Raw genomic sequence first — 57,671 nt, forward strand, 5'->3', positions numbered from 1 at the left:
TATTTCTGTTTTTATCTGTTGAATCTGTTGTAATAACTGCTCTGCCAACTCAAGATTTCCATTCTCTTCTGCTTCTTCATATTGTTTTTCTATGATATCTTTTTGTGCTTCTAGCTCATCTTTTTTCTCTTCTATTGCATCTTTCTCTGCTTCTAGCTTATTCTTTGCTTCTTCCCATAATTCGTCTTCATTTTCATCTTCGTCTTCATTCTCATCTTCATCTTCATTCTCATCTTCGCCTTCATTCTCGTCTTCATCTTCATTTCCAACATCTTGGCTATCTTGACTTTCTACAACTTCTTCTACTTTACTGTCTTTTTTAGAATCCTTAGCCATAACAGTAGTCGCTACGGTTGAGGTAAATAGAAATACAAAAATCATCAAAAATACAAACATCTTTTGAACTTTTTCCATCATAGACCACTCCTTTTACATGTGTTTTTTAAATACAATCTCCAAGGTTTCTCACGCTTCGATAAGTTTGCTAGTATCAGAGATTACAATATTTACTATAATGCTATTATATCCTACACCAATAACGTTGTCACTGCCTAAAAATTAAATAGTGCTGAAGACCTATGCGTCAAATCAACTTTCCATAATTTCCTCTTCCCCTTGATGCTATAATTACTACCACCCTTCTTTTATTAAAAAAGGCAAAGCCATGAGAACTTAGAACGAAGTTCTTTTTCTGATTTTACGATACCACTTATTTAGCAAATGTAAAATATAAAAATAAATGACTATGTCGTTAGTTCAGTATACTTAATTTTTTGCGAGGTGATGCAGCTATTAATAATACGATTAAATAACTCACTCTCAAAAAACCTACGGTTAAACCTATAGCAAAATTCGTCCAGGTATCGTTGCAAATGCTTCTGGTCAAGGCCATGGAAAGTTCCAGCCACAAAAGCCTTTGCATTGGAGACAATGGTGTGAAGCCATTTCAAATGTTCTTCATTTTCTTTAGGATTGAATACCTTGGCTTCAAGCTTATAACCTTCTGCTTGAAGGTTTTGGTAAGAGCTGTATGCGTCACTTGAAATGGTTGAGCCGGTTTGTACGTTTGAATGCGCAAATTCAGCTATAGTTTCTTTTTTCAGGTCGTTTACCACCTGCATTTTGAGAAACTGGGGATGACCTTCTTCATTAAGCGACAAACCTACCATTACTTTAGCTTTACTGGTCCCCCTGCCACGTTTACCTCCTTCGTCCGGTGAACCAAAATATGCATCATCCAGTTCTACCACACCGGCAAGCAGGTATTGTGAATCCCGATCCTTCATGGCCTTACGGATTCTGTGGAGCATGAACCAGGCTGCTTTGTAGGATATTTCAAGCTCCTTTGAAAGCATCATGGCCGAACACCCCCTTTTGTCCCTTCCTACAAAGTAAATGGCCCAAAACCACTTTTCAAGCTTAATGTGCGTCTTCTCCATAACGGTACCTACTGTGACGGATGCTTGATAGTGGCAAGCGGTGCACTCATAGCGGTTTCTTGTTGAAATAACGTAATAGGTCTCGTTACCGCATTTAGGGCACTTAAAGCCATCAGGCCAGCGCATCTTAAAAAGGTGCTCCCGGCAAGCGTCCTCACTATTAAACTTATTCTTAAACTCCATGAAGCTTATTGCTTCTTGTTTAGCCATAGTCAACAACCTCCCGAACAAACGTTTGTAGTTAAATTATACCAAACAAACGTTCGGTTGGCAATAGGTTACTGACTAAAAGTCATAGTCATATAAAAATAAAAAAAACTTGCAAACTTTAAGACTTTGCAAGTTGTGACTTTCTTGGTTGCGGGGGGCGGATTTGAACCACCGACCTTCGGGTTATGAGCCCGACGAGCTACCGGACTGCTCCACCCCGCGATATAGATGTTATTAAATTAAAGTGGTGCCGGAGACCGGAATCGAACCGGTACGATCTTTTGGGACCGCAGGATTTTAAGTCCTGTGCGTCTGCCAGTTCCGCCACTCCGGCATATTTTAATAACTTTATAATATTTTAATTATTATCACTTTTTATTGCTGTCGTCTAGCGACAAATATTATTCTACATCCTTTTTTCATTTTTGTCAACACTTTTTTTCAAGAAATTTTTGGTAATATTAAAATGCTCATAGTTAACAAGTCACGGTTCACAAATTTTGATATGTACTTTAATTATGGTGAATTGCTAACTGATGATAAGGGACTCTTTTTAGTACTATCATACAATAGTAAAGCCGGGGAATCCCCGGCACTCTGCCTTCATGTCCTTTATTAGCATCTATATCAAAATCTTCTGCTTAATCTAATAGAGCACTACAGTTTACATGATGAATGTGCAATAACCCATCAAAATAACTATTAATTGTGAACTAATTTATTAAAATATATTCGCTGACCTCTTATATCCTCCGCCTCTCTTAGACTCAATGCTCCTTTTGAGATCCTGCATTCTTTCATCACTATCTTGTTTAAATTTTAATAATTTATCTTCAAAAGACAAATTCTCATTATTATTTCTACGTGACCAATCAATATCTACTGGCGGCCTTGAAGATGATCTAGTGGATCTATTAGATTCATTCTCAAGAGCTTTTTTAATTGACAGGCTAATCTTCCCATCATTATCCACCGATAATACTTTTACTTTTACTACTTGATTTTCTTTGAGATGTTTTTTAATGTCCTTGACATATTCCACAGCCACTTCAGAAATATGAACCAAGCCTGTCTTGCCGTCAGGTAGTTGAACAAAAGCTCCAAAACCTGTAATTCCAGTAACCTTTCCTTCAACTACTTTGCCTACTTCAACCAGCATACTAAAAAAATTCCTCCTTTAGTTTTTAGCAGCGCTTATGCGCTTCATTACCTAAGCTAATTATATATTGGTTTATCTCACCTGTCAAGAAATTTACCGATTTGTTGCATCAATAAATACTTTTTCACCATTTTTTACAAAGCCCAGCTTATCCCTGGCAATTTGTTCAATATATGCTTCAGTGCTGTATAGAACCTTAAGTTTTTCCAAATGTTCTGTTTTTGCTTTTTCTTCTTCAATTTTTTGTAAATAATACTTTTCTTGATCTCTATAATAATTTAACATCACTTGTTGTTGAATCAATATATAGACTACATATATGGCTGAAGCAGTCAATAATATTTTTTTTAACACCGATTTTATACCCTTTTTCTTCATTTGTTTTGCACCCACTCTATTCTTGTGTTCATATTAATATATTATTCTTCGCAAAATCAAAAATTCCTGCTAGGTTACCCATTTTTTTACTTAAAATGTTAATAAACATTCTGCTATCATATAACTAAACCTTTTTTAGCATCTTGTTTACACTTTTAATCGAGAATACTATTTTGTCTATCCCCTTCTTTATGAGCTTATAAAGGCCTCTGAATATCTTCTTTATTGTACCAAGCAAAAACATGCAGGGCTTTCTAAATATCTTATAAATGAATACAAAGGGAAATAAGATGATTTTTATTATAAATAACAGCACTTTTTTTATAAAATTGATAACGGTAACAGAGACTACTATAACATATGTACTAAACAGTAAATTATAGAATATCACTCCCAATATTACGCCCAGAAATTCATACCATCTTAATTCGCCATCATTTGTAATAAAAACCAATGAAAAAATTATAATTGTCACCAGGATCCAGAATAATATGTCCTGTAAATAGATAATAAAATTTGCAGTTTTTATAACCCGCCTTAGTATTCTAAAAATATCAAATACAAAGCCGACAATTAATCCACCTATAACCGAACTCAGAAATATGAACGCCTGATTGGTCACAGATACTTCCAAACGCCTCACCTCAATTATAAGACCCTATCTAAACATTTTACCCAGGAATCCTAGCCCTTTTGACTTCATATTATCTTCATCAGTATAGGTACAACTGCTTATGTCCCCTTCGATTGCTAATTCACCACTATCTATGTCCAATTTATTAATGTGCAGTTCTTCTCCTTTTATAATAAGAACACCGAGCTCAGTATGCAGAATGATACCCTCTTCATCAAAACTTTCTACATCTATTACTCCGGTAACACTCAGTTTTTCTCTATTCTCCATCACCAGGTTCTGAGTTACTGCTTTAGTTCCCGTCTTTACGTTTTTCTTATCCTCAGCCATTGTTAATACCCCCATTAACGCATTTTTGACAATATCACATCTACTACATATATATGCGTTGCAAGATGAGAATATGACAAGCAGCAGTGGTTAGATACAGATAAAGATAAAGATGAAGATGAAAAACTCTAATAGAGTATTATCTATCAGAGTTTTTCTTCATTATGTTTATCTTCATTATGTTTATCTTCATTATATTTATCTGTATCTTTATCTGTATCTCAATCTATAACTCGGTAAAGCCCTGCCGCATCACCTTTTTGTACATGCTCAGAAATATTGAGAACTTCTACCTTTACGATTTTTTCACCAAACTGAATCTCAATTACATCACCTACTTTAACCTCTGCGCCGGCTTTCGCTACTCTTTGGTTTATTTTTACCCGCCCTTGATCACATGCCTCATTGGCAATAGTCCTTCTCTTAATTAACCTGGAATTTTTTAAAAATTTATCTAATCGCATGTCCTACACTCCCCTAAAAAACATTACAGGGAGAACCCTGCCTTTACAAATAAAACTGATGAAATTGAAAAAAATCAGGCTTTAACCTGATTTTTCAATTGTGTACGTTATTTATTATTTGCTTACAGCATCTCTTAATGCTTTTCCTACCTTGAATACCGGTACCTTTGAAGCAGGAATAGTGATTTCTTCTTTAGTTTGAGGGTTTCTTCCCTTTCTTTCTGCTCTTTGTCTAACTTCAAAGGATCCGAATCCAACTAGTTGTACCTTGTCTCCTTTTACAAGAGCATCTTGTACACTGTCAATAAATGCGTTTAATGCTTTTTCTGCATCTTTTTTGGACATTTCACTTTTTTCAGCCATTGCGGCTACTAATTCTGCCTTATTCATGTTGTACTCCTCCTATTGTAATATTGTGTACATATAGCATATTCGCTATAGTTTTTAAAAATCCTTCTTTTTTAGTCATAGTTTTTATCTTTTTTTTGAAAAATATGTGTTTTTGCCTCATTCCACAAGAAATCCATCTCTTCTAATGTCATTTCTTCCAATTTTTTGTCGAACCTACTGCAATTTTGTTCTATGTATTCAAACCTGCTTATGAACTTTTCAATTGTCGCAGTAAGTGCCAACTCGGGATGAACTTTTAGGAACCGGGCAACATTTACAACTGCAAAAAGAAGATCTCCTATTTCTTCTTCAATTTTTCCCATATTTTCGGTCTTATATACCTGCTCCAGCTCATTTATCTCTTCTTTTACCTTTTCTACGGCCCCGGTTACATCATCCCAATCAAAGCCAACTTTTGCGGCTTTCTGCTGCACCTTATAACTTCTCATTAATGCAGGAAGGTATGACGATACATCCCTCAGCACCTGGGTATGGTTCTGAAGGCCTTTTTCTTTCTTTTTTATCTCTTCCCAATTGCCCAATACCTCATCAGCTGTGTCCGCCTTGGCTTGTCCAAAAACATGGGTATGCCTGTCAATCATCTTCTGGCATATTAGTGATATAACGTCATTTATGTCAAAAGTCCCTTCTTCTTTGCCAATTTGAGCATGAAATACAATCTGCAGCAGTAAATCTCCCAGCTCATCTGCAAATTTATGCCTATCCCCCGAATCAAGAGCTTCCAATGCCTCATAAGTTTCTTCTATCAGGTATTTCTTTAAACTCTCATGAGTCTGTTCCCTATCCCAGGGACATCCCTTCTCGCTGCGCAACAGTTCCATGATATCTAGCAGTTCTTCAAATGTGTATTGCTTTTTTGTCATATGTACACCTCCAATAATCAGTTCACGGTTCACAGGTCACGGTTACAAGAAGCTAAAAGGGTGCATTTTCTGAATTTTCTGTAAACCGTGAACCATGAACGCATGATAAATTAATAGTTAAAAATTTTATTTTAATAGTCCAAATTTATTAAATAACTTTAATATTTTTTCGCCCTTTGGCATCATTTCAATATCATCTTTCTTGATACCACCGATAGCAATAAGCATTAATCCGTAGATAAGCGCTCCTGCTGCGATTGCTCCAAGCGTAGATATAGTATTGCTTTGAGTGATTAGCATTGATTTATTATATGTAAAAATCACTGCTATACCCATTGATGCAACTGCTATAATTGGCTTTAGTATAAAATCAATGAATTTATACTCAGCGTTTGTGGCTTTTCTTACTGCTGCCAAGTTTAACACAATTATAACAAAATAACATATATTTGTCCCTATTGGTGCTCCATTTATATTAATTTCGGGAATACCTACTAAAATGTAGTTTGTAATAACCTTGACGCTTCCACCTATAAGCATGTTTCTTACCGGAATCATGACTCTTCCGGTAGCCTGCAATATTGCATTGGTAACTAAAACTAAAGAAACAAATACCACTGCTATCCCTAATATATTTAATAAAGTTGTTGCTCCGGTGTCTTTATAAACAAGCTGTAAAATAGGTTCTGCAAGTAAGGATAAGCCTATTGCAGAAGGCAATGCAAAAAGCAGTGTTATTCTTAATGCCGATTCGGTTGTCTTTTTAGCCAATTTAATATTATTTACTGCAAGGGCACTCGCTATAGCAGGTACAATGCTTATACTTAAGGCGACAATGATTGTAGGTGGAAGGTTAAACATCGGAACCGCATAACCGGAATGGGAACCATATAAACTACTCGCCTCAATCTCCGAAAAACCTATGGATTTCAACCGATTCATAATCATTGCCATATCTATAACGTTTGTCAAACTAAATACTGAAGCGCCAATTGTGATAGGCACGGCAATTCGGACAAGTTCAGAAAGAATTTGCCTTGTAGATCTAATTTTTATATTACTACTTTTTGCAGTATCTACTCGATTAAGTAATTTTTCATGTGATATTTGATAAATAATATAAAGACCTACAGCTCCTAAAAAAGCACCGGTTGAAACCCCCAAAACAGCTCCTGCAGAGGCATATTCTACCCCTCGGGATAACCATAAATAGGCCAGCAAATATCCTATAACCAATTTCCCCAGTGCTTCAATTACCTCAGAAACAGCTGTCGGTATCATATTCTGAAGCCCCTGAAAATATCCTCTGTAAGCGGACATTAACGCCACAAATAAAAGTGCTGGAGATACAGCCATTATCGCAAGATAAGCACGGGAATTCCCCAAAGCGTCGGCAAAAAACTTTGCTCCAAAGAATAACACTGCCGTTCCTGCAATTCCAATTACGCTCAAAAGATAAAATGCTACATGAAAGACCTTATGTGCTTCCTGCCGATTGCCGCGCGCGACACTTTCTGAAACCATTTTAGATACAGCAATAGGCAATCCTGCAGTTGCAATTACAAACATCCATGTATACATTGTATATGCAGTGTTAAATATGCCCATTCCATCCCGATGTATCAGATAGGTCAAAGGAACTTTAAATAAAGCGCCAATAATCTTTACTAATGCATTTGCAGCTACTAATATTAAAGCCCCCTGTAAAAATGTCTGCCTATGAGTTTTACCCAATGTTCTCCCGCCCTCTCGTATTATATAAATAGCATTAAAGATTTTATATAAAAGCACATAAAATAATGAAAATACAATTTTTATATTAATTTATTCACCCGACTTGATATATTATACCAATCATTTCTAACAAAAGAAAGATGCAAATGTGAAAAAAACAGACAGCAACGCTTATGCCATCTGTTTTTATATGATAAAGCTCATATTTTTAATCTTTAGTTACTGTTCTAATTGTTTTCCAAGGAATCCGGCTGCGGATTGGGCAAGTTTGCTTTCCACTTCACCCATATGCACATTGGGATCAGCAGTTAAAAATACAACTGAACCGATGGTGTCACCTTCAGATATGATGGGCGCTACTACTCCTACAGAATATTTATTATCCCCACCTTCAACCACTGAAATCTTTTTTTCTTCTCCAGGCTTCATCATGAAGGTGGTTTTCTCCTGCATTACCTTTTCTAAATCTCCGCTCACCCTTTTTTCAAAGAAATCCTTTTTAGGAGCTCCTGAAACAGCTATTACTGAGTCCTTATCTGTTATGCAGATAGCATGTCCGCTCGTTTTTGCAAGAGTTTCTGCATATTGGGAGGCAAAGTCACTTAATTCCCCTATTGGAGAATATTTTTTGAGTATTACTTCTCCTTCCTTATCAGTAAATATTTCTAAAGGGTCTCCTTCTCTTATTCTCATTGTCCTTCTTATTTCTTTAGGGATTACAACTCTTCCAAGGTCATCTATACGTCTTACTATTCCGGTCGCTTTCATGTATATTACCTCCTCTTTTCAATTTGTAATAATTGTAAATGTTAATTACATTTTTAGTATTATTAATTTATTGGTGTTTTATACATGTTTTTGCACTCTCTGCATTCATTGGCGTAATTATGCCAAAAAAAAATAGCCGAAATTCTATTTCGGCTATTTTTACTATTATTTATCTGTTTTTACTTTTATCTGCTTTAAAACTGCTTCATTTGTCACGATATTCGCTGCATCTTTCCATTTCTTAACTGCATCATTATATTTCTGTCCGATGATATACTGCTTAATTCCTTCTTTTACCTGATCGAAAGAATAATATTCATCAAACTTATCTTCAACTTTTATAATGTGATACCCAAAGTCCGTCTTAACAATATCGCTTATTCCTCCTTTTTCAAGAGAAAAAGCTGCATTTTTAAACTCCTCAGCATAAGGTTCATCTTTACTAAAGGTGTATCCTTCAGGATAATCCTTAAGCCCGGGGTCCTGGGAATATTCTTTCATCAGTTTGTCAAAATCCTCGCCTGCTTTTACCTTTGCATAAACTTCTTCTGCTTTTTTCTTAGCTTCATCCTGTTTTTCCTGAGGAAGCGGTTTTTTATTTTCATCAACGATACTTAAAAGAATATGTTTTGCTCTTACTTTTGATACTTTCAATTGTTCTTTATTTTTTTCATAGTAGTCTTTCATTTCTTGTTCAGAAATGTTATATTCTGTACCTTCACTTGTAACCTTCTTATAAAGCTTTTCAGATATCTTTAATTTTTCAAGAATCTCGGTAAAGCTTTTATCGGATAATCCCTTCTCTTTCAACAACTTTTGGTAATTTTCCTTTCCACCCCAGCTATTCACATAGGCTTTTTTCTGCTCCGTAATCTCTTTTAATTCACTTTCGGTTAAGCTTAACCCCAACTCTTTTGCCTTTTGTAATTCAATTTTGTTTTTTACGGCTGCCTCCAGTGCTTTTTCTTTTGCTACATCAACCGCCTTTTTACCTTCTATTTCTGTATCCCAGAAATTTTCTACATTTTCCTTATATGCTTCCAGCTCCATTCTTTCTTTCACAGTCCACAGAAAGAAGTTGTATTCCCTGACTGTAATCTTTTCACCGTTTACAGTTGCAACTTCTTTATTTATATCTACATCACTGCATCCCGAAAAAATAAAACCAAAAACAAGACTCATGCATAAAACCAGTGATAACGCCTTAATTTTCAAGTAGAACAACTCCTAACATTAAATTTATCTTAACATGTTTTTTCCTATTATAATTATACTTGAAATTTAGCTTGTCTGCAATTCTTTCAGCTGTTGTAATATAATCTTAATATTATCCAATAGTTTAGTATTTTCCATACTTGCTATTTTATAGGTTAAATAAGGTTTATCACTGGCTGTAAATAATATTTGCCCTTTAAACTGATTCACCACCTCAACAACTGCCTTCATATTAATACTTTTATCATTGTGAAATTGTATGAATATATTCGCACCTTTCTGACTGACTGTTGAGATCTTTAATTCATTGGCAAGACTTTTTATCAGGGCTATCTTTATAAGATTGGCTGCCGGGACAGGCAAATCACCATAGCGGTCCTCCATTTCTTCTTCAACATCATAGGAATCCTGTAAATCCTGTATGGATGCAATTTTTTTATAAATCTCCACCCGCTGGCTGTGATTTTTAATATAACTCTCCGGTATATATGCATCCACATTAATATCAACAGCAGTTTCAACCATTTCTTCCACAGGCTCTCCTTTTAATTCCTTTACTACCTCTTCCAACAGCTTGCAGTACATGTCATATCCTACTGCTTCCATATGTCCATGCTGCTCCGGTCCAAGAAGATTACCGGCACCCCTGATTTCCAGGTCACGCATTGCTATTTTAAATCCTGAGCCGAATTCTGTAAACTCCTTTATCGCCTGTAATCTCTTCTCAGCGGCTTCCTGCAGCACTTTATCCTTTCTATAGGTAAGATACGCATAGGCAAGCCTGTTAGACCGCCCTACTCTTCCTCTCAACTGATAGAGCTGTGATAATCCCATCCTATCAGCATCTTCAATAATAATGGTATTCATATTCGGAATATCCAGACCTGTTTCAATAATAGTGGTGCAGACCAAAACATCCGCCTCTCCATTTAAAACCTTGAGCATAGCCTCTTCCAGCTCATCTTCATTCATCTGTCCATGGGCTACCGTTACTCTTGCCTCCGGTACCATCTGCTGAATTTCCTGTGCTACCTTATATATTTCTTTAACCCTGTTATATAAGTAATATACCTGTCCTCCCCTATTGATTTCTCTAATAATGGCATCCTGAATTAACGCATAATTGTATTCTAACACATATGTCTGGACAGGGTATCTGTCTTCCGGTGGTTCTTCAATAACGCTCATATCCCTTATTCCTATCATGGACATGTGCAGTGTCCTGGGTATTGGGGTAGCGGTTAGTGTCAGCACATCCACATCTTTTTTAATATTTTTCAGCTTCTCCTTATGCGCAACACCAAACCTTTGCTCTTCGTCTATAATTACAAGTCCCAGGTCTTTAAACTGCAAATCCTTCTGGAGGATCCTGTGGGTACCAATAATAATATCGATTTCTCCTGTTTTTAGCTGCTTCACTATATTTTTCTGTTCTGCCGCACTCCTAAACCGGCTTAACATTTCAACTTTCACGGGAAAATCCTTCATTCGCTGTACAAAGTTGCTGTAATGCTGTTGCGCAAGTACGGTTGTAGGCACCAGGTAGGCAACCTGTTTCCCATCCATAGCCGCTTTAAAAGCCGCCCTGATAGCCACTTCAGTTTTACCGTATCCTACATCGCCGCACAACAGCCGGTCCATCGGCATGGGTTTCTCCATATCCTTCTTGACTTCCTCTATGCACCGCAGCTGGTCGGCTGTTTCTTCATAAGGAAAGGTATCTTCAAACTGGCGCTGCCACGCAGTATCGGGTGAAAATGCATACCCTTTTAGAGCCTGCCGGGCAGCATAAAGTTCCAGCAGACCCCTGGCAAGTTCCTGGACAGATTTTCTAACCTTGCTTTTTGTTTTTGCCCAATCAGTACCTCCCAGTTTATGCAGACGGGGTATCTTCCCGTCCGCCCCTATATATTTTTGAATGAGGTCCAGCTGGTTTGTGGGAACATATAAAAAGTCATCCCCCTGGTACTTTATTTTTAAATAGTCTTTCGATGCTCCTTCCACCACCAATTTCTCTATTCCAATATACTGGCCTATGCCGTGATTTTGGTGGACGACATAATCCCCTATGCTTAAATCTGTAAATGCCTTAATCCTATTAGCTGACTTTCTAAGTTTTGCCTTATTTATCTTTCTCTCTTGTCCGAATATCTCTTTATCGCTTACAAGGACGAAATTTATCAAAGGATATTCGAAGCCTTTATTTAAACTTCCATGGGTTACTACGATTTGTCCTCTGGGAATCACTTCGTTTAATTCGTGAACATATATGCTGTTCAGTTTCATATCATTTAGTGTTTCAACAAGTTTCTCTCCCCGGTTTTTGGTACCGGATAGCACTACAATCCTATATTTTTTCTCTTTCCATACCTTTAAATCGTCATATAGGAATTCAATCTTCCCATGAAAGGAATGTAGTGTTTTGGTTACCATATTCACGATACGCTTAGGTTTATAATCAGGGCTTGAATGGGAAAGCGCGCTGATCCCTATAAGTACCCTGGCAGTAAATTGCTTTATCAAGTCAGCATAATCAATAAGCAATTTACTCGTTTCTTCCAGTAATAACCCTTTTTCCATCATCGATTTAACTGTTTCATTAAATTCCAACTCAACTGTCTCTGCTCTTTGCCTTACCCTTGACGGTTCGTCAATAAAAATGAGTGCATTATTGCTTAAATATTGTAAGAGAGTTGGCTGTCCTGTGTATATAATAGGTAGATATTTGTCTATGGAAGCAAAATAGTGCTGCTGCCGGATTTTTTCCACATCCTCGCCCAGGTGCTGGATAGCCAGGTTGATAACTTCCTTGTTCTTACTAACAGCTAATTTATTTTCAAGTTTTTTTAACATTGTGCCCATTTTATCAGCAATGTTATCTATATCATCCTTATGAAACACTACTTCTCTTGCCATAGGTACGCTTACTTCATCTACCTTATCTATGGATAATTGTGTTAGTACGTCAAATTCCCGGATAGAATCTATCTCATCGTCAAAAAATTCTATCCTGTAGGCGCAGTTGGAAATAAGAGGATAAAAATCAACAATTCCTCCTCTTACGCTGAACTGTCCTCTGCCTTCCACCATATCGACACGTTCATAGCCCATAGCTGTAAAATTTTCAATTATTTCATGCTGGTCATAGATCATGCCGACTCTTAAAGTCATTCTATGTTTTATGTAAACCTCATGAGGAATAGTATATTGCTGCAGCGCCTCTATTGATGCTATTACAACTGTCTTTTCACCATCTCTGCATAACGCATCCAATACTTCAATCCGCTTCTGGAGTATCTCGGTACTATGAGCTTCAATATCGTAAAGTATCAATTCTTTACTTGGAAACAACTTTACTTTATCCCCTATAAAGAAACTCATATCTTCATAAAGTTTTTTAGCCTGCAGATCATTATAAGTAACAATCAGGCACGGCCTTTTAGTATGTTCACACACTGAATACATCAGGTGGGTTTTCTGAGAATCGGAAGCGCCGATAATATTGATAGGACTTATTCCTTCTTTTATCCCGGCAAGTAATGTATTATATTCTTCCAGTTCTAAAAGAAAATCAGTAAAACCTTTCATTTTATCCTCCATTAAACCTGTTCATTGCTTCATTTACTCCTGCCTGGATAATGACCGGCACAGCATCAGCAGCTTTTTTCAGGGAATTTATCATAATCTCCTGCTCTTTTTCACTAAATCGGCCTAATACAAAGTCTGCAAGATCATAGTCCGGGTGTGAAGGCTGTCCTACACCGATTTTGATTCTTGGAAAAACATCTGAGTTCAGCTGGTATATAATAGATTTAATTCCATTGTGTCCTCCTGCACTGCCCTTGGCTCTAATTCTTAATTTCCCCGGTTCGAGACTGATGTCATCATATATTACAATTATGTTATCATTATTAATTTTATACCATTCTTTCATTTCCCTGATGCTCTCGCCACTGAGATTCATATATGTCTGCGGCTTTGCAAGTACCACTTTTTTTCCTTGTATCATTCCTTCACCAATTAATGCTTTATGTTTTACCTTTGTAACTGCAATATTGTATAAAGCTGCTAAATAGTCTATTACTTCAAAGCCAACATTATGTCTGGTTCCTGCATATTTACTGCCCGGGTTGCCCAGGCCAACGATGAGATACATAGCTTTAATCAACCTTTCTATGTTATCATTGAATCATACGACCAAAAGGCCAGGCATGAATACCTGACCTGATAGGTTGCTGCATATTTCCATTTTTGTGGTTCGGTTTTACTCCCCACTGTCCACTCCCCACTATTTTCATATTACACAAACAGCGTGCTCACCGGTAAGTCTTCGTAAATCCTTTCAATTGCTTCTGCAAATATTGGTGCGACTGATAGCACTTTAATTTTGTCAATGGTTTTCTCCGGTGATAGTGGAATTGTATCCAGTGTTACCAGCTCTTTTATTGGTGACTGAGCAATTCTCTCTATCGCCGGACCGGAAAGTACACCGTGTGTGCAGCAAGCATATACTTCTTTGGCCCCTCGCTCCATTAATGCTTTCGCACCGTGCGTAATGGTACCGGCAGTATCAATCATGTCATCGACAAGAATTACCTTCTTGTCAATAATATCGCCTATAACATTCATTACCTCCGCTACATTTGCCTTCGGTCTTCTTTTATCAATAATTGCCAGTGGAGCATCAAGACGGGCAGCAAAATTTCTCGCCCTTGTTACGCTTCCCAGGTCAGGTGAAACGACTACTACATCATCTTTACTATCTTGGAATTTATTTGTATAGTATTGGCCTAATATCGGTACTCCCAGCAAATGATCTACCGGAATATTAAAGAAACCCTGTATCTGCGGAGCATGAAGGTCCATTGTCAGCACTCTGTCTGCTCCTGCTGTTGCTATAAGGTCTGCTACCAGTTTCGCAGAGATAGGGTCTCTTGCTTTTGCTTTACGGTCCTGCCTTGCATAACCGAAATAAGGAATAACCGCAGTAATTCTTCCTGCTGAAGCTCTTTTAAATGCATCAATCATTATAAGCAATTCCATTAAATGATCATTAACAGGGTAGCTTGTGGATTGAACCACAAAAACATCAGAACCTCTTACTGTTTCTCCAATGTTAACAAATATCTCTCCATCACTGAAAGTTCCAACTTCGGAATTTCCTACAGGAATTCCAATGATTTCTGCTATTGCTTTTGCCAGCTTAGGATTTGCATTGGCAGTAAATATTTTAATGTTTTTTCCATGTGTTATCATTTGTGTACTCTCCCCCTCTTTTCCACCCAGCCTTCTTTGACTACCTGGCGTTCTCTTGCAATGGCCAGTGATCCTTCGGGCACTTCATCTGTAATCGTAGAGCCGGCTGCTATGTATGCATTCTTATTAACAGTAACCGGAGCAACAAGATTTACATTGCAACCAACAAAGGTATTATCTCCTATCACGGTCTTATGCTTCCTCTGTCCATCATAGTTCACTGTTACCGTACCGCACCCCATATTCACATTTTTTCCCACTTCAGCATCCCCTATGTAAGTAAGATGAGAAACTTTTGTGTTATCACCAATTACCGACTTTTTAATCTCAACAAAGTCACCAATTTTTACATTTCGTCCAATTCTGCTTTCCGGTCTTATATAGGCAAAAGGGCCTACATGAGTGTCTTCACTTACATGACTTTCTATGACAACTGAATTTTGTACTTCTACATTTTTCTCAATAGTAGAGCTTATAATCCGGCTATTAGGCCCTATGGTACAACCTTCACCAATCCTGGTATTTCCCTCTATGATGCAGCCGGGATAAATAATGGTATCCATTTCTATTTCTACATCTGCCTGAATGTACGTATTAGAAGGGTCAATAATGGTTACACCATTCTCCATGTGTTTTGACAAAATTCTCTGTTGCATTACCTTTTCAGCCTGAGAAAGCTGTATACGGTTATTGATACCTGATAATTCGTTGGAATCATCAATTTTTAGTGCTCCAACTTTGAATTTTTCATTGATGAGAATTTCAATAGTGTCTGTAAGATAATATTCACCTTGTGAATTGTTATTATTTATTTTGCCTAGAGCGTCCAATAAATGCTTTATTGTAAAACAATATACCCCTGGATTAACTTCTTTGATTGCTCTTTCCTGTTCATTCGCATCTCTATGCTCTATTATCTTTACAACATTACCTTGAGCGTCCCTTATAATTCTCCCATAACCTGTAGCATCTTCAAGTTCAGTAGTAATAATAGTAGCAGCGTTACCGTTTTGGATATGATAATCAAGTGCTTTTTTTATTGTTTCTCCTTTTATTAGTGGAGTATCTCCATATAATACAATTACATACCCTTGTTTATTCTCCAGCATGGGTTGAGCCTGCATTACCGCGTGTCCGGTACCTAACTGTTCCTTCTGTAAAGCAAATCGTACTTTATCCCCCATATATTCCATTACTTCTTCGGCTTTATGTCCTACTACCACTATACAGTCCTGAATACCTGCATTTTGAACAGAACCATATACCCATTCCACAAGTGCTTTGCCACATATTTTATGGAGTACCTTGGACATTTTTGACTTCATTCGCTTGCCTTCACCAGCAGCTAAAATAATTGCGGACAAGTCTTCCAAACAAAAACACCATCCTCGTTAAATTTTTACCGTTACTATTCTCTCACTTTTTTAATTTTTTTTCAACCCTTTAAATAAAATATTGTATACAAAATTTATTTAAAGAGTATTCTTCCAATAACTGATATTCCTGAAGTTTTACTATAATATTCCATACAAAAAAAGACACCATACAGTGTCTTTTCTTCAGAATCAGTAAATCTTATAAAATTCCCTCATCCTGTGTAAGCTCATTTTCCTGGATTACAGTTGTTTCAAACTTCTCCAATATGGCATTTTGAAGCATTTCACGCATCTCAGCATTAATTGGATGTGCAATATCCTTGAATTCACCATCGGGTGTTTTTCGGCTGGGCATTGCAATAAACATCTTATCCTGACTTTCGATAACTTTAATATCATGTACTACAAAAGCATTATCAAAGGTTACAGATACAACTGCTTTCATTTTACCTTCTGCATTGATTTTTCTTATACGAATATCAGTTATTTCCATGATGTGCTCTCCACCTCCTGCGAAGTAACTAGGTTAGCTGCATGTCGTAAATCCTAATGCTCTTTTTAATATTCTCAATTCATAATTTATCATTCGCAATTTAATCTAATTTTATACCCGGTTTTAAGTCTATGATATTTTGTTGTTCATCAACGTCATTTAATATCATTAAAGAAAAATATTCATTGATAAATTTTTTTGAGGGTTCTTTTGTTGAAATTAAAACTGCGATGCCTTCTACTGTCGACTCAAACTCTTTCATAAGTTCAATAATCCCCCGTGCTGTCCCTCCGCCTTTCATAAAATCGTCAACGAATAAAACTTTTGAATTTTTTTTGATTGCCCTTCGTGACAGGGACATGGTCTGAATTCTCCGGCTGGAGGCAGATACGTAGTTAATATTCACCGATGATCCTTCAGTTACCTTACTATCCCTTCTTACAATAATTAAAGGCACATTTAAATATCTTGCAGTCATCATTGATATCGGAATTCCCTTTGTTTCTACTGTTACTACATAATCAATATCATCGTTTATAAACTGTCCTGCAAATATCTTACCTATATTATCTACAACGGTTGGATTGTAAATAATATCTGTCATATACAGAAACCCTCCCGAAAGAATCCGGTTGGAATCCGAAAGACTGTTGCACAAATTAGATACAATCGTTTTTACTTTTTCTTTTCCAAGTACAGGTATATATTTAACTCCTCCAGCTGCTCCCGAAACAGTCTCGATTGTACCCAGTTCAAATTTTTCCACAATTCCTTTTAATAGCTCAACATCTTCACTTAGTGTAGATTTTGCACAATTAAAGTTTTCAACAAAATAATTAAATGTAAACAGTTGATTCGGCTGATCACTTAGAATTTTAATCAAGGCTGCAATTCTCTCATTTCTTTGTAACTTCTCCATTAGCTATCCTCCCACGAACTACTAACTATTTATCCATCATTATACACAAATAGACGAATATTTAAAAGCTTTTTTAAAAAATTATTCACTATACCTGGTGCTGCTTTTTTCTACCCTGCTTACATCTATAAAACAAATTTTATTCAAAGCAGAGTATATATTTTAAAAAATTTTTCCATATAATAATTAAGGAAAAGTTCACAGTTCGCTAATTTTAGTATTTGCGTACGACAAACTATTTTTATTCTTGCATTAATGATGTATAATAAATAGGTAAAATAATGAATGCAATATGTTAGAATTGATAATAATTGACAATAACCCCAAAGCTGAGATGAATACTTATGTTTTGGGTTAAGTGAGGAGTGTTACATTTGCCTGAATTTAAACTCGAATTATTAAAACCCGGTACCCATATCCATTTTATCGGTATTGGCGGTATTAGCATGAGTGCCCTTGCTGAAATACTTGTAAACAATGGATGTTTAGTTTCCGGCTCCGATATAAAAGAATCGTCCCTTACCGATAAGCTGAAGGATATAGGGGTTAGATTCTTTCTTGGTCATGCAAAGGAAAATGTTACAGGAGCAGATCTTGTAATATATACAGCAGCAGTAAAAAATTCCAACCCGGAAATGCAAGCTGCCAGAGAATTAAATATCCCTATTATTGAAAGGCCTGCCTTATTAGGGGAAATTATGAAAAAATACCAGAATGCCGTTGCAGTATCAGGAACTCATGGAAAAACAACTACTACATCTATGGTTTCGTTGATCCTGATGCATGCGAATCTGGACCCTACCATATTGGTCGGTGGTGAACTAGATGCGATAGGTGGCAACGTCCGGGTGGGGAATAGTACATATTTTGTTACAGAAGCTTGCGAATACGTTGAGAGCTTTCTTAAGTTCTATCCGTATATTGGGATAATACTTAATATTGAAGCAGATCATCTTGACTATTTTAAAGATTTAGACCATATTATTCACTCGTTTAGAAAATTTGCCCAACTTATTCCCGTTAATGGATATGCAATAGTATGCGCTGACGATAGCAATGCACTTAGAGCCGTTGATGGTCTGAAATGTAACATATTAACCTATGGAATGAAAGAGCAATCTTATGACTGGAAGGCAGAAAATATTACCTTTAATTCATATGGTTTTGCGAATTTTGATATTATTTATAGAGGGATCAAGCTTACAAATATACAGCTTAGCATCCCGGGTATTCATAATGTATATAATGCGCTTGCAGCCGCTGCGTGCGCTTATGCTCTGAACGTAGATATAAAGCATATTGCCGCTGCCCTTTATGCTTTTAAAGGTACTCACCGGCGCTTTGAAATCAAAGGAAAACTAAACGGTTTTACAATTGTGGATGACTATGCCCATCATCCTACCGAGATAAAGGCGACCCTTGCAGCAGCATCGAAATTTCCTCACAAAAGACTATGGTGCATTTTTCAACCCCATACTTATACAAGAACGCTGGCACTGCTGGATGAATTTTCAGAAGCCTTTGTAGATGCTGATAGAGTTATTATAGCTGATATTTATGCTGCGAGAGAAGCAGATGAGGGAAAGGTACATTCAAGAGATTTGGTTGAACAAATAAACGATAAAGGTGGTCGTGCACAGCACATCTCCGATTTTGATGAAATTGTTTCATATATCCTTGAACAAGCCCAAGAGGGAGACCTCGTAATTACGATGGGAGCCGGAGATATTTATAAGGTCGGAGAAATGATGCTTAAGAATGCAGAATTTGATTCAAAAGCTCTGGTTCAGATATAGACTAACTTACATATATGCGACTGAGGAACCGTCCCCATGTCGCGAAGGAGACGCGCGACAGGGGACGGTTCTCGGTTGTCGCATATTTTTATTTATTCTCAACAATTGCAAACATTAGCTCGCCGGAAGCTGCTACTTCATCACCTATATAAGCTGTACCATTTGCTTTGCCAATACCTCTTTTGAATGCTGTCATTTCTACTTCCAGCCTGAGTGTATCACCCGGTCTTACCTGTTTCCTGAATCTGAAATTATCAATACCTGTAAATACTCCTAACTTTCCTTTATATTCTTCCATAGAGAGTATTGCAACTGCTCCTACCTGAGCTAATGCCTCAACAATGAGCACACCGGGCATAATAGGATTGCCAGGAAAATGCCCTTGAAAGAATGGTTCGTTTACCGTTACATTTTTAATTCCAACAGCTTTTTTACCAACTTCCATCTCTTCAATTCTGTCCACAAGCAAAAAAGGATACCTGTGAGGGATGATCTTTTGAATTTCTACGTTAGAAAGCATTTCATTTCCTCCTGTCTCTTAAATTAAAAACTATTAATTACCTAATACTATCACCTGCTAATAAAAATTATATGTAATTTTCCTTCATTTGTCAACCTTAATAATAATCGCCCCTCCTACATCCCGTTCTCTCCCCCTGTATGAAGGGCTGTTTACAACTTTTCCATTTACTACCATTGTGGTGGAAGCACCTCCATCAAGCATAAGCGCATTATTGATACCTTTTGATAGAAGATATCCGGCAAGTTCATCACCCGTAAGGCCTGTGCTGTACCCCGGTTGTCTTCCGTCTATAGTCATAAAGATGGCTGTATTTTCATTCTTCGTTCCTACTACTGTACGTGGTTCTCTGTTAGTCATCAACCCTACCCAGGGTTCCCTCTCTCTCACTACTTTTCTGCCATCCTTCACTACCCAGAATCCTCCTTCAAGGGCCTGGACTATTTTCCCGTAAGAAGGAAAAGTATTATATACGACCTTAATATTTTTCCTCTTATATGCGATAAATGATTCAAGTTGTCGAATTTTTTCACCTGCTGCCGCTACCAGTAAACCATTTCGTGGGATTTTGACCTCAGTCTCTGATAAAATAAAGTCAGATATTATATTATCGTCTGCAATAACATTAAAAGTAGCCCTTCCATTGATTCTTGTCGTTAACCCATATTCAGGAGTATATACTATTATTTCATCCTCTCGCGGGTTACGATTGATTCCGTCAATTTTCAGTCTGTAACCCTCAATATCCAATTCTAACTCAATATCTATATCCAATATTTTAAAATTACGATGTTCATCAATGATGAATACAGGCCTGTCATTTAACTTTGGTGCCGTACATAGTAATTTACTGTCTATTACCACAAACCCTGCAGGCTGTCCATAGGGATAAAAAAAGCCTCCATTGATTGCTGCATCAGCTTTTTTTCTATTGGCCATAGCACTCGTCTTTTCAAATCCGAAAATACTGTCATGGGAAAGAACAGGAGTAACATATACGCGCCGGTCTTTTATATTTACCTCCAATATATTAATTACCTGTACATTGCCGTTAATCTCTTCCTGTACCTGTTTATGTACAAGCGGCTCAATCTTACTGGAAGCTTCTCCCTCTTCCTCTGAAAGGTCTCGTCCTCCCCTGGTACCATGGTTATAAAATAAAAAAACAGCGGTAACCACAAGTACCACTGCTGCAGATATTATCAAATTTCTTTTTTTCATTCTTTTTCATCCTCTGTACCTTCATTAGTCTTCTCATTACTGCTTAGAGGCTTATACATACTTTCCATTTTCGCCGATAACTGCTTGAAGAGCATTTCACCTAATCCCATTCCACGGCCTTCACTTGCCTTGGAAACAAATTCTTCATCCAGCATTGATTCAAAAGTCTCCCGTGCAAAACTATTTGGAACGAGTTCTGATTTTAGCACCGTAGCTTTCATCTGTTTATACACCATATTCATAAACAACTGTTCAAAACCTCGACAGGCTTCTCTTAACTTTTTTTCGTCCTTTTGGTCAAATGCCTTTTGCAGTTCATCCTGAAAACTATTATCTTTCACGCTGCCAGTTTGAAATTGTACAGTATCTGTCCTTGCTGCTCCTAATGAAATACTATCTATTTTCATATTCCTCTCCAAGTACATAAAGATTATCTTTTTAGGTTATTGGCAATTCCCAACATATCATCTGCTGTTTGCACAGATTTTGAATTGATTTCATAAGCTCTTTGAGCTACTATTAACCTAATCATTTCTTCCACTACCTGAACATTGGATGATTCCAAAAATCCCTGCATAATCACACTCGGCTTTTCTACCTCAGCTTCCAGCACCGGTTCACCGGACGCGGAAGACGGACTGACAAAGTTGGAGCCAATCTTTAGAAGGCCGTCCCTGTTAGGGAACTGAACAATCTTTATTGTTTGCCCTAACGGCTGTACCACATTGTCGCCATCAATATAAGACAATTCCCCGTGGGCCCCCACCGAAAGCCGGTTGATATCAATGCCGGTAAGATTAATCTCGTTATCTCCGTCGTCTAATACAGGATATCCTTCCGAAGTTACCAATATTGCTTCTCCATCGTTAATGCTGATTTTAAAACTTCCATCCCGCGTATAGACCGTTTCCCCATTTGCATTCCTTACTGCAAAAAATCCTTCCCCGTCTATAGCAAAATCCAAAGGGTTATCAGTTTTCTCAAGGTTACCCATAGTATAGGTTGTTACCGTAGAAGTCGGTGTAACTCCATGACCTACCTGCAGGTTAACAGGCTTTCCCTGTCCTTCCAGCACGCTTGCCCTCGAGAGCGTTTCATATAACAGGTCTCTAAATTCTACTCTTTGTTTTTTATATCCGGTCGTATTCACATTTGAAAGATTGTTTGAAATTACATCAACATTAAGCTGCTGCGCTGACATGCCAGATGCCGCTGTCCATAATGCTCTCATCATAATAAAACCTCCGTTTATGTTCTTCCCACTTCATTAATCACTTTATCCAAAGTATCGTCATAAGCTTTGATCACTTTCTGGTTTGCTTCATAGGATCTCATAACATTGATCATTTCTACCATTTCTTCGATAGAATTAATATTTGATCCCTCCACGAATCCCTGGGCAACTTGCCCTTGAAATTGTTGGGTTTGCACACCTTCTTGTGCCTGTACCAGGTTATTCCCGTATTTTTGAAGCAAGGATGTATCAGCAAAGCCTGTAATTCTCAATGTATCTATGTATTCATCATTTAAATATATGCTTCCGTCTTCCTGTACAATAAAATTATCCGATTCAAGTTGGATATAGCCCTTTTGTCCTAAAACCCGATACCCTTCCCTTGTTACCAGATATCCCTGCCTATCAATTGTCCATGAGCCGTCCCGGGTGTACATTTCCCTATCTCCACCTTCTCCAGGAACGGCTACCGTAAAGAAGGCTGTATTACTGTTTTTAATGCTTAAATCGGTAGATTTGCCAGTTTTAAGCAGTGTCCCCTGGGTATAATCAGTATATATCTGCACTACATCACTCCCCAAACTCATATTCCCTATACGTGCCGAAGGAGGCTGTCCCTTTTTCATATCATTCATTCTCTTTGTAAGTAATTCCGGAAATGTCTGAGAAACTGCAATATCTTTCTTGTATCCTGTAGTAGATCCATTTGCCAGGTTATTGGCTATAATATCCATCTTCTTTTGTGCTTTCAGCATACTGCTTGACGAAGTATATAAACCTCTTATCACTGATTATCACCTCGTTTATCTTGTTCGGATATATTTTTTAAATCTGAAGAATATTATTCCAACAGCTAATTATGTAATATTTCCTAACGTTTTCCCCGTTCCCTGAGTACTTCTATGTTATCCAACGCTTTGCCCGTTCCCAGTGCAACACAAGAAATTGCATCATCAGCAATAATTACGTTAATTCCCGTTTTCTCCTGAAGAAGCTTATCCAAACCATAGATTAAACTTCCTCCACCAGTTAATACAATACCTCTGTCACTTATATCCGCTACTAATTCAGGTGGCGTCTTTTCCAGCACTCCATGCACAGCTTCAACAATACTCGCTACCGATTCCTCCAAAGCTTCCATCATTTCAGATGAAGTAACCGTAATTGTCCTGGGCAGCCCGGATATCAAATTTCTTCCCCGTACATCCATCGTAATCTCCTGCTCTCTTGGATAGGCAGAACCTATATTGATCTTCATCTCTTCCGCTGTTCTTTCACCGATCATAATATTATGCTTCTTGCGCATATACCTTACAATAGCTTCGTCAAACTTATCTCCTGCCACCTTGATAGAAGTGCTGACAACCGTTCCTCCTAAAGAAATAACTGCAATATCGGTAGTTCCTCCGCCAATATCTACCACCATGCTTCCGCAGGCTTTGGAGATATCTATTCCTGCCCCAATTGCAGCAGCTATAGGTTCTTCAATTAAAAAAGTCTTTCGTGCTCCTGCCTGCATTGCCGCATCTATTACTGCCCTTTCCTCAACTTCCGTTACTCCGCTTGGCACACAAATAATGATACGCGGTTTAAAAATCCTGTACCCGCAAACCTTTTTTATAAAATATTTTAACATTCTTTCCGTTATGTCATAATCAGAAATAACTCCATCCCTAAGTGGCCTTATTGCTACAATGTTTCCGGGAGTTCTTCCCAGCATTTTTCTTGCATCTTCACCGACTGCAAGAAGGCGGTTGGTATTTTTATCAATTGCAACCACTGACGGTTCTCTAAGTACTATACCCTTCCCTTTAATATAGACCAATACCGTTGCCGTACCTAAATCAATTCCTATATCCTGACCAAAGCCGAACAAAATACATCTTCCTTTCAAACCGTAGAAAAACTCTACTCTTATTTTTTATCGTCAAGTTCACGCCATTACTTTAATTATATATATTTTTTTTAAATTAGTAAAATAGTTTTCTATTGTTTTACGCAAAATTTACAACTCTGAACTATTTTCATACTATATTTATAATGATTTTACATGGCAGGTAAAGTCAATAAGTTCACGGTTCACGTTTCACAGTTCACGGTTCACAGTAAATAAATCCAGCATGTCAATCCGTGAACAATGAACTGCGAACTATATAATTTGGGTATTTCCCACTCTTCCCTGTAATATACCGCTAAAATCAAGCATATATATGTACAGAGCATTACGTAGTAAAGGGGGCCGCTCAGTTGAAAGCTTATATAGAAGAACGAACAGTAGCGTTAGCTGAATACATTATTGAAAACAAAGCAACAGTAAGAGAAACTGCAAAGAAATTCGGGATATCAAAGTCAACAGTACATAAAGATGTAACAGAGCGACTTCTAAAGATAAATCCTCAACTTGCAGAAAATGCTAAAATTATTCTGGAGGAAAATAAGGCTGAGAGGCATATAAGAGGTGGCCTTGCCACCAAACAGAAATACAAAAAGGAGCTCAAAAAAACAAAAAATAAAACACATAAGTTCAGAGTATAAGCTCTGAACTTATGTGTTTTATTTTCTATTAATTAATTCGGTAAGTACGTTTTGGGGTCTACATTTTTCCCATCCTTAATTACTTCAAAATGTAAATGCGGTTGGTCTCCAATTTCAAAGATAGCCGTATCGCCTACCCCGCTTATTACTTCACCCTGTTTTACCTTTTGATTTTCTTTTACCATATTATCTGAAGACAAGTTACAATATTTTGTTTTTAGGCCGTTACCGTGGTTAATAATGATAGTAATTCCCAGACCATTATCTTTGTAAATCTTTTCTACCATACCATCAGCAGCTGCTTTTACCTGTGTACCTCTATCGCTTCTAATATCTATTCCACTGTGAGTACGCCATTCTTCTAAGGTTTTTGAATAAACTAGCTTTTCCATTGCATAATCCAGGATGATTTCTCCACTTACAGGAGGCATCAGCCTGGTAATGGTCTTTGGCTTTTCTGTTGTTTTATCTGTCTGGGATTCTGACGGTTTAGCATCTTCTTTCTTTGTTACCGGCTGTTGAACGATGATAGGTGTTTTCGCCGATGATATTTCTTTATTTGTTCCTTCTGATTTTTTCACGCCATTTTCGTCAACAGCCTGCCTGGCTGTATCTTTTGGGTCGACATTGGCCGCTACAGGTACATCCGCTTGTTTAGATGCCTCTTCCCCAGGACTTTCTTCTACTGCCGGTTCGTCATCTACAATTCCATCTCTAGCGTAGAAGTCGAGATTAGTTCTGGTAACAAGTACTGCTGTAACACCTATAATAAGTACGCACATGAACAGAACTATGTAGAATCCCTTTTTATCTAGAAATTGAATAAATTTGCCCCGAGAATTCGGATCGAGTTTACTAAAAAATGACTTTTTCATTCAAAATTACACCTCCATATAATATTGTTGCCTGAATTGCCAATATTATACTAGAAGGTATAATTCTGAAGTAAATTTTTTAATCAAACCTTAATTTTTAATTTTGGCATTTAATTCTTCACTCATTTTAACAATTTCTACATCTTTATAATAGTGCTTCAAAATTTCCTCATAATATTTCCCCTGTTGCGCAAGGTAATTTGCACCATACTGACTCATGCCCACACCATGTCCGTTGCCTTTAACATTAAAAACTACCTTATCGTTGTCAATCGTTATAGTAAAGTTAGCTGAATTAAGTTCAAAGATCTTTCTTATTTCTGTCCCTTTAAAATCACAACCACCGATTCTTATTGTTTTAATGCTTCCTCCTTCGGTTTTTTCAAATTTTTCTATAAAATCACCAGGATTACCTTCAAACTTTATTTCCGGCCTGACACTGCTTAACTTTTCCTTGAACTCAGTCAAAGTTATTTCCAATTTTGAGGTAAATTTAGGCGATGCTTCTTCCCCTTCACTGATAACGCTTCTAAGATATGGAATTGTATTTGCCCACACTTCTTCTGAATTTTCAGTTCTTCCACTGCTGGTAGAATGGAAAACCGCATCAATAGGTTCATGTTCATAAGTTATAATCATATCGGTTGTTTCATCTACAGCCTTGTTAATTTTATCCCAATACTTCCCTGAAGATAATAATCCCCATTTCTCCAACGCTTTTTTTTTCGAAATCCACGCTTTACAATGTGCAGGATTTGTGCATATATCGGCACCTTTATGTTCAGGCACATCAATGCCATTCTTTTCATTATTTATAAGCCTGTGATAGACATATGTCCTGGCTGCAACCGCCTGAGCTTTCAGTGCCTCAATATGAAAGCTGGCAGGCATTTCTGCTGCAACGACTCCTTTTAAATATTCATTAAAATTCATTTCCACCACTTTATCTTCCTCAGTAATATATACCTTGATGGTAAGCTGTGTTTCCTCAGCCTTTTTCGTCTTAGGTTGTGTACTGCTTTGACTGCATCCTTTCACAAGGACGAGAGGAATAAATATAATAACAAACATTAAAAATATAACTGCATATCCTATCTGTTTCATTTTCTTCCTCCCCTATACTTTGTCCATATTTCTATATATATGTCGTTTATGAATATTTTAGAATTAGAATAAAATAAATTATAAAATGCCCTAACAAAACATATATCTCATTCCGCGTCTATTCTCTTCATCTTCGCACCTAACGATATCAGTTTTTTCTCAAACTCACAATACCCACGATCGATATGTTCAACGTCACTTATCTCCGTTTCCCCTTCTGCAGCAAGGCCTGCTAAGACCAGGGCAGCACCTGCTCTTAGATCTGTAGCTTTCACTTGTGCTCCTGTAAGCTTCTTTATCCCTTCTATTACTGCTGATCTTCCTTCAATCTTTATATTTGCTCCCATTCTTTTTAATTCGCTGACATGCATAAATCTATTTTCAAATATAGTTTCAATGATTATGCTTGTCCCATCTATAATGCTCATAAGTGCCATAAATTGTGACTGCATATCTGTCGGAAATCCTGGAAAAGGCAATGTCTTGATATCGGCTGGTTTAAATTTGTCTGTGGCACTAACAATAATTGAAGTATCCTCTTCTTTTACATCAACACCAATCTCCCTCATTTTTGCACTTACAGGTTTTAGATGATCAGGCACTACATTGTCAATTTTTATATTGCCTTTTGTTATTGCTGCAGCTACCATGAAGGTTCCGGCCTCTATCCGATCAGGAATAACAATATGATTGCATCCTTTTAAGCTTTTTACTCCGTTAATTTTTATAGTATCTGTCCCTGCTCCTTTGATATCTGCACCCATGGTAATTAAAAAATTTGCCAGGTCTACTATCTCAGGTTCAACCGCAGCATTTTCTATAATTGTCTGCCCTTCTGCCAGACAAGCTGCCATTAGTATGTTTTCAGTAGCTCCAACACTGGGAAAATCCAGATATATTTTTGCTCCTTTTAACTTTCTGGCTTTTGCTTCCACATATCCGTGACCTTGTGTAATTTTTGCCCCCATAGCAGTAAAACCCTTTAGATGAAGGTCTATGGGTCTTGTTCCAATTGCACATCCTCCAGGTAAGGATATTCTCGTACGGCCTACCCGGGCTAAAAGTGGTCCCATTACCAGAAATGATGCTCTCATTTTACTCACCAACTCATATGGAGCAACATAATTTTTCAACTTGGATGTTCGGAGTCTGACACTGTTATTACTCAGTGGATTGATTTCTAGTCCTATCCACTTGAGCAAATCGTACATATTTTGAATATCTGTTAAATTGGGTATATCTTCAATTACACTTTCACCATCAGCTAATAAACATGCTGCTAAAATCGGCAGTGCAGAGTTTTTTGCACCACTTACTTTTACAGTTCCGCTTAATGGAGGTGAGTGAGTAATAATAATCTTAGACACTTATATTCTTCCTTTCAACTTCTGTAATCAAAGTGGAGATTTCAGTTCAGGATTTGCATATTAACCGCCACGCCAGTAATCTAGGCGCAAAAAACTTCATTTAATAGTTTTTTGCGAATTTAGTGAAATATATGTCTTATCATCATAGGCACTGTATCTTATGGATAACTCTAAATTTGCCTTTTTATCTTTCAACAATGAAAGTTCACCGTATAAAGGACTAAATGCTGAAACACTAACGATATTATCTTTCCTGGTATAACGTACTTTTTTTGCATTTGAGTCATTAAGGATTTTAGTACTTATATTTTCAATTTGCTTTTCATCCAGATTTCCTTTGTATGTTCCGGTGATATTGCTGGTAATTTGTAATGTTGAGACATATGGCATAATAATCCTTTGTATCTCATTCTTCATCAATTCAAAATCATTACGTAAACCATCCTGTGATAATTCAATAGCTATGTAACTTTTAAATTGGTTTGATTTTTCCTGCTGTTCAGACCAGGCTTCTATTTTTAAGCGGTCGTTATTAAGTGTTTTGCCAGAAAACCAATATTCCAGATATGTATCGCTTGAATTATGTCCCTGGTCTCCTGAAGAAATATCAAATTCAAAGGCGTTTGATATTTCCTTTACAATCTCTTCTAACTGCGTTATATCCGGTTTGTAATTACCCAATACCCCCTTACATAGTATACTGGCTGTCAAAATATCGGCCTGGGAATTATTAAAAGCATTCATTACCGCTTGGTCATAGGCTATTTTTCCAAATGTTGCGGGCGAATACCATAAAAACGAAATAACGATTAAGGTAAGAACAGTAACTGCCAGTAGCTTTTTCATGTCTATACTCTCCTCTAGAAATTAATCTACATAAATTTGTCCGTACTACAATTATTACCTCCAGCGAAAGCGTATATACATGTAATATTTTTCAAAAATATTTTTCCATAATATTCTTCAAATTAAGAAAATGCACCCGATATTGGTTATCGCTCTTGTAAAGAAATATTTTATAGGGTAAAGTATATATATAGCAAAGAAAAATTTATGGGGGGGTAATCCTATGGATATGAATATATCTGGTAATATTGAACTTAATCAAAAACTCATAATCACTCCTCAACTTCAGCAATTTGTTAAAATCCTCCAGATGGGTCAGCAAGAACTTAATTCATTTGCAGAACAACAGGCTCTTGAAAATCCTGTAATAGAGATTGAACCGAATTATGATGAATTGGAGTACACTGAAAAAATTAAGAAGAAATTGGATTGGCTTGAAGATATGGATGAAGAGAACAGGGTCTACTACCAATCATCTCAAGACAAAGATGATTATGAATATACAGCTGTATCAGATCATGAAGAGAGCCTGCAGCATTATCTTCTCTCTCAATTGGAATTGCTTTCTTTGGATGACTCAGATTACAAAATTGTAAAATACATTATTCAGTCATTAAATGAAAATGGATATCTGGATACAAATATCGAAGATATTGCCATCACTTTTAACACTACTAAGGAACATATAGAAAAAAACCTAGGTATTGTGCAGAGCTTTGAACCTTCAGGAGTAGGGGCACGAGATCTTAAAGAATGTCTTATGATTCAACTTAAAAATAAAGGCATAGAAGATAAGAACCTCTTTCATCTTATCAATTATTATCTTGATGAACTAGGTAAAAATAAACTGAATGTTATTTCCAAAGAGTTGGGTATTTCTATAGAAGCAGTAAAAGACTTATACTCTATTATTAAAACTTTAAATCCTCATCCGGGAGGTTCATTCAGTTCCGGACATGATATCCGTTATATTAAACCGGATATCATAGTGGTAAAATTTAAAGATTATTATGAAGTTCTGCTAAATGATCTTGCCTATCCTAAAATGAGTATCAGCAATTATTATAAGAATATACTTGATAGTTCCAATGACCGTGAGACAAGAAGTTATATTGCAAAAAAAATTGAGCAGGCGTCATGGATTATGAAATGTATTGAGCAGAGAAATAATACCTTGCTGAGTGTAGCAAAAACCATCGTTGATATCCAAAAGCAGTTTTTTGATAAAGGTCCCGGAAATCTTATCCCCATGATATTAAAAGATGTTGCTGAAAAGTTGTCTATACATGAATCTACTGTAAGCAGGGCAATTCATGATAAATTTCTTCAGAGTTCCTGGGGAATTTTCGAATTAAAATATTTTTTCTCTTCCGGCTTTGATTCCAAAACTCAGGGAGATATGACATCAGAAAATATAAAGTTGGTTTTGAAAGAAATCATTGACTCTGAGAATAAAAAGAAGCCTTACAGTGACCAGAAAATTGCTGATATACTATGCGAAAGAGGACTTAAAGTTGCAAGAAGAACCGTTGCCAAATACAGGGAAGAATTGAATATACCTGCTGCATCGGTAAGGAAGGAGTTTTGAGATGAAGTGTGTGACACAGGGACGGTTCTTCTGACACCTGATGTCGCATTCGACATCAGGTGTCAGAAGAACCGTCCCTGTGTCACATCCCCTTATGACTGTGCCATTGCTCTTCTGGCTTGTTCCAGCATCATATCTTTTACTTTCATTAATCTGGTCAGGTTTCCTCTTTCATTTTCATCCAGCTTCATAGTAATATACTTAATGGTCTCAGTTAGCTGAGGAATTAATACATATTCCAGTGCATTTACTCTTCTTCTGGTCTTTTCGATCTCTTCTGCCAGTAATTGCGCAGATTTTTCCATCTGAGCAAGCTCCAGCATGTAAGGAAATACTTCCGATAAAGTGCCTATTGCACTATCAAGTTCCCCGGAAGTTGTTGCAAAACCGTACGGATATATATTGCTCTCATCATCACTTTGGGCTTTGAAGTTTAAAACCGGAACGTCTACACTCATTACATTTTTAGTAGAGATTTCAAGGGAAACACTTTGTTTTGGAAACATAAGTGCTTCTTCGAGTATCTCTGAAGACATTACGGCTCTTGCGATCAGGAAGTTGCTGTGGACCTTCATTAACATTTCTTCTACTTTTTCACGAAGTTCCTTATTTTTTCTGACCAGTTCAAGAAACTGCTTCATTAATTCGTCTCTTTTATCTTTTAAAAGCTTATGACCTCTTCGGGCAACTTTCAGCCTTTTCTTAAGACGAGTTAATTCCATTCGGGTAGGATTTACGCGCATAATGGCCATAATCTATTCTCTCCTTCTCTACCGGCTCAAATCTTATTCTTTTTTGGGCAAATATTTATCCAAATATTCATCCCTTATACGCTTCAATTCTCCCCTTGGCAGTATCGACAGCAACTTCCATCCTATTTCAAGTGTCTTTTCAATGGGTCTATCTTCTTCGAAACCTTGAGATACATATTCCTTTTCAAAAGCATCGGCAAACTTTGCATAAAGCTTGTCTACATCAGTAAGTGCTGCTTCTCCAAGAATAACCATCAATTCTTTTGCTTCCTTACCTCTTGCATAGGCCGCAAATAATTGATTCATCGTATCTGCATGGTCTTCACGGGTTTTTCCTTTACCAATCCCCTTATCTTTTAGACGTGACAGGGAAGGTAAAACATCTATTGGAGGCATAACACCTTTTCTATATAACTCTCTACCAAGAATGATCTGGCCCTCAGTAATATATCCGGTAAGGTCAGGGATAGGATGGGTCTTATCATCCTCAGGCATTGTCAGGATAGGAATCATTGTAATACTTCCTTCCTTATCCCTCTTCCTGCCTGCTCTTTCATACATAGTTGCAAGGTCTGTATATAAGTATCCCGGGTATCCTCTACGCCCAGGAACCTCTTTCCTTGCAGCAGACACTTCACGCAGAGCTTCTGCATAGTTTGTAATGTCAGTCAGGATAACCAGAACGTGCATATCCTTCTCAAAAGCCAAATACTCTGCAGCAGTAAGAGCCATACGCGGTGTAGCTATACGTTCAATGGCAGGGTCATTTGCCAGATTGATAAACAGCACCGTACGGTCAATTGCCCCTGTCCTTTTGAAGTCAGAAATAAAGAAATCTGCTTCTTCAAAGGTAATACCAATAGCTGCAAATACAACGGCGAACTTGCTGTCAGTACCTAGAACCTTTGCCTGACGCGCAATCTGTGCAGCAAGCTGGGCATGGGGCAACCCTGAACCGGAGAATATAGGCAGCTTTTGTCCTCTTACCAGCGTATTTAATCCATCAATGGCAGAAACCCCTGTTTGAATGAATTCAGAAGGATAGTTTCTTGCTGCAGGGTTCATTGGGATACCATTGATATCAAGCCGGGTATCGGGAATAATGTTTGGGCCGTTATCAATAGGCCTTCCCAAACCATCAAATACTCTTCCCAACATATCAATAGAAACTGGAAGCTCTATTCCTCTTCCCAGGAATCTTACCTTGCTTTCTGCCAGGTTTATTCCCGCAGAGCTTTCAAACAGCTGTACCAATGCATTGTCCTCATTTACTTCCAACACTCTGCACCTGCGGATTTCACCACTTGCCAGTTCTATTTCACCCAACTCACCATATTTTACACCTTCAACCTGTTTTACAAGCATCAAAGGGCCGGCAACTTCTGATATTGTTCTATACTCTTTAAGCATATTACTCAACCTCCTTTGATACTAATCTATTCATTTGTTCGGTCAGTTCTTTTTCGATGTTGTCAAATGCTTCGTTTACCTGTTCTTCAGGAGTATATTTTGCTCTACCTATCCGTTCCCTCACAGGCAGTTCAAATATTTCTTTAATATTAGCTCCTGCTTCCAGCGCTTTTTTGCCTTTATAATAGAATCCCATGATTAATTGTAATAATCTATACTGCTTATGCAATGACGTATAGGTGTCAACGTCATGGAAAGCGTTTTGATGCAGATAGTCTTCGCGAATCGATTTTGCTGCTTCAAGCGTCAGCCTGTCACCAGCCGATAATGCATCTACACCAACAAGTCTTACAATTTCTTCCAATTCGGCTTCTTCCTGCAGGAGCTTCATTGCATCAGACCTTAATGCCGTCCAATCCCTTGCTACATTTTGATTAATCCACTCACCCAGCCTGTCTACATACAATGAGTAGCTAAGCAGCCAGTTGATTGCTGGGAAATGACGCCTATATGCAAGGCTTGCGTCCAATCCCCAGAAAACTTTAACGATTCGGAGAGTAGCCTGTGTTACCGGTTCCGAGAGGTCTCCGCCTGGTGGGGAAACCGCTCCAATTGCAGTAAGCGCCCCTTCTCTACCATTAGTACCCAGACTTATAACCCTGCCGGCTCTTTCATAGAACTGTGCAAGTCTGGAACCAAGATATGCAGGATATCCTTCTTCACCGGGCATTTCTTCCAGACGTCCGGACATTTCTCTTAATGCTTCTGCCCAACGGGAAGTAGAGTCCGCCATAAGTGCGACGCTATACCCCATGTCTCTAAAATATTCTGCGATGGTAATACCGGTATAGATAGACGCCTCACGGGCTGCAACCGGCATATCTGACGTATTTGCAATAAGCACGGTTCTCTTCATCAATGATTCACCGGTTCTTGGGTCTTTTAATTCGGGAAATTCCATAAGAACGTCGGTCATTTCGTTACCACGTTCTCCACACCCTATATATACAACGATATCGGCATCAGCCCATTTTGCAAGCTGGTGCTGAACAACTGTCTTCCCACTGCCGAAAGGTCCTGGAACAGCTGCTACGCCGCCCTTTGCAATTGGGAATAAAGTATCGACAACTCTTTGTCCGGTAACCAGCGGAGTGCTTGGAGGCAATTTTTCCTTATAAGGCCTGCCTTTACGTACCGGCCATTTTTGCATCATTTGTAGGTTTACTTTTTCTCCATTATCCTTTTTTACAATAGCAACCGTATCTTCTACCGTAAATTCACCTGCATATATTTCCTCAATGGTTCCTTCTATACCGTATGGAACCATTATTCTATGTTCTACAACAACTGTTTCCTGAACTTTACCAATAATATCTCCTGCAACTACTCTTGTGCCTTTCGTTACAGTAGGTTCAAACTTCCACTTCTTTTCTCTGTTAAGGGCAGTAACTTCTATCCCTCTTGTAATGTTGCTCCCTACTTTATTTCTCATTACCTCCAAAGGTCTCTGGATACCGTCAAACATGGTTTCAATTAACCCCGGTCCCAGTTCTACGCTAAGAGGAAATCCGGTTGATACAACAGGCTCTCCAGGACCCAGACCGGCAGTTTCCTCATAAACCTGTATGGAAGCTTTATCACCGTGCATTTCAATGATTTCACCAATTAAGCGGTGTTCACTAACACGGACCACATCAAACATATTTGCATCTCTCATCCCTTCGGCAATAACCAAAGGACCGGATACTTTCACGATTGTTCCCTGGCTCAAAAATCTTCACCCTTCTTTCTATTAAAATGGTTTACGGTTCACGGTTTACGGTTCACGGTTCACAGTCAAAGGAATGCTCTTAGCGCTTACCGTGAACTGTTAACTGTGAACGGTGAACTAATCTCTAAACAGTATGTCTGCTCCTACTGCGCGTTCCACTGATTTCTTTATACCCTGCATACCTATTCCTAAAGCCCCCTGATTTCCCGGGATAGGTATAATTGCAGGGAATCTGCTGTCCTTATACTGGTCGATACTTGAAACAATATCTTTTGCAATTTGTTCAGTTACATAGATAACTGCATAGTGTTCATGCGCCATCTCGTGTAATATCTTCTCAGCTTCAGAAGGTTGGGTGACAGGAAAAACCGACAAACCAAGTGCTTTAAAACCGAGAATACTGTCTTTATCTCCTATTACTCCAATCTTATACATAAGCTTCTCTCAGCCTTTCTCTAATGATTTCATTAGAAATATTATTAATTTTCCCAACCATAATAATCCGGGCAATTTTGATCTCATTTTCCTTCGCCATTAAATACCCTACTAGCGGTTCAATGCCTAAAGATACATATTTTGCCTTCTTTATAAAAGAAATTACAAAATCATCAGATAACTTTTCAAAGTTGGTCAAATTGCCTGTACTTTTAAAGTTTTCAATTCCTTCTTCACAAAATACTCCATAAGGTGTATATCTCAGTGCTTCCACAAAGCCTTCCAGAGGTTCTTCCAGCTTTTGTACGAAGACCTTTAAATCAATTCGTCCACCTGGAATCAGGATTTTATTAAGGAAATCCCAGCTTTTTTTGAGTCTTTTTACTCTTAAGAAGGTTTTGATATTTGCCAAATCAATCAATATTTCAACTAAATCTATCACAAATTTAACTTTTGAACGTTCCGCAGTCTCTTTCATCTGACGAAAACTCGCTTTATCCAAAATCAGGTCGATTACCTGAGGATCTCCTGTCCTGTTAAAAGTATCAATACATTCCTCAATAGCCTTCTGCATAATTACAGGCATATCAGACATATTTCTATCTTTAATCATTATTTTCAACTTAGTAGCAGGAATAGAACCGGTGTCGGTTAAAAGTTCATCAAAATCCTGGCCTAAAAACTCAGCCTTAAGAATTACTTTTGCATTATGATAATCATTTCTCACCAAAAATAAGTCAAATACTTCCGGCTGAGGTGCGATTTCTTTAAGTAATTTGTAAACCTTCTTATGTTCCTCTCTTAGTAACTGTTCATATTCGTAGACACTGGATATTTCTCCTGCTGAATATCCATATTCAGCATCAGTCAACACTTTTAAAGCTTCTTCCGGAGATCTGGCATCCACCATTCTATCAATTTTACTCTTATCCAACAGCTTTCTTTCAATTGCCCGTATTCTAGCAACGGCGTATGCGTATTGTGTATCATTATTAACCGCCAAATATTTCTCCTCCTCTCCTTCAAGAATGGAGAATTGATAATTCTTCACATATAATTCTCAATTCTCAATTAGAAAAGCACTTTAACCACTTCCGCTTCTAACTCGGCCCGCTGCATTCTCATTATTGCCTCGAAGGAGTTATTGATTTCAACTTCGCCTGTCTTTAAAATGAAACCACCATCAATCTTCCTTGATTCATTAGACAACTGCACATTACCAGCAATACCTTTATTTTTAAGCTGATTATTTATAGTGTTAATAAAATCAGCTCCCAATCTCTGCTTATCCTTGTCAGAAAGAATAATTTCCTCATTTCCCTTTCTTACTGAGCGAACAACCATGTCCACAAGGATATTTTGATACTGGTCTGCCGGTAAGCTGTTTAATTTATTCAAAACTCTTGTAAAAGCCTCTTCAACTACCTCTTGCTTTGCCTGTAATTTTTGTTTTCTTGCTTCCAGCTCTGCTGCAGCAATGAGTCTCTTTTTTCTGTCAACAGCTTCTTTATGAGCCCTTTCAATAATTTCTGATTTTTTCTGTTCTGCCTCTTTTTGGGCAGATTGAATAATCTCAGCAGCTTCTTTTTCAGCCTGTTCTAGATTTTTTTGTGCTTGTAGGCGGGCTTCCTCCAATATCTTCTCTTTTATCTTTTCTGCTCCTGCCATTTGGGACACTCCCTCATTATAATTTGATTCCAAAAACCATTAATATAGAAGCCAGCAATGCCAATACCGCATAGGTTTCAACCATCGCAGCAAAAGTAATACCTTTTGCAAGCTCTTCCGGACGTTTTGCAATAATTCCTATACCGGCAGCTGCTGCTCTTCCCTGCGCAATTCCTGAATACAATCCAACAAATGCAATTGGTAATGCAGACACAAGAATATAGAAACCTTGTGCTGTAGTTAACTGCTGCATTGTTCCACCAACAACACCAATCTTGTTTAGTATAACGAAAGCGGTTAGCAAACCATAAATACCCTGGGTTCCTGGTAACGCCTGAAGTAACAAGGCCTGACCAAATTTACTTGGATCTTCTGTAACTACCCCTGCAGCAGCCTCCCCAACGATACCAACTCCCTTAGCTGAACCTGTCCCAGCTAAAAATACTGCTAAAGCAGCCCCCAACATTGCTAAAAAGTTACCATCAAATAAATTTTTAATCCATTCCATATTAAATAGCCTCCTTATCATCTAATTGAATATATTTAGTATTTATTTTTAAGGGTTCAAAGGCTTTGCCCCCACCCTCATAAAACTTGCCAAAAAACTCAACATATTGCAAACGGCTTGAGTGAACATAAGCTCCTAATGCATTAATAAGAATATTAAAAGTGTGCCCACCGATGAATACAATAATTAGAATAATGATTCCTACAATATTGAATCCAAAAAGTGAACCCATTGTATTGATTACCGTAGCAATAACGCCAGTCGCCAAACCTAATGCCAGAAGTCTTGAATAAGACAAAACATCACTCAAGAAACCTGTAACATTATATAGGCTTAAGACACCTGATAACAGCTTTTTAACAATCCCCTGCTGTGTCCTGCCTTGAGTAAGCACAAGAAGAACTGCTCCTGCAATTACCATGTATTTCCCTATAGTTCCTATTGTACCTCCCAAAATCCACAGTGGGAAGCCTGTAAGGAAAATATACCAGAAGCCTACATCAAAAAGTGCATCCAGCCATTTACCATCCCTGATAAACTTGTAAGCCTGTAAGGCCATCCCTGTGTAGAGATGAATAGCTCCAAAAATAAATGCCCAGGTCAACAGCCGCATAGGATCCTCCAACGGATTAAACCATAAGGGAGGAATACTAAAGGCTCCCTGCGTTATGACCGGAAGTATGTCTCCAAACCATCCGCCAAACATTACACCCCATATGAAGGTAGAAATACCCCCGAGAAATAATAGTTTAATCAGCTTGTGGGCAAGACCCTCCAGCTTATATCGGGCAAGTATTATCCCTGTAATAAGTGCCATTACCAGACCATAGCCGGCATCACTTACCATCAATCCGAAAAATACAAAATAGAAAGGTGCCATAAACAGGTTGGGATCAATTCCCTTGAAACTGGGCAAACTATAAAGCTCTGTAATTAATTCAAAGGGCTGCACCAGGGAATGATTTCTAAGAAGTACAGGATACTCTTCTTCCTTATCCGGTTTTTGAATATCCACTACACAATCCCATTGTTGAGTAATGTAGTCCCTGACTTTTTCTCCGGATTCTTCTGGAAGCCACCCCTCCAGCATGAATACTTTATCAGTTTTAACCATTCTGCTTAATGCTTTTTTCCTGTCCCGCTGCACCATCAGGTAATCATGTAAAACTTCAAGATTATCCTTTTCATTTGCCAGCGCAGCTATATTTCTTTCTACCTTTTCCCGTTCAGCTTCAATGTCCTTAATCTCATTAGCAGCTTTAAGGATATTTTCCTCAATAGTGCCTTCAAGGTCTTTAAAAGCCACCTTGGTAAAGCCATACGTTTTTAGTACCTTCATGGCCTCTTCTTCTAAACTGCTATAATAAATTACAAATAAATAACTTTGGTCTTTATCTGCATTTATCACATCCAGGTAACTTTCCGGAACCTGTTCATATAAATCCTGCTTTAGTTTTTCAGTATCAACAATTGCAGGCACAACACCAAGAGATACTGTTGTAAATCTTGTAGAAGTCGTATCAACGGGTACTGCTAAAGACTTCCATGGTTCAAGCGTAGCAATAAGGTTAAGAAGTCTGTTTTCTTCAGACCTTAAGGAAGAAAGTTGTTCAGTATAATGACTAATTTGGTCAACGGCATGCCATATACTGTTCTCATTATGTACAATCCTATTAAATTGATCACGGCTTATCTTCCTTTTAGGTTCAAACAAACCCTTTTTACGTGTATCATATCTAACCAGATAGTCTAAAGCTGATCTCACTCTTGAAATATCAGCTTCAATACGTGAAACTTCTCCCTCATCTCCATCCTTGGCTACAAACTGTACCCATTCTTCTTCAGAACCTTTTTGTTCAATGTTCGTGATTTCCACAATGCCCATTTTCATAAGACTCTCTATAATTTGTTCTTTATCGGTTTCAAGGCCGATTAGGGAAATCTTGTCCATTTTAACTATTGCCATGGGCTTTCACAATCCTTCCCATAATTATATCCGTTGCGCTGTCAATCTTTGTGCGGGCTTGTTGTTGAATAGCAGCACATTCTTTAGAAGTCTGCTCTTTAATTTTTTCAACTTCACTCTGTGCAGCCTTCTCTGCTATGGCAATAATATGCTCTGCTTCTTTTTCAGCATCTTGCAAAGCCTGGTCTATAAGCTTGTACGATTGATTTTGAGCCTCTGACAATATCTGACGGGCATTGACCATAGACTCTTTCTTGATTTGTTCAGCCTCCAATTCTGTCTGCTTAATAGACCTTAGAATATCAATTGACACGTAATCACCACCTTATATGAATTATAATAGAACATAACTTGCATTTTTTAATATTTGATATTTTGGGTTACGTCTATTATTATACCTGCTTTTCCCTATCATTGTCAATATTTTAACAGAAAATTACTAAAAACAAATCAGGTATTTTGTATAAAATCACTAACTTTTACATCTGTTAAATTAAATTTATACAAAATTGCTTGCACAATTCTATAGGAAGCCTGTCCATCTCCATAGGGATTTACTGCTTTAGCCATCTTATTATACTCATTTTCATTCTCTATAAGACTGGACGCCATCCTGACGATTGTATCCTTATCCACCCCTGCAATTTTAACTGTTCCGGCTTGCACTGCTTCAGGACGCTCGGTTTCATTCCGCAGTACCAGCACCGGTTTTCCTAAAGAGGGTGCTTCTTCCTGCAATCCTCCCGAATCGGTAAGCACCATATAACATTGGTTCATGGCATTATGTAGTTCCTGTACATTTAAAGGCTCAATCAGGTGTACCCGGGGTAGACCTCCCAAAATCCCGAAGGCAGTCTCTCGTACTGCAGGATTGAGATGTACTGGGTAAACAATCTCTACATCTCCATATAAATAAACTAATTCCTTGAGAGCTTCACATATGTTTCGAAGAGGTTCTCCTAAATTCTCTCTTCTATGTGCTGTTACCAGAATTACTTTACGTTTTTGATAGTCAAGACTTCTCAGTACTTCTGACTCAAACTGATAGTCCTTTCTAACTGTAGTTTTCAATGCATCTATTACAGTGTTTCCAGTTACAAATATTGTATCCTCTTTTATATTCTCATTTATTAAATTTTTCTTATTTGTAATAGTGGGTGCAAAATGAAGGTCGGCGATTGCTCCGGTAAGTTTTCTGTTCATTTCTTCAGGATAGGGAAAATATTTGTCAAAGGTCCTGAGTCCCGCTTCTACATGCCCAACCTTAACTTTATTATAGAAAGCAGCAAGACTGCCTGCAAAAGTTGTAGTGGTATCCCCATGAACAAGTACAATATCAGGCTGAACTTTTCTAATAACCTCATCCAGACCTTCCAGAGCCCTTGTGGTAATTCCAATTAAAGATTGCCTCTGCTGCATGATATCTAAATCGTAATCCGGCTGTATCTCAAATATATCCAATACCTGATCAAGCATTTCCCTATGCTGCGCAGTAACACATACGATAGATCTTATCTGTTGGCACCTTTCCAATTCTTTTACCAGTGGTGCCATTTTAATGGCTTCCGGCCTGGTACCAAAAATAGTCATTACTTTAATTTGCCGCATTTGCATACTCCTTTCAATAATAGTTCGGAGCTCGGAGTTTGGAGAAATTTATTCTTATAATTTTAAAAACTTGATTTCTCCATTTCCGAATTACTCTATTCTTAGTTTTCTCTCCGCACTATTTACAGTATAAACAAAGATTAAAATTAGTTCAAGGTATGGCAATGATATTTAAAGCTGCAAAAATATTTCACATAAAATCACTGTGAACTCAGCCTCCAAACTCCGGGCTAAAATAAAAGCCACAGTACAGATATAAAATCTGCAACCTGTGACCGTAAATACGTTTCTATTACTCTTTACTCTTGTGTAGACTCATTATCGCCAGATTTAGCTAGTTCACTTATCGGAGTATACATGTATTTTGCACCTGCTACTACAAAAACTAACACTGAAAGAATAAGTATCATAGCACTTAATGCTCCACTTCCTGCCAAAACAACCGCACTTAGCCCCAAAATACCGCTTATGGTATAAAGTATCATAACTGTTTGTTTTTGGCTAAACCCCATATCAATCAGACGATGGTGAAGATGTCCTCTATCCGCTTCCATAATCGACTTGCCACTTAGCAGCCTTCTAAGTATTGCATATCCTGTATCAAATATGGGCAGGCCCAGAATAAGCAGCGGTACAGCAAAGGTTATAACCGCATAACCTTTAAACAATCCTTGTATCGAAACCGTTGCAAGTATAAATCCTAGAAAAGTGGCCCCTGTATCTCCCATAAATATTTTTGCCGGATTAAAATTATAGGGTAGGAAACCAAGGCATGAACCTGCCAGCGCTGCAGTTAATATTGCAACAGAGGATTCACTCGCTAAAAGTGAAATAAACAGGAGTGAAATGGAAGCTATTGAAGAAATCCCCGCCGCCAGGCCGTCCAACCCATCAATAAGGTTGACTGCATTGGTTATACCTACTATCCACATAACAGTGACAGGAAGAGCAAAGTACCCTAGAGGAATTGTTGGCTGACTGCTAAATATATTAGGATTTGTTAAAAATTCTATTTTTACCCCATAAAAAGCAACGATTAATGCAGCTGCTATCTGTATTACCAGTTTAAGTCGAGCTTTTAATTGATATACATCATCGATAATCCCCAAAAGGACTATGACCAGAGCTCCCAGGAGTATTCCCTTCACGCCTGTATCAAATTCAATAAAGCTTAATACGCTCACAATGAATCCATAAAATATAGCTAATCCGCCCAGACGGGGGATCGGCTGCTTATGAACTCTCCGTTCATCTTTAGGAACATCTATGGCTCCAATCTTATGAGCAATAACTTTGGCTAAGGGCGTGGCAGCAAAAGCAACTAAAAATGAAACAGCAAAAGATAGAACCAATAATAAATTCTGGTAACTCAATGTCATACACCTCTTTATAAAACAAAGGTTTTCAACCTAGGTTTTTCCAAAATTAAACACCACCAGAGATAATTGTATATCTAATATAGTCTAATGTCAACCAAGTTATTGTAAAAGTTATGTAATTTTAATATTTTATCCTCCCTGCACAGGTGCTTTTTTGATATACTTTCCTGTTTCTCTCTCCACTGTCCACTCCCCACTACTACATTAATTTTCATGTAAAATCTTTTATGAAATATATATATTCTATATATAAAACATAGCAGTTTGATGTACATTATTAAGCTTTAGGTACAAATCCTACTTTCTTATAAACTTTTCTCAATGTCTTGCTGGATATGCTCAATGCTTTCTCCGCACTGGTCGTGTAAACTTCTTTTACATAATCCTGATTATTCATCAAGTCTTTATAACGTTCTTGAATTGGTTTTAAACTTTCAATAACTACCTCTGCAACCTCGGTTTTAAACTGCCCATAACCCTTTCCTGCAAATTTTGCTTCTACATCACTTATCTTTTCCCCTGTCAAGCTGGAATATATACTAAGCAAATTGTTTATACCGTCTTTACCTTCTGCATACTTTATCTCATTGTCAGAGTCAGTTACAGCACGTTTAATCTTTTTCATGATAACGTCAGGACTGTCTAAAAGCGCGATGTATGCATTAGGATTTTCATCCGACTTGGACATTTTCTTGGTAGGCTCCTGCAGGCTCATGATCCTGGCTCCCACTTCAGGGATATATGGCTCAGGCACCTTGAAAGTTTCCCCATATAAGTTGTTGAAACGTATAGCAATATCCCTCGTCAGCTCCAGGTGCTGCTTTTGATCTCCTCCTACCGGGACAAGGTCTGTTTGATAGAGCAGAATGTCTGCAGCCATTAACACGGGATAATCAAATAATCCTGCATTAATGTTATCCGCATGCTTGGCGGACTTATCCTTAAACTGGGTCATTCTGCCCAGTTCTCCCATATATGTATAGCAATTTAAGATCCATGCCAGCTCTGTATGGGTGTGTACATGAGACTGAAAAAATATTAAATTTTCCTTTGGGTCAATTCCACAGGCAAGATACTGTACCAAAAATTCCATGCATCTTCTGCGCAGTTCTTTAGGATCTTGACGTACAGTTAAAGAATGCAAATCAACCACAGCAAAACAGCATCTGTATTCATATTGCAATTTAAGCCAATTCTTTAAAGCCCCTATATAATTTCCCAACGTTAAATGCCCGGAAGGTTGTATACCGCTAAATATAATTTTTTTCTCTTGTGTTTGTTGGCTTTCCATTGTATTCACTCGCTTTCATTATATAATTCAATGTCCCCAAGTCTCGCCCGCCCTCTTTCGCTGCACAACTCGACTTCTTCAATACTGCTAATTGTCAATTATCAATTGATTTGAGCACTTCTCCCAACGTCTTTATTCCCTGCTCAATCTTTTCTTCTGTCATGGTAGAATAATTTAACCTGAAGGAACTGCAGGGTTTTTCCATATCGGCCATAAAAGTATTACCCGGAACAAAGGCTACCTTGTGCTGTACCGATTGTTTCATTATCTCTACCGAATCGTATCTATCAGGCAGGGTACACCAGATAAACAGGCCGCCTTCCGGTCTTGTGTATTCACAGTAATCCGGAAAATATTTATCCATGCATTCAAGCATAAAGCCACATTTTTTTCCGTATAGTGCCCTTATTTTCTTTATATGTTCATCTATACAGTACTTTAATAAATACTGAGTGGCCAGCACCTGGGCAAATATGTTAGTATGTACGTCATTTACCTGTTTAACAATGATAACCTTCTGCAGTATGTCTGAACGTGCTACAATCCAGCCTAATCTTAAACCGGGAGAAAGTATCTTTGAAAAAGAACCAACATAGATTACCCGGCCATCCTGATCCATGGATTTAATGGTTGGCACATCTTGGCCCTTAAATCTCAGATCCCCATAGGGATTGTCTTCGATGATGTAAATGTTATGCTTGCTGGCCATCTCCAGCAGCTTCTGCCTCTTCTCCAGGCTCATCGTGATTCCTGCCGGATTTTGGAATGTAGGTATGGTATAGATCAGCTTTACATGATTATTAGCCTTTAAAATGTTTTCTACCTGTTCAATACACATACCATCGTTTTCAAGTGTTACCGGGAAAAGCTTTGCATTATATGCCCTGAAAGCATTAAGAGCCCCGATAAAACTCGGATTTTCACATATAATGCCGTCTCCTTCATTTAAAAAGACTTTTGCAGTAAGGTCTATTCCCTGCTGTCCACCACTCATAATTGCAATGTCATCCTCTTTTTTCCCTATACCTGCTTTATCCATTCTTTGCTTTACAATCTCTTTTAACGGACCATAACCTTCTGTTACGCTATATTGCAATGCTGTTGTACCGTTGTTTAGCAATACTTCCTGTGCGATTTCTGCAAGTTCCTTTGCTGGAAACATTTCCGGAGCCGGAAGCCCCCCTGCAAAAGAAATAACATCGGGCTGCTGTATTAGTTTAAATATTTCCCTGATAGCTGAACCCTTTAATCCTTTTACCCTATCGGCGAATAAATTATCCATCATTGCCTGTAAACACTCCTTTTTTTGATTAAGAATGAAAAATTAAGAATTTGATTTGAAATTGTCAACTGATTTATATTTCTAAAATTTTATTTGTCTAATAATTTGTCTAATAATTATACTAACATATATAAACAAATCTCATACATAATATTTTTATTTTAGAAATCTTATCATAATTTTGCATGCACTGTCAACGACATAGTCATTTCATTTCTCTACCTTGACAATAATTTTTCATAATTATATTATATAATAACAGGTAATTTGTTAAAAACCGCTAAGATAGTAATGAAATCGGTAATTTTATAGCTCTTAATTTTTATATTGTTAGTTCTTTAATTAAATATAACATTGGAGGATGGTCCTATGTCTAATTCACAGGTACGCACCCGTTTTGCTCCCAGTCCAACAGGATATATGCATGTAGGGAACCTTAGAACCGCGCTATATGCTTACTTGCTGGCAAAAAGTCATAATGGCAAATTTATTTTAAGAATTGAAGATACAGATCAGGAAAGATATGTAGAAGGCGCTATTGACGTGATATACAAGACCCTTGCGGAAACAGGATTAAAACACGATGAAGGCCCTGATATCGGTGGAGATTATGGCCCGTATATTCAAAGTGAAAGAAAACACATCTATAAAGAGTATGCTGAAAAATTAGTTGAATTGGGTGGAGCCTATTACTGTTTCTGTGATAAAGAAAGATTGGAACAATTAAGGCAGCAGCAGGAAGCTGCAAACGTAGCCCATAAATACGACGGATATTGCAGCCGTCTCTCAAAAGAGGAAATTGAAGCTAGGCTAAAAAGCGGCATTCCTTATGTAATAAGGCAGAAAATCCCCAATGATGGCGTGACTACATTCAAGGACGAAGTATTTGGAACCATCAGTGTTGAAAATAGTACACTTGATGACAATATCCTTTTAAAATCTGATGGTTTACCCACCTATAATTTTGCAAATGTGGTCGATGACCATTTAATGGGAATTACACATGTAATAAGAGGCAGCGAGTATCTTTCCTCTACTCCAAAGTATAATTTGCTATATGAAGCTTTCGGGTGGGAAATACCTACTTATATTCATTGTCCCCCCGTCATGAAGTCGGCGACTAAAAAACTCAGTAAACGTGAAGGTGATGCTTCTTACGAAGATTTTATTGCCAAGGGTTATCTAAAAGAAGCGATCTTAAATTACATTGCACTATTGGGCTGGAGCCCGGGGGATGACCGGGAAATTTTTACGCTGGAAGAACTGGTTGAAGCTTTTGATATTAAAGGCATCAGTAAATCACCTGCGATTTTTGACATTCAAAAACTGGATTGGCTAAATGGAGAATATATTAGAAAATTGTCTTTAGACGAATTCCATGAAAAAGCATTGCCTTATTATAAAAAAGCTATTTCCAATCCTAACATTGATTTATATAAGATAAGCAAGCTCCTTCATACTAGGACGGTAAAATTTTCAGATATTCCGGCCATGCTTGATTTTATTGATGTACTTCCCGAGTATGGTCCTGAACTTTACATTCACAAAAAAATGAAAACTAACCCCGAGAATTCACTGGAAAATCTTAAGGCTGCCCTACCGGTCCTTGAAGAGCTTGATAATTGGACAGAAGAGAGTCTGCACAATACACTCTTTTCTCTCATCGAAAAATTAGGTGTAAAAAACGGGCAGGTACTCTGGCCAATACGTGTTGCGCTGTCAGGAAAGGAGTCTACTCCCGGCGGCGGCATCGAACTGGCGGATCTGTTAGGAAAAGAAGAAAGTATAAAAAGAATAAAGAAGGGTATAGAATTACTGGAAATTAAGTAATATATATTTACTGATAATGATTTTACATGGCAGATAAAGTAAATAGATTCACGGTTCACAGTAAAAGCTATTAAATCGTTTACTACTGTGAACTGTGAACCGTGAACTATATAGAATTAACAACTTAGAATTGATAATTATAAAAATTATCGTTCAAACAGTGCGCCTGCTGCTCTTACACTGCGCCAAGAAGTTCTAATATCTCTTCACAATGCGGGTTCAACAATTGTGCACCTTTGCCCGCAGTTTTTGGATACGACTATTTTTTGTTTATTCTGGCTTATATGAACTCTTTAACGATACAATTCGATTAAATACCAGCTTATCTCCGGCAGTATCTTTTGTATCTATACAAAAATATCCTTGTCTTACAAACTGGAACCTGCTTCCCGGTTTAAACTCGGCTAAAGCCGGCTCTACATAACTTTCTAATATTTCTAAGGATTTAGGATTCAAATTCATCCCGTCCATGGCGATACTGTCCACTTCTCCAGCCTGGTCTTCTTCCAGGAAGAGATGGTCATACAGTCTTACTTCCGCCTTAACAGCATGGGCAGCAGAAACCCAGTGCAGTGTACCTTTAACCTTCCTTTCAGTAAAGCCGCTTCCGCTTTTTGTCTGAGGATCATAGGTACAGTGAAGCTCAATGATCTCCCCTGTTTTTTCATCTTTTATAACTTCTTGGCATTTAATAAAATATGCATTCTTCAATCGCACCTCATTGCCCGGTGACAGGCGGAAAAACTTTTTGGGAGGGTTTTCCATAAAATCATCCTGTTCAATGTAAATTACCCGTGAAAATGGAACCTTTCTGTACCCCATTTCAGGATTTTCCTGGTTATTTTCCACTTCCAGGTATTCCACCTGACCTTCAGGATAATTTGTAATAACAACTTTTAGTGGCCTTAGTACTGCCATCATACGGGGTTCTTTCAGCTTTAAATCCTCTCTGATGCAATGTTCCAGCAAGGCAATGTCTACTGTACTTATCCTTTTTGCTACGCCTATGCGTTCACAAAAATCCCTGATGGCTTCCGGCGTATAACCACGCCTTCTCAAACCGGAGATAGTCGGCATCCGAGGGTCATCCCAACCATCTACATAGCCCTCTTCCACCAGCTTTCTCAATTTTCTTTTGCTCATCACGGTATTGGTAAGTTCCAACCTTGCAAATTCAATCTGTTTTGGAGGGTTAGGAAATCCCAGTTCCTTCAAAACCCAATCATATAACGGACGGTGGTCCTCAAATTCCAAGGTACAAATGGAATGAGTAATACCTTCTATGGCGTCAGATATAGGATGCGCATAATCATACATGGGATAAATGCACCATTGATCGCCGGTCCTATGGTGTGTTGCATGGGATATACGGTACAGAACCGGGTCACGCATATTAAGATTAGGAGAAGCCATGTCTATTTTAGCTCTTAATACACGGGCACCATCGGGAAATTCTCCATCCCTCATTCTCTTAAACAAATCCAGGTTTTCTTCAACCGAACGATTGCGGTAGGGGCTTTCTTTTCCCGGTTCAGTCAATGTCCCACGGTATTCTCTTATCTCATCCGGACTTAAATCGCAAACATATGCCTTACCTTTTTTTATCAATTCAATAGCATAGTCGTATAATTTTTCAAAATAGTCGGAAGCATAATACATGCGGTCTTCCCAATCAAATCCCAGCCACTTTACATCTCTTTGAATGGATTCTATGTACTCTATGTCTTCCTTTACAGGGTTGGTATCATCAAATCTGAGATTGCAAAGGCCGTTGTACTTTTTTGCAGTCCCAAAATTAAGGCAAATAGACTTTGCGTGTCCTATGTGAAGATATCCATTAGGTTCGGGTGGAAATCGAGTATGCACTCTATTGCCATACGTACCTTCTTCTAAATCTTTATCAATAATATTGTGAATAAAATTAGTTGGTAAGCTTGAATTATTTATTTCATTTTCCACGTTATTGTTACCCATCTTTCACTTCCCCTTGTTTCTCTATATTATTCTTATTATTATACCACTTACATTATTAACTAACAATTATATTTTTAAACCGATCCCTTTATAATGTTTAGTCTGTTCTTAATATCCGGCTTGCCCTGTGAGCGAATCATCATTGTCAACCCATTCCTTTACTTCAATTTCTCTATAACTATTTTTTGTATCTCTTACTATCACCTTTTCAATCCCTGCATTGATGATCATCCTTTTACACATTGCACACGAACTGGCATTTGGTACCAGTTCTCCAGTTTTTGCATCTTTTCCGACAAGATACAGCACAGCTCCTATCATATCTCTTCTGGATGCACTTATGATACAATTTGCTTCAGAATGTACCGACCGACACAGTTCATACCGCTCCCCTCTTGGCACATTTAATTGTTCCCTCATACAAAAGCCAAGATCGCTGCAATTTTTTCTTCCCCTCGGTGCGCCTGTATATCCGGTAGAAATAATCTCATCATTCTTTACAATGATTGCACCATAATTTCTTCTCAGGCAAGTACCTCTTTCAAGAACAGTTTCAGCAATATCAAGATAATAATTGTGCTTATCTCTTCTTTGCATAATTTTAACCCCCGTGTTTCTCATTTCTATAAATTAAAAAAGATTGAGATTTAGATTAAGATTAAGTAATTAGTTCATCAGCCTAATATTATAACTCAATCTCAATCTTAATCTCAATCTCAAATGAGTGCATTTAATTTATTTGAAGAGTATTATTAACAGGCTCTAAGCTATTCCGCAACGTTCTTTCCATAATATTCTTCAAATATAAAATATGCACCCATCTCAAATTATTTCGTTCCAAATAATCTATCCCCTGCATCACCAAGTCCTGGAACAATGTACCCGTGGTCATTCAATTTCTCGTCAACAGCAGCGCAGTATATCTCAACATCCGGATGATCCTTACACAATTTTTCTATTCCTTCAGGAGATGCAATAAGGCACATCAATTTGATATTGGCTGCACCTCTTTCTTTAATAAATTTAATTGCTGCCGAGGCGGATCCACCGGTAGCCAGCATGGGATCAAGTAAAATGATATCTCTTTCTTCTATATCAGTGGGAAGCTTACAGTAATATTCTACCGGCTGCAGCGTTTCAGGGTCCCTGTAAAGCCCGATATGCCCTACTTTAGCTGCCGGAATAAGCCTGAGCATCCCATCTACCATTCCTAATCCTGCCCTGAGAATTGGAACAATTGCTAATTTCTTACCGGAAATCACTTTCGTCTTTGCAATTGCTACGGGAGTTTCAATCTCTACTTCTTTTAACGGCAAATTGCGCGTTACTTCATATCCCATGAGCATAGCAATTTCTTCTACAAGTTCTCTAAATTCTTTTACCCCCGTGTTGATATCTCTGATTAAAGATACCTTATGCTGAATAAGCGGATGGTCCATAACAAAAACATTATTACGCATTTAATATTCCCCTTTGCAATACGTTATTTATTTTCCAATGAATGAATTTTATCTACTCTGGTTTGATGCCTTCCACCTTGAAATTCGGCTTTCAGCCATGCGTTTACTATTTCTATTGCAAGACTTGGCCCCACAACTCTTCCTCCCAAGGCAATAACGTTAGCATTATTATGCTCCTTAGCCATTCTCGCTGAAAAACAATCTCCACATAAAGCAGCTCTTATGCCATGAATTTTATTTGCGGCAATTGAAATACCAATGCCTGTCCCACATACTAATATTCCCTTTTCACATTCCCCGTTAATAACAGACATGCAGACAGGGTGTGCAATATCAGGATAATCCACTGATACCGGGCTGTCCACACCAAAATCCTTTACTTCATGTCCCTCTTGCAGTAAGTACTTTTTTATCTCTTCTTTAAGTTCAAAACCACCATGGTCGCTACCGATTGCTATCATACTACACACTCCTTACAATAGCTCACATCATTCATCTTTATCTTACACTATTGTATATAATATTTAGTGTTATGTCAAAACTTTTTAAATTTCCAGGCGTATTTAATATTTTTGAAGAATATAGTTAACATTCTTCACAGCACTTTTTCTCATACTCCCGCTCGGCCTGGGACTTCCTGAGATAGAAAGGTGCAAAAGTCAAATAGCTTTCTGTCTCACCCCTGTGTGCTTTTTGAAGAGCCAGCTCCGCTATAGAGGACGCCTTCTGCATTCTACAGCTTACGGGAGCAAATTCGCAAAGCTCTCCCAGCTCGCTGATCAGTTTGTCTTGAAATACCCTCACGCCATCTCCTGTAAACATTACTTTTTCATTTTTTTCTCTTAATTCATTGATAAGTTGCTCAATAGATAATGCACGATAATTTTCTACAATATAAAAAGTTTTATCTATCCATTTATACAGTGAGTTGTATACCTGTTCTCTCTTTGCGTCCATAATTGGACATATCAAATATTTGCAAAAAGGCAAGTTAAAAGCCAGTCCATCTAAAGTGGATATCCCAATAACAGGCTTGTTTACTGCATGAGCAAGTCCTTTGATGGTAGCCACGCCAATCCTAAGCCCTGTAAAGGAACCCGGTCCACTGGCTACAGCAAATACGTCAATATCACTAACTTTTAATTCCGCACTATGAAGAATTTCTTTTATGATAGGCATTAGCTTTTGTGAATGAGTTTTCTTATGATTAAGAATATATTCTCCTATTAATCTATCATCATCCATTATTGCTGCAGTTGCAACAATAGAGGATGTATCTACTGCAAGCACTTTCAAAACTGTCAACTCCCTTTTAGTGGGGAGTGGATAGTGGGGAGTTTTTTTATTCTCTCCCCACTATCCACTCCCCACTGTCCACCTGATTTATTATTTCTACATATCTACTGCCAACTGCCTCTATAAATATTTCCCTGCAATTTTCGCCCTTGTCAAGGACTTTCCTTATGTCCACTTTCAAGTATGAAAGCGGTAAAATTTCTTTAATATTATCTGCCCATTCTATGATGGATATGCCGTCACTATAAATGTACTCTTCAAATCCTATTTCAAACATTTCATCTATATCATTAATCCTATATACATCAAAGTGATAGACAGGCAGTTTCCCATTGTATTCATTTACAATTGTAAATGTTGGACTGGTAACATGCTCTTTCACACCCAAGGCTTTAACCAGCCCTTTTGTAAAAGCAGTCTTTCCCGCCCCTAAGTCTCCACCAAGGCAAACCACGTCTCCCGGTCTTAAATGGACACCTGCTTTATATGCAATATTTTCTGTCTCTTGAGGAGAATTGCTAATCATTTTAACCTTATGATTATCCATTAAAATCCCTGCACCACCTCAATTAAAATAATCCTCGGATTTTTCCATTTTCATCAATATCCATTTTCTCTGCCATCGGTTCTTTTGGAAGTCCGGGCATGGTCATGATATCACCGGTGAGTACCACAATAAACCCTGCTCCGGCAGAAACTTTTACTTCTTTTACTGTTACGGTAAATCCTTCTGGTCTCCCCAACAGGGCTGGATCATCTGAAAGGGAATATTGTGTCTTTGCCATACATATGGGCAGTCTGTCATAGCCTAATAATTCTAATTGCTTAATAGCTTTTTCAGCTCCAGAGGTATAAACAACACCTTGCCCACCGTAAATTTGAGTTACAATGGTATTTATTTTTTCCTTGATGGGAAGTTTTTCATCATATAAAAATTTAAAATCTGAAACGGTGGTATTAATTACTTTTTCTACTTTGTTTGCCAGGTCAATGCCTCCCTCTCCACCTTTAGCAAACACTTCCGATATTGCACACTCTACTCCCATCTCTGCACAATATCTCTGTATGTATTCAATCTCATCCCGGGTATCGGTATCAAAGTAGTTTATGGAAACAACCACCGGAACGCCAAACCCTTTCATATTTTCGATGTGTTTTCCCAGGTTTGCAATTCCTTTAGCCAATGCATCAAGATTTTCAAGCTTGAGGTCTGCTTTAGGTACTCCTCCGTTATACTTTAGTGCTCTCACCGTTGCCACAATAACAATAGCATCAGGCTTTAAGTTTCCGTATCTACATTTAATATTTAAAAATTTCTCTGCCCCAAGGTCTGCTCCAAATCCTGCTTCTGTAATTACATAGTCAGCTAACTTCAATGCCAGCTTAGTCGCAGCGATACTGTTGCACCCATGGGCAATATTTGCAAACGGGCCCCCATGCATGAAACAAGGGGTGTTTTCCAATGTTTGTACAAGATTAGGCTTAATTGCATCTTTTAACAGCAGTGTCATTGCCCCGTCAACTTTCAAATCTTTAGCTGTCACAGGCCGATTATCATAAGTATATCCTATGATAATCCTTCCTAATCTATTTTTCAGGTCCATTAAATTTTCTGCGAGGCATAGGATAGCCATAACTTCTGAAGCAACCGTTATCATAAATCCATCTTCCCGCGGTACTCCATTTATTTTACCACCCAGGCCAACTACAATATTTCTTAGCGCCCTGTCATTCATGTCCAGCACTCTTTTCCATAAAATCTGGCGAGGGTCTATTCCCAGCTTGTTTCCTTGCTGGATATGGTTGTCAATGACTGCTGATAGCAAATTATGTGCAGAAGTGATGGCATGCATATCACCGGTAAAGTGCAGATTAATATCTTCCATAGGTACAACCTGCGAGTATCCTCCTCCGGCTGCCCCTCCCTTTATCCCCATTACAGGCCCTAATGAAGGTTCTCTTAATGCTATAACAGCCTTTTTCCCTATCCTGTTCATTGCCTGTCCCAGTCCAACCGTGGTGGTCGTTTTGCCCTCTCCTGCAGGCGTCGGATTAATTGCAGTGACAAGAATTAATTTACCATCCGGACGATCCTTTACTCTTTCCCACAGCTGTTCGGTAACTTTGGCTTTATACTTTCCGTAGTATTCCAATTCCTCTTCATATATCCCCAACACTTCGGCAATATGGCGTATATGCCTCATTTTAGCCTGCTGCGCGATTTCTATATCAGTTAACATATTCTCACCCTTCACATTTATTTCTATATTGGACACACTAAAAATTTTACATTAACTACTACACCCACTTTTGTGTTTCGCATTGACTTTATTCATAAACCTCTGTATATCAATAATAAACCTCTCATGGGTTCCTTCACCAATTTTTTCTCTTTGGTCGAAGGCTTCCACCTTAAAGACCAATCTTCGATTATCTACTTCTAAAAGTTCCGCCTGGGCATAAACCTTCATGCCCAATGGTGTTGCTGCTATATGGGATATATCCACTTTTGTTCCTACAGTGGCTTGTCCTTCTTCCAGGTAAGGCTGCACACATTTTGCTGCTGCCTGCTCCATTATGGCAATCATCATAGGTGTTGCAAAAACTTCTACTGAACCGCTGCCTACTTTTTTAGCACTTACTTCTTCGGTTACAGCCATTTCTATTTTTTCACTCAATCCAGGTTTTAATTTATCATTCATTCTTTTCCACCACCAAACTATAGTTCTTAACACATTTAGAATTATTTTATCATATTGTCCCTAACTTATCCAATATTTTTTGAACAGTTCTTCTTATTTGAGTAATAAAAAATCTGTGGAGATTTTCCACAGATTTTTTATTGGTTATTATTTTCTTCTTTATTTTCTTCATCCTTCTCTGCACTTGCAAAAATTTCCTCGAACTCCGGTCCGTCCAGCTTTTCTTTTTCAAGAAGTGCCTGTGCAACCTTATGAAGCTTGTGAATATTCTGTTCCAGGAGTTGCTGACATTTTTTATATGCGCTGTCGATGATATTTCTGATTTCTTCGTCAATCTCGGCAGCTACATGCTCACTAAAGTTCCTGGACTGTGCAAGATCCCTTCCGATGAAAACCTCATCCTGTTCAGAACCAAAAGTCATAGGACCTAATCTTTCACTCATACCGTATTTGGTAACCATTTTTCTGGCAATATTTGTCGCTCTCTGAATATCGTTGGAAGCACCGGTGCTGATATCGTCCAGTACTAATTTTTCAGCTACCCGGCCTCCAAGAAGTTCTATAATATCTTCTATCATTTCGGTCTTGGAAACATAATATTTATCTTCTTTAGGAAGGGATAGTGTGTATCCTCCCGCTCTTCCTCTTGGAATAATAGACACCTGATGCACTGGATCCTGGGTAGGAAGCAGCTTCGCAATGACAGCATGCCCTGCTTCATGATAAGCTGTTAATCTTCTTTCCTTTTCACTTATCACTCTTGTTCTCTTTTCCGGGCCAGCTATTACTTTTATAACAGCTTCTTCAACCTCTTGCATATTAATCTGTTTTTTATTACGTCTCGCTGCAAGTAATGCAGCCTCATTCATTAGATTCTCCAGGTCTGCCCCAGTAAAACCGGGCGTTGTCTTTGCCAGTACCGATAAATCTATATCGGAACCTAGCGGCTTTCCTTTTGAATGTACTTTCAGTATCTCTTCTCTTCCTTTAACATCGGGAACACCTACTACAACCTGCCTGTCAAAACGTCCAGGCCGAAGTAATGCAGGGTCCAAAATATCAGGCCTGTTGGTTGCGGCAATGATGATAACCCCTTCATTAACACCAAAACCATCCATTTCTACTAATAATTGGTTTAATGTTTGTTCCCTTTCATCGTGTCCGCCACCAAGACCGGCTCCTCTATGTCGGCCTACAGCATCAATTTCATCTATAAACACGATACAAGGTGCATTTTTCTTGGCTTGTTCAAACAAATCCCTCACCCTGGAAGCACCTACACCGACAAACATTTCAACGAAATCAGAACCACTGATACTGAAGAAAGGAACACCAGCTTCTCCGGCTACTGCTTTAGCGAGCAAGGTTTTACCGGTTCCCGGAGGCCCTACCAATAATACACCTTTTGGGATTCTGGCGCCAAGTTCAACAAACTTTTTAGGTGCTTTTAAAAATTCTACAATCTCCTTTAGTTCTTCTTTTTCTTCGTCTGCTCCTGCAACATCATCAAATGTTACTTTCTTTTTATCGTCAGTAGCCAGCTTCGCCCTGCTTTTCCCAAAAGACATAACCCTACTGCCGCCGCCACCTTGGGACTGCTGTAAAAAGAATACCCAAAAGAGTATAAAGATAACAACCAATCCCAATGTAGGTAATATGGTTATCCACCATGGAGGCGTTGGAGGTTCTTGATGATTTACTCTAAGTTTTCCCGCTGATTGTTGTGCTTTAAGTTCTTCTCCTACATCTCTATATAAAATATCTACATCCGGAATTGTTACCTCTATCTTTGAATTATCCAATTGTGTTGCTATCGCTTTATGGTCTATGATTTCCAACTCTTTTACCTGGCCGGCTTGAATTAATCTTACCAGGTCTGAATAAACCTTTTGTTCTGTCTTATTGGGCAAGTTATATAAAGTAAAGATCATTAAAATTACTACAAAGAGTAGTATATAGAAACTTATGCCCTTGAAGTACTTCTTCAATAAACTCCCTCCTCAATAACCACTACGTCCATATGCGGTCATTCTTAATAGTCGTATGTTATAATATATTAACACAAGTATCCGAAAAAAACAACTAATTTTGCTTTACACCTATTAATATTCACAATAAGTTTACAATTCAATTTATAATTTTCAGTATTTTACTAGATGATAGCCGGTCTAGTCTTTCTTCATATAAACCTCAGATTTTAAAACACCTACAAAAGGAAGATTCCTATATTTTTCAGCGTAATCCAGTCCATACCCTACTACAAATTCATCGGGAATATCAAATCCTTTATAATCAACATGCACTTCCGCCTGTCTTCTCGCCGGTTTATTTAAAATAGTGCAAATTTTTACGCTTTTCGGTCCCCTTGAAATTAGAAGTTCTTTTAAATACTTTAATGTTAATCCACTATCAATAATATCTTCTACAATTAGTATGTCCTTACCTTCAATATCTGTTTCAAGATCTTTTAATATTCTCACAACTCCGGAAGTAGATGTTGATGCACCATAGCTGGATACAGCCATAAAATCTATTTCGACCGGGATACTTATTTCCCTTATTAAATCAGTAGTAAACATTACACCGCCTTTCAGCACGCATACAACCATTAACCTTTTTCCTCTGTAGTCTTCGCTGATTATTTTTCCCAATTCTTTTGTTTTTTCCTGTAACTGCTCCTGTGTAATTAAAACTTTTGCTATATCATTCAACATTTGTATCTCCTCCTGAAAATTGAATAATGAGTACATCTGCAGTTTTGTTAGTACATTTATATTTGTCATTTATTCTATACCCGACAACCCAAAGTATATCTTTGTCAGTTGCCACAATCGGTACCTTATCCCTTTTATTCCTTGGAACCTTTAAATCTATAAAAAAATCCTTCAATTTTTTAGTCCCGTCCATTCCCAGAGGTGTAAATTTATCCCCGGGTAATCTATTCCTAATATATATTTCCTCATTTATTACATTATAATCAAAAGCTTTTGTAAAATCATTTAATTCTATATTTTTCAAATTTTCTTTGGCTGACACATAGGCTGTGACAGTCATGTTTATTTCTTTAATAAAAATTTGTTGATCTAATTTTAATGGATAATAAAAACTGTTATTCTTTTTATCTGAATCTCCTTTTCTAAACAGGTAAACATCATTATAAACGATCTCCATTCTTAACCCTTCAGGAAGATCCAAGGCTTTCCCTATATTTTTACCAGTGTTCTTTCCATTGACCATCTGTACAATTTCTTCAATATGTTTGTACTCTATATTTGCAGTATTTCCTTTTAAAATGTCAATGGCTTTCCTGATAACTCTTCTCTGGATTGCAAGGTGCTGATTTAGCAAAAATGTTACCGGAATATAAATGCCTTTGGAATCAGCCCTCAATTGCTTTTCAATCATATTATTTACAAAGTCCTTAATAAAATCATTATCTTCCCTAATCAATTCAGCTGTTTTCGCAGCAGTTTGTATAAATCCGGAGTTATGCTCTTTTATAATATATGGTATTAGATCAAGCCTTATTTTATTTCTGGTATATATTGATTTTAAATTAGTTTCATCCAGGCGGGGATTTAATCCATTTTCTTGACAGTACTGT

56 protein-coding genes and 2 tRNA genes (2 of these 58 running past the window's edge) are annotated in these 57,671 nt (G+C 37.8%); 4 read left to right on the forward strand and 54 right to left on the reverse strand.

The window, feature by feature from the left end; all coding sequences use genetic code 11:
* From CIB29_RS09390 to purR, 20 genes are all read right to left on the reverse strand, one after another.
* Nucleotides 1-417: the 5' end (the start) of a copper amine oxidase N-terminal domain-containing protein gene (locus CIB29_RS09390; RefSeq protein WP_157910264.1), read on the reverse strand. Its footprint begins 555 nt before the window's first position; only the first 417 of its 972 coding nucleotides appear in the window; it begins with the start codon at nucleotides 415-417; its stop codon lies off the left edge, out of view.
* A 326-nt stretch (nucleotides 418-743) separates the two neighbouring features.
* On the reverse strand, nucleotides 744-1,649 hold the full coding sequence (locus CIB29_RS09395; RefSeq protein ID WP_094549020.1) for an IS1595 family transposase: 906 nt from the start codon (nucleotides 1,647-1,649) through the stop codon (nucleotides 744-746).
* Nucleotides 1,650-1,794: 145 nt separating this feature from the next.
* Nucleotides 1,795-1,871, reverse strand: a tRNA-Met gene (locus tag CIB29_RS09400).
* 23 nt (nucleotides 1,872-1,894) lie between these two features.
* Nucleotides 1,895-1,983 (reverse strand) — tRNA-Leu (locus tag CIB29_RS09405).
* A 387-nt stretch (nucleotides 1,984-2,370) separates the two neighbouring features.
* Nucleotides 2,371-2,808, reverse strand: a complete 438-nt coding sequence (locus CIB29_RS09410) for a S1 RNA-binding domain-containing protein (protein WP_094549022.1) — start codon at nucleotides 2,806-2,808, stop codon at nucleotides 2,371-2,373.
* 93 nt (nucleotides 2,809-2,901) lie between these two features.
* Nucleotides 2,902-3,186 carry an FtsB family cell division protein gene (locus CIB29_RS09415; RefSeq protein ID WP_094549024.1) on the reverse strand — a complete coding sequence of 95 codons (285 nt, stop codon included), beginning with the start codon at nucleotides 3,184-3,186 and terminating at the stop codon, nucleotides 2,902-2,904.
* A 124-nt stretch (nucleotides 3,187-3,310) separates the two neighbouring features.
* The gene (yabQ, locus tag CIB29_RS09420) at nucleotides 3,311-3,820 is read right to left on the reverse strand and encodes a spore cortex biosynthesis protein YabQ (RefSeq protein ID WP_157910265.1); all 510 of its coding nucleotides are present in this window, start codon (nucleotides 3,818-3,820) and stop codon (nucleotides 3,311-3,313) included.
* Between the two features lie 24 nt (nucleotides 3,821-3,844).
* A complete protein-coding gene (gene yabP, locus CIB29_RS09425) occupies nucleotides 3,845-4,150 on the reverse strand; it encodes a sporulation protein YabP (protein WP_094549028.1) in 306 nt (101 codons plus the stop codon).
* Between the two features lie 221 nt (nucleotides 4,151-4,371).
* Nucleotides 4,372-4,614 (reverse strand): RNA-binding S4 domain-containing protein, encoded by a 243-nt coding sequence (locus CIB29_RS09430; RefSeq protein WP_094549030.1) that lies wholly within the window; start codon nucleotides 4,612-4,614, stop codon nucleotides 4,372-4,374.
* A 114-nt stretch (nucleotides 4,615-4,728) separates the two neighbouring features.
* A complete protein-coding gene (locus tag CIB29_RS09435; RefSeq protein ID WP_094549032.1) occupies nucleotides 4,729-5,004 on the reverse strand; it encodes an HU family DNA-binding protein in 276 nt (91 codons plus the stop codon).
* A 71-nt stretch (nucleotides 5,005-5,075) separates the two neighbouring features.
* A complete protein-coding gene (gene mazG / locus CIB29_RS09440; RefSeq protein WP_094549034.1) occupies nucleotides 5,076-5,888 on the reverse strand; it encodes a nucleoside triphosphate pyrophosphohydrolase in 813 nt (270 codons plus the stop codon).
* 126 nt (nucleotides 5,889-6,014) lie between these two features.
* On the reverse strand, nucleotides 6,015-7,622 hold the full coding sequence (locus CIB29_RS09445; RefSeq protein WP_157910266.1) for a putative polysaccharide biosynthesis protein: 1,608 nt from the start codon (nucleotides 7,620-7,622) through the stop codon (nucleotides 6,015-6,017).
* Between the two features lie 219 nt (nucleotides 7,623-7,841).
* Nucleotides 7,842-8,390: a stage V sporulation protein T gene (spoVT, locus tag CIB29_RS09450; protein ID WP_094549038.1), complete on the reverse strand. Its 549-nt coding sequence runs from the start codon at nucleotides 8,388-8,390 to the stop codon at nucleotides 7,842-7,844.
* Nucleotides 8,391-8,555: 165 nt separating this feature from the next.
* A complete protein-coding gene (locus CIB29_RS09455; protein ID WP_094549039.1) occupies nucleotides 8,556-9,605 on the reverse strand; it encodes a peptidylprolyl isomerase in 1,050 nt (349 codons plus the stop codon).
* Between the two features lie 66 nt (nucleotides 9,606-9,671).
* Nucleotides 9,672-13,193, reverse strand: a complete 3,522-nt coding sequence (gene mfd, locus CIB29_RS09460; RefSeq protein WP_094549041.1) for a transcription-repair coupling factor — start codon at nucleotides 13,191-13,193, stop codon at nucleotides 9,672-9,674.
* A gap of 1 nt (nucleotide 13,194) precedes the next feature.
* A complete protein-coding gene (gene pth / locus CIB29_RS09465; RefSeq protein WP_094549043.1) occupies nucleotides 13,195-13,761 on the reverse strand; it encodes an aminoacyl-tRNA hydrolase in 567 nt (188 codons plus the stop codon).
* Between the two features lie 143 nt (nucleotides 13,762-13,904).
* The gene (locus CIB29_RS09470) at nucleotides 13,905-14,861 is read right to left on the reverse strand and encodes a ribose-phosphate diphosphokinase (RefSeq protein WP_094549045.1); all 957 of its coding nucleotides are present in this window, start codon (nucleotides 14,859-14,861) and stop codon (nucleotides 13,905-13,907) included.
* Complete coding sequence (gene glmU / locus CIB29_RS09475; protein ID WP_479724521.1) at nucleotides 14,858-16,225, reverse strand: bifunctional UDP-N-acetylglucosamine diphosphorylase/glucosamine-1-phosphate N-acetyltransferase GlmU; 1,368 nt, start codon at nucleotides 16,223-16,225, stop codon at nucleotides 14,858-14,860. Before glmU ends, CIB29_RS09470 begins: the two co-directional genes overlap by 4 nt.
* A 211-nt stretch (nucleotides 16,226-16,436) precedes the next feature.
* Entirely contained in the window at nucleotides 16,437-16,730 is a 294-nt protein-coding gene (spoVG, locus tag CIB29_RS09480; protein ID WP_094549049.1) for a septation regulator SpoVG, read from the reverse strand.
* 100 nt (nucleotides 16,731-16,830) lie between these two features.
* Complete coding sequence (purR, locus tag CIB29_RS09485; protein WP_094549051.1) at nucleotides 16,831-17,649, reverse strand: pur operon repressor; 819 nt, start codon at nucleotides 17,647-17,649, stop codon at nucleotides 16,831-16,833.
* 374 nt (nucleotides 17,650-18,023) lie between these two features.
* Here purR and murC point away from each other — a divergent pair, with 374 nt between their 5' ends.
* Nucleotides 18,024-19,445, forward strand: a complete 1,422-nt coding sequence (murC, locus tag CIB29_RS09490; protein WP_242965132.1) for a UDP-N-acetylmuramate--L-alanine ligase — start codon at nucleotides 18,024-18,026, stop codon at nucleotides 19,443-19,445.
* Between the two features lie 88 nt (nucleotides 19,446-19,533).
* Here the strand turns inward: murC and fabZ are convergent, their stop codons facing one another.
* From fabZ to mreB, 6 genes are all read right to left on the reverse strand, one after another.
* The gene (gene fabZ / locus CIB29_RS09495) at nucleotides 19,534-19,965 is read right to left on the reverse strand and encodes a 3-hydroxyacyl-ACP dehydratase FabZ (protein ID WP_094549053.1); all 432 of its coding nucleotides are present in this window, start codon (nucleotides 19,963-19,965) and stop codon (nucleotides 19,534-19,536) included.
* Between the two features lie 84 nt (nucleotides 19,966-20,049).
* Nucleotides 20,050-21,186, reverse strand: a complete 1,137-nt coding sequence (locus tag CIB29_RS09500; RefSeq protein ID WP_094549055.1) for a phosphodiester glycosidase family protein — start codon at nucleotides 21,184-21,186, stop codon at nucleotides 20,050-20,052.
* On the reverse strand, nucleotides 21,183-21,593 hold the full coding sequence (locus CIB29_RS09505; RefSeq protein WP_094549057.1) for a rod-binding protein: 411 nt from the start codon (nucleotides 21,591-21,593) through the stop codon (nucleotides 21,183-21,185). Before CIB29_RS09505 ends, CIB29_RS09500 begins: the two co-directional genes overlap by 4 nt.
* Before the next feature lie 23 nt (nucleotides 21,594-21,616).
* On the reverse strand, nucleotides 21,617-22,420 hold the full coding sequence (gene flgG / locus CIB29_RS09510) for a flagellar basal-body rod protein FlgG (protein WP_094549059.1): 804 nt from the start codon (nucleotides 22,418-22,420) through the stop codon (nucleotides 21,617-21,619).
* 14 nt (nucleotides 22,421-22,434) lie between these two features.
* Entirely contained in the window at nucleotides 22,435-23,208 is a 774-nt protein-coding gene (locus CIB29_RS09515) for a flagellar hook-basal body protein (protein WP_094549061.1), read from the reverse strand.
* 83 nt (nucleotides 23,209-23,291) lie between these two features.
* Entirely contained in the window at nucleotides 23,292-24,296 is a 1,005-nt protein-coding gene (gene mreB / locus CIB29_RS09520) for a rod shape-determining protein (protein ID WP_094549063.1), read from the reverse strand.
* Between the two features lie 371 nt (nucleotides 24,297-24,667).
* Between mreB and spoIIID the strand changes: the two genes are divergently transcribed.
* A complete protein-coding gene (gene spoIIID / locus CIB29_RS09525) occupies nucleotides 24,668-24,955 on the forward strand; it encodes a sporulation transcriptional regulator SpoIIID (RefSeq protein WP_094549065.1) in 288 nt (95 codons plus the stop codon).
* Nucleotides 24,956-24,987: 32 nt separating this feature from the next.
* Here spoIIID and CIB29_RS09530 read toward each other — a convergent pair whose 3' ends face one another.
* The 4 genes from CIB29_RS09530 to CIB29_RS09545 all read right to left on the reverse strand — a co-directional run bounded on the left by CIB29_RS09530 (nucleotide 24,988) and on the right by CIB29_RS09545 (nucleotide 29,147).
* Nucleotides 24,988-25,830, reverse strand: coding sequence for a M23 family metallopeptidase (locus CIB29_RS09530; protein ID WP_094549067.1), 843 nt, complete (start codon nucleotides 25,828-25,830; stop codon nucleotides 24,988-24,990).
* Between the two features lie 90 nt (nucleotides 25,831-25,920).
* Nucleotides 25,921-26,934 (reverse strand): stage II sporulation protein D, encoded by a 1,014-nt coding sequence (gene spoIID / locus CIB29_RS09535; RefSeq protein ID WP_094549069.1) that lies wholly within the window; start codon nucleotides 26,932-26,934, stop codon nucleotides 25,921-25,923.
* 107 nt (nucleotides 26,935-27,041) lie between these two features.
* Nucleotides 27,042-28,301, reverse strand: a complete 1,260-nt coding sequence (gene murA, locus CIB29_RS09540; protein ID WP_094549071.1) for a UDP-N-acetylglucosamine 1-carboxyvinyltransferase — start codon at nucleotides 28,299-28,301, stop codon at nucleotides 27,042-27,044.
* Between the two features lie 96 nt (nucleotides 28,302-28,397).
* A complete protein-coding gene (locus tag CIB29_RS09545; protein ID WP_094549073.1) occupies nucleotides 28,398-29,147 on the reverse strand; it encodes a YwmB family TATA-box binding protein in 750 nt (249 codons plus the stop codon).
* A 223-nt stretch (nucleotides 29,148-29,370) separates the two neighbouring features.
* On the opposite strand from CIB29_RS09545, the gene rpoN reads away from it, so the two are divergent.
* On the forward strand, nucleotides 29,371-30,735 hold the full coding sequence (gene rpoN / locus CIB29_RS09550; protein ID WP_094549075.1) for an RNA polymerase factor sigma-54: 1,365 nt from the start codon (nucleotides 29,371-29,373) through the stop codon (nucleotides 30,733-30,735).
* A gap of 92 nt (nucleotides 30,736-30,827) precedes the next feature.
* On the opposite strand, the gene CIB29_RS09555 is transcribed toward rpoN, so the two are convergent.
* The 13 genes from CIB29_RS09555 to CIB29_RS09615 form a co-directional block, all read right to left on the reverse strand.
* The gene (locus CIB29_RS09555; RefSeq protein WP_094549077.1) at nucleotides 30,828-31,487 is read right to left on the reverse strand and encodes a V-type ATP synthase subunit D; all 660 of its coding nucleotides are present in this window, start codon (nucleotides 31,485-31,487) and stop codon (nucleotides 30,828-30,830) included.
* Nucleotides 31,488-31,520: 33 nt separating this feature from the next.
* Complete coding sequence (locus CIB29_RS09560) at nucleotides 31,521-32,897, reverse strand: V-type ATP synthase subunit B (RefSeq protein WP_094549079.1); 1,377 nt, start codon at nucleotides 32,895-32,897, stop codon at nucleotides 31,521-31,523.
* 1 nt (nucleotide 32,898) lies between these two features.
* Nucleotides 32,899-34,668, reverse strand: coding sequence for an ATP synthase subunit A (locus CIB29_RS09565; protein ID WP_094549081.1), 1,770 nt, complete (start codon nucleotides 34,666-34,668; stop codon nucleotides 32,899-32,901).
* Between the two features lie 117 nt (nucleotides 34,669-34,785).
* Nucleotides 34,786-35,103 (reverse strand): V-type ATP synthase subunit F, encoded by a 318-nt coding sequence (locus tag CIB29_RS09570; RefSeq protein WP_094549083.1) that lies wholly within the window; start codon nucleotides 35,101-35,103, stop codon nucleotides 34,786-34,788.
* Nucleotides 35,096-36,106 carry a V-type ATP synthase subunit C gene (locus tag CIB29_RS09575; protein ID WP_094549085.1) on the reverse strand — a complete coding sequence of 337 codons (1,011 nt, stop codon included), beginning with the start codon at nucleotides 36,104-36,106 and terminating at the stop codon, nucleotides 35,096-35,098. The genes CIB29_RS09570 and CIB29_RS09575 overlap by 8 nt, the downstream gene beginning before the upstream one ends.
* A 68-nt stretch (nucleotides 36,107-36,174) precedes the next feature.
* Nucleotides 36,175-36,771 carry a V-type ATP synthase subunit E gene (locus CIB29_RS09580; protein ID WP_094549087.1) on the reverse strand — a complete coding sequence of 199 codons (597 nt, stop codon included), beginning with the start codon at nucleotides 36,769-36,771 and terminating at the stop codon, nucleotides 36,175-36,177.
* A gap of 16 nt (nucleotides 36,772-36,787) precedes the next feature.
* Complete coding sequence (locus CIB29_RS09585) at nucleotides 36,788-37,279, reverse strand: V-type ATP synthase subunit K (protein ID WP_094549089.1); 492 nt, start codon at nucleotides 37,277-37,279, stop codon at nucleotides 36,788-36,790.
* 1 nt (nucleotide 37,280) lies between these two features.
* The gene (locus tag CIB29_RS09590) at nucleotides 37,281-39,245 is read right to left on the reverse strand and encodes a V-type ATP synthase subunit I (RefSeq protein ID WP_094549090.1); all 1,965 of its coding nucleotides are present in this window, start codon (nucleotides 39,243-39,245) and stop codon (nucleotides 37,281-37,283) included.
* Entirely contained in the window at nucleotides 39,232-39,558 is a 327-nt protein-coding gene (locus CIB29_RS09595; RefSeq protein WP_094549092.1) for a hypothetical protein, read from the reverse strand. Before CIB29_RS09595 ends, CIB29_RS09590 begins: the two co-directional genes overlap by 14 nt.
* Before the next feature lie 137 nt (nucleotides 39,559-39,695).
* The gene (gene wecB / locus CIB29_RS09600; RefSeq protein WP_094549094.1) at nucleotides 39,696-40,853 is read right to left on the reverse strand and encodes a non-hydrolyzing UDP-N-acetylglucosamine 2-epimerase; all 1,158 of its coding nucleotides are present in this window, start codon (nucleotides 40,851-40,853) and stop codon (nucleotides 39,696-39,698) included.
* 299 nt (nucleotides 40,854-41,152) lie between these two features.
* A complete protein-coding gene (locus CIB29_RS09605) occupies nucleotides 41,153-42,232 on the reverse strand; it encodes an MraY family glycosyltransferase (RefSeq protein ID WP_094549096.1) in 1,080 nt (359 codons plus the stop codon).
* A 277-nt stretch (nucleotides 42,233-42,509) separates the two neighbouring features.
* Nucleotides 42,510-43,523, reverse strand: a complete 1,014-nt coding sequence (trpS, locus tag CIB29_RS09610; RefSeq protein ID WP_094549098.1) for a tryptophan--tRNA ligase — start codon at nucleotides 43,521-43,523, stop codon at nucleotides 42,510-42,512.
* A gap of 94 nt (nucleotides 43,524-43,617) precedes the next feature.
* Nucleotides 43,618-44,808, reverse strand: a complete 1,191-nt coding sequence (locus CIB29_RS09615; RefSeq protein WP_341444408.1) for an aminotransferase-like domain-containing protein — start codon at nucleotides 44,806-44,808, stop codon at nucleotides 43,618-43,620.
* 366 nt (nucleotides 44,809-45,174) lie between these two features.
* Here CIB29_RS09615 and gltX point away from each other — a divergent pair, with 366 nt between their 5' ends.
* Nucleotides 45,175-46,635 carry a glutamate--tRNA ligase gene (gene gltX, locus CIB29_RS09620; protein ID WP_094549100.1) on the forward strand — a complete coding sequence of 487 codons (1,461 nt, stop codon included), beginning with the start codon at nucleotides 45,175-45,177 and terminating at the stop codon, nucleotides 46,633-46,635.
* A 270-nt stretch (nucleotides 46,636-46,905) separates the two neighbouring features.
* Here gltX and CIB29_RS09625 read toward each other — a convergent pair whose 3' ends face one another.
* From CIB29_RS09625 to tilS, 11 genes are all read right to left on the reverse strand, one after another.
* A complete protein-coding gene (locus CIB29_RS09625) occupies nucleotides 46,906-48,609 on the reverse strand; it encodes a glutamine--tRNA ligase/YqeY domain fusion protein (RefSeq protein WP_094549102.1) in 1,704 nt (567 codons plus the stop codon).
* Between the two features lie 108 nt (nucleotides 48,610-48,717).
* Nucleotides 48,718-49,206, reverse strand: a complete 489-nt coding sequence (locus CIB29_RS09630; RefSeq protein ID WP_094549104.1) for a deoxycytidylate deaminase — start codon at nucleotides 49,204-49,206, stop codon at nucleotides 48,718-48,720.
* 230 nt (nucleotides 49,207-49,436) lie between these two features.
* A complete protein-coding gene (gene upp / locus CIB29_RS09635) occupies nucleotides 49,437-50,069 on the reverse strand; it encodes a uracil phosphoribosyltransferase (RefSeq protein ID WP_094549106.1) in 633 nt (210 codons plus the stop codon).
* Nucleotides 50,070-50,092: 23 nt separating this feature from the next.
* Complete coding sequence (rpiB, locus tag CIB29_RS09640; RefSeq protein ID WP_094549108.1) at nucleotides 50,093-50,530, reverse strand: ribose 5-phosphate isomerase B; 438 nt, start codon at nucleotides 50,528-50,530, stop codon at nucleotides 50,093-50,095.
* A 124-nt stretch (nucleotides 50,531-50,654) separates the two neighbouring features.
* Nucleotides 50,655-51,359: a tRNA (adenosine(37)-N6)-threonylcarbamoyltransferase complex dimerization subunit type 1 TsaB gene (gene tsaB / locus CIB29_RS09645; RefSeq protein WP_242965149.1), complete on the reverse strand. Its 705-nt coding sequence runs from the start codon at nucleotides 51,357-51,359 to the stop codon at nucleotides 50,655-50,657.
* A gap of 52 nt (nucleotides 51,360-51,411) precedes the next feature.
* Entirely contained in the window at nucleotides 51,412-51,912 is a 501-nt protein-coding gene (tsaE, locus tag CIB29_RS09650) for a tRNA (adenosine(37)-N6)-threonylcarbamoyltransferase complex ATPase subunit type 1 TsaE (RefSeq protein ID WP_242965133.1), read from the reverse strand.
* A 22-nt stretch (nucleotides 51,913-51,934) separates the two neighbouring features.
* Complete coding sequence (locus CIB29_RS09655; protein ID WP_094549112.1) at nucleotides 51,935-53,605, reverse strand: formate--tetrahydrofolate ligase; 1,671 nt, start codon at nucleotides 53,603-53,605, stop codon at nucleotides 51,935-51,937.
* A gap of 51 nt (nucleotides 53,606-53,656) precedes the next feature.
* Nucleotides 53,657-54,067: a thioesterase family protein gene (locus CIB29_RS09660; protein WP_094549114.1), complete on the reverse strand. Its 411-nt coding sequence runs from the start codon at nucleotides 54,065-54,067 to the stop codon at nucleotides 53,657-53,659.
* Between the two features lie 137 nt (nucleotides 54,068-54,204).
* Nucleotides 54,205-56,055: an ATP-dependent zinc metalloprotease FtsH gene (ftsH, locus tag CIB29_RS09665; RefSeq protein ID WP_198543817.1), complete on the reverse strand. Its 1,851-nt coding sequence runs from the start codon at nucleotides 56,053-56,055 to the stop codon at nucleotides 54,205-54,207.
* A gap of 180 nt (nucleotides 56,056-56,235) precedes the next feature.
* Nucleotides 56,236-56,781 carry a hypoxanthine phosphoribosyltransferase gene (hpt, locus tag CIB29_RS09670; RefSeq protein ID WP_094549115.1) on the reverse strand — a complete coding sequence of 182 codons (546 nt, stop codon included), beginning with the start codon at nucleotides 56,779-56,781 and terminating at the stop codon, nucleotides 56,236-56,238.
* Nucleotides 56,771-57,671 carry the 3' portion of a tRNA lysidine(34) synthetase TilS gene (tilS, locus tag CIB29_RS09675; protein ID WP_094549117.1) on the reverse strand. The gene runs 527 nt beyond the window's last position, so the window shows 901 of its 1,428 coding nt (coding positions 528-1,428); its start codon lies off the right edge, out of view — the gene reads right to left on this strand; the stop codon is at nucleotides 56,771-56,773. Before tilS ends, hpt begins: the two co-directional genes overlap by 11 nt.

This window comes from Petroclostridium xylanilyticum, assembly GCF_002252565.1.
Lineage (GTDB): Bacteria > Bacillota > Clostridia > SK-Y3 > SK-Y3 > Petroclostridium > Petroclostridium xylanilyticum.

Coding starts and splice junctions, on each gene's coding strand:
- CIB29_RS09470 (WP_094549045.1), bottom strand. CDS start 14,861: ATGATAACACATGGAAAAAACATTAAAATATTTACTGCCAATGCAAAT.
- CIB29_RS09615 (WP_341444408.1), bottom strand. CDS start 44,808: ATGATGGATAATTTATTCGCCGATAGGGTAAAAGGATTAAAGGGTTCA.
- CIB29_RS09555 (WP_094549077.1), bottom strand. CDS start 31,487: ATGGCCATTATGCGCGTAAATCCTACCCGAATGGAATTAACTCGTCTT.
- CIB29_RS09410 (WP_094549022.1), bottom strand. CDS start 2,808: ATGCTGGTTGAAGTAGGCAAAGTAGTTGAAGGAAAGGTTACTGGAATT.
- flgG (WP_094549059.1), bottom strand. CDS start 22,420: ATGATGAGAGCATTATGGACAGCGGCATCTGGCATGTCAGCGCAGCAG.
- CIB29_RS09625 (WP_094549102.1), bottom strand. CDS start 48,609: ATGGGTAACAATAACGTGGAAAATGAAATAAATAATTCAAGCTTACCA.
- tsaE (WP_242965133.1), bottom strand. CDS start 51,912: ATGGATAATCATAAGGTTAAAATGATTAGCAATTCTCCTCAAGAGACA.
- trpS (WP_094549098.1), bottom strand. CDS start 43,523: ATGGAAAGCCAACAAACACAAGAGAAAAAAATTATATTTAGCGGTATA.
- CIB29_RS09590 (WP_094549090.1), bottom strand. CDS start 39,245: ATGGCAATAGTTAAAATGGACAAGATTTCCCTAATCGGCCTTGAAACC.
- pth (WP_094549043.1), bottom strand. CDS start 13,761: ATGTATCTCATCGTTGGCCTGGGCAACCCGGGCAGTAAATATGCAGGA.
- fabZ (WP_094549053.1), bottom strand. CDS start 19,965: ATGCTTTCTAACGTAGAAATTCAAAAGATCATCCCTCACAGGTATCCT.
- mfd (WP_094549041.1), bottom strand. CDS start 13,193: ATGAAAGGTTTTACTGATTTTCTTTTAGAACTGGAAGAATATAATACA.
- spoVT (WP_094549038.1), bottom strand. CDS start 8,390: ATGAAAGCGACCGGAATAGTAAGACGTATAGATGACCTTGGAAGAGTT.
- mazG (WP_094549034.1), bottom strand. CDS start 5,888: ATGACAAAAAAGCAATACACATTTGAAGAACTGCTAGATATCATGGAA.
- CIB29_RS09585 (WP_094549089.1), bottom strand. CDS start 37,279: ATGGAATGGATTAAAAATTTATTTGATGGTAACTTTTTAGCAATGTTG.
- CIB29_RS09580 (WP_094549087.1), bottom strand. CDS start 36,771: ATGGCAGGAGCAGAAAAGATAAAAGAGAAGATATTGGAGGAAGCCCGC.
- rpoN (WP_094549075.1), top strand. CDS start 29,371: ATGGATATGAATATATCTGGTAATATTGAACTTAATCAAAAACTCATA.
- yabP (WP_094549028.1), bottom strand. CDS start 4,150: ATGGCTGAGGATAAGAAAAACGTAAAGACGGGAACTAAAGCAGTAACT.
- CIB29_RS09605 (WP_094549096.1), bottom strand. CDS start 42,232: ATGACATTGAGTTACCAGAATTTATTATTGGTTCTATCTTTTGCTGTT.
- CIB29_RS09435 (WP_094549032.1), bottom strand. CDS start 5,004: ATGAATAAGGCAGAATTAGTAGCCGCAATGGCTGAAAAAAGTGAAATG.
- CIB29_RS09505 (WP_094549057.1), bottom strand. CDS start 21,593: ATGAAAATAGATAGTATTTCATTAGGAGCAGCAAGGACAGATACTGTA.
- wecB (WP_094549094.1), bottom strand. CDS start 40,853: ATGCGGCAAATTAAAGTAATGACTATTTTTGGTACCAGGCCGGAAGCC.
- CIB29_RS09530 (WP_094549067.1), bottom strand. CDS start 25,830: ATGAAAAAGTCATTTTTTAGTAAACTCGATCCGAATTCTCGGGGCAAA.
- hpt (WP_094549115.1), bottom strand. CDS start 56,781: ATGTTGAATGATATAGCAAAAGTTTTAATTACACAGGAGCAGTTACAG.
- CIB29_RS09415 (WP_094549024.1), bottom strand. CDS start 3,186: ATGAAGAAAAAGGGTATAAAATCGGTGTTAAAAAAAATATTATTGACT.
- CIB29_RS09430 (WP_094549030.1), bottom strand. CDS start 4,614: ATGCGATTAGATAAATTTTTAAAAAATTCCAGGTTAATTAAGAGAAGG.
- CIB29_RS09545 (WP_094549073.1), bottom strand. CDS start 29,147: ATGAAAAAGCTACTGGCAGTTACTGTTCTTACCTTAATCGTTATTTCG.
- CIB29_RS09570 (WP_094549083.1), bottom strand. CDS start 35,103: ATGTATAAGATTGGAGTAATAGGAGATAAAGACAGTATTCTCGGTTTT.
- CIB29_RS09630 (WP_094549104.1), bottom strand. CDS start 49,206: ATGCAAAGAAGAGATAAGCACAATTATTATCTTGATATTGCTGAAACT.
- gltX (WP_094549100.1), top strand. CDS start 45,175: ATGTCTAATTCACAGGTACGCACCCGTTTTGCTCCCAGTCCAACAGGA.
- spoVG (WP_094549049.1), bottom strand. CDS start 16,730: ATGGAAATAACTGATATTCGTATAAGAAAAATCAATGCAGAAGGTAAA.
- CIB29_RS09660 (WP_094549114.1), bottom strand. CDS start 54,067: ATGAATGATAAATTAAAACCTGGATTGAGTGAAAAAATAGAAATGGCT.
- CIB29_RS09560 (WP_094549079.1), bottom strand. CDS start 32,897: ATGCTTAAAGAGTATAGAACAATATCAGAAGTTGCCGGCCCTTTGATG.
- rpiB (WP_094549108.1), bottom strand. CDS start 50,530: ATGATAGCAATCGGTAGCGACCATGGTGGTTTTGAACTTAAAGAAGAG.
- CIB29_RS09395 (WP_094549020.1), bottom strand. CDS start 1,649: ATGGCTAAACAAGAAGCAATAAGCTTCATGGAGTTTAAGAATAAGTTT.
- CIB29_RS09655 (WP_094549112.1), bottom strand. CDS start 53,605: ATGTTAACTGATATAGAAATCGCGCAGCAGGCTAAAATGAGGCATATA.
- purR (WP_094549051.1), bottom strand. CDS start 17,649: ATGGAGAAGTTACAAAGAAATGAGAGAATTGCAGCCTTGATTAAAATT.
- CIB29_RS09500 (WP_094549055.1), bottom strand. CDS start 21,186: ATGAAAAAAAGAAATTTGATAATATCTGCAGCAGTGGTACTTGTGGTT.
- spoIID (WP_094549069.1), bottom strand. CDS start 26,934: ATGAAACAGATAGGATATGCAGTTATATTTTTAATGTTTGTTATTATA.
- upp (WP_094549106.1), bottom strand. CDS start 50,069: ATGCGTAATAATGTTTTTGTTATGGACCATCCGCTTATTCAGCATAAG.